Consider the following 56,966-nt stretch of genomic DNA (forward strand, 5'->3'; position numbering starts at 1 on the left):
CGACTCCGGGCGCGAGGCGCGGCCGATGCTCGGCGGTGCGTCGGGGAGGCGGGTGGAGGCGCGGGGCGGGGGCGGTGCCGCGGACTCGGTGCGCCGGGGTCCGGCGTCAGCGGGTTTCGTGGCGCCGAGGCTCGGGAACCGGGGGTGGCCGTTCGGCCTGTCGGAGGGTTTCTCGCCGTCCGTGCTTCCGGCCGTCCCGGTGGGGGCGGCTTCCGGGGCCGTCGCGGTGCCGGAGGCCGTGCCCGCCGTCTCCCGCCCGTCCTTCGCCGGGGCCTGCGGCGCGGCCGGGGGGTGCGACGGACGGGGCGGGGTGGTGGGGCGCGGGGGGAAAGAGGCGCGCTGCGCTTCCGTGCTCATGCACCCCCCGTTTCCGCATCCCGGGCCGCTCGTCTCGCGCGGGCCGGTGTCGTCCTGCCCGAGGCCCGGCACACAGTCGTCCCGGGCACACATACCCGTACGGACGGAACGTCATCCCGGTTCGGATCCCCGGCCGGCGCGATCCGCCGTACGTGCGCGTCACTCTACGGCTTGTTCCTGGGCGAACGGGAACCAGTCCGCGACGGCGGGGCATCTGCCCGGAACGTCCCCCTACCCTGCGGTAATCGGGTCTGGCAGGCTGCGTTCATGACTGCGCGCGCCTCCGACCGGGCCCGTTACGACCGGGCCACCGCCCATCTCGACGCTCCTCTCGCGATCGTGGATCTCGAGGCCTTCGACGCCAACGCCGCCGACCTGGTGCGCCGTGCCGGGGGCAAGCCCGTCCGGGTCGCCAGCAAGTCCGTGCGCTGCCGGGCGCTGCTGGAACGCGTGCTGGCCCGGGACGGCTTCGCGGGGATCATGTCGTTCACCCTCGCCGAGTCGTTGTGGCTGGCCCGGTCGGGGTTCGACGACGTGCTGCTCGCCTACCCGTCCGCCGACCGTGCCGGATACGCCGAACTCGCCGGTGATCCCAAACTCGCCGCCGCCGTGACCGTCATGGTGGAGGACGTCGCCCAGCTGGATCTGATCGACGCCTCCCGGGGCGGCGGGCGCGAAGTGGTGCGGGTGTGCCTGGAGTTGGACACCTCGCTGAAGCTGCTCGGCGGGCGGGTGCGGGTCGGGGCCCGGCGCTCGCCGCTGCACTCCCCCGCCGAGGTCGCCGAGGTGGCGCGGGCCGTGACCCGGCGGCCCGGCTTCGAGGTCGTGGGGATCATGGCGTACGAGGGGCATGTCGCCGGGGTCGGGGACGCGGTGGCGGGACGGCCGCTGCGGTCCCGCGCCATCCGGTTGATGCAGGCCGCCGCCAAGCGTGAACTGGCCGAGCGGCGTGCGGAGGTGGTGCGCGCGGTGCGGGCCGTCGTGCCGGGGCTGGAGTTCGTCAACGGCGGGGGCACCGGTTCGGTGCAGCACACGGCGGCCGAGGAGGCGGTGACCGAGATCGCCGCCGGGTCGGGGCTGTACGTGCCGCGGCTGTTCGACAACTACACGTCGTTCAGCGGCCGTCCGGCGGCCCTCTTCGCCATGCCCGTGGTGCGGCGGCCGGGGGTCGGGATCGTGACCGTCCTCGGCGGTGGGTATCCCGCCTCGGGCGCGGCCGGGGCCGACCGGTCGCCCGTGCCGTACCTCCCGGAGGGGCTGCGCTACGACCCTCAGGAGGGCGCCGGCGAGGTGCAGACGCCGCTGCTGGGCTCACCGGCGGACGATCTGCTGATCGGCGACAAGGTGTGGTTCCGGCACGCGAAGGCCGGTGAGCTGTGCGAGCGGTTCGACGCGCTGCACCTGGTGGAGGGCGACGCGGTGACGGCGACGGTGCCGACCTACCGCGGCGAGGGCCACACGTTCCTCTGAGGGCCGTGGGGCGTCAGTCCGCCGGGCCGATGCTGCTGCCCACGCCGCCGCCCGTGTCCGCGTCGCCGAACGGGCGGATGCCCTTGGTGACGCGGTCCATGTCGGCGAGCGGCGGCCCGTCCTCGCCCGCGTCGAAGACGTAACGGACGAGGACCGGCGACTCGGTGCCGACGCTGGACGGGAAGACGAGCGACTGGACGTAACCGCCGGGTCCCTTGGCGGTCGTGACGCGCCAGCGCACCAGGTACCCGGCGCGGCCCGCCACCGCGACCGGCCCGGACTTGACGACCTGGTGCGACTTCATGCCGCCGTGGAGCTCGCGGCCGAGGCTGTCGCGGTCGTAGGCCTCGTCGGCCGCCTCGGAGATGTCGGCCTTGGCGAGGGCCTCGGGGGACTTCTCGTCGTTCTCGGTCACCGTGCGGGAGAAGACCATGCCGTGGCGGCACAGGCCCACGCCGCCGGGGCAGTCGTAGGTGCCGTCGGTCGTCATGACGACGTCGTCCTGGGCGACGTACTGCGGGCGGACCCAGCCGTCGAGCAGCGGGAACGTGATGCCGTTGAGCTGGTCCTCGACGACCGCGGGGTCGTCGGCGGAGGGCTCGGAGGTGGACGCCTCGGGGGTCGGCTCCGGCGGACCGGGCGTGTGGGCGGGGGTCGTGGTCGGGGCCGTCCTGGTCGTGGTGCCGTCGCCGTCGCCCCCGCCGAGGACGACGGCTCCGGTGACGATCGCCGCGACCAGGACGGCGCCCGTGGCGGTCAGGGCGACCGCCTTCGTCCGGCCGGTGCCGCCGCCCGGCGGCGGGGCGGCGGGGGCCCCGGGCGCGCTGTGGTGCTCGGTCCAGGCCGTGCCGTCCCACCAGCGCTGCCGGTGGGGGGCGTGCGGGTCGGGGTACCAGCCGGGCGGCGGCGTCATGCTCATCCCGGCACTGTAGGGCGCGACCCGGCCCCCCGGGACGGGCGCCTACAGGGGTGTGACGTACGCCCCCGCGATCCCGCCGTCGACCAGGAAGTCGGTGGCGTTCACGAAGGAGGAGTCGTCGCTGGCCAGGAAGGCCACCGCGGCGGCGATCTCCTCGGCCTCGGCGAACCGGCCCAGCGGGATGTGCACCAGGCGGCGCGCGGCCCGCTCCGGGTCCTTGGCGAACAGTTCCTGCAGGAGCGGCGTGTTGACCGGGCCCGGGCAGAGGGCGTTCACGCGGATGCCCTCACGGGCGAACTGCACGCCCAGTTCCCGGGACATGGCGAGGACGCCGCCCTTGGAGGCCGTGTACGAGATCTGGGAGGTGGCCGCGCCCATCCGGGCCACGAAGGACGCCGTGTTGATGATCGAGCCCCGGCCCTGGCGCTGCATGTAGGGGATGGCGGCCTTGCAGCACAGGTAGACGGAGGTGAGGTTGACCTCCTGGACGCGCTTCCAGGCCTCCAGGCCGGTCTCCAGGATGGAGTCGTCGTCGGGCGGGGAGATGCCGGCGTTGTTGAAGGCGATGTCGACGCTGCCGTAGGTGTCGTAGGCGGTCCTGAAGAGGGCCTCGACCTGCTCGGGGTCGGTGACGTCGACCTTCACGAAGGTGCCGCCGACCTCCTCGGCGGCCGCCTTGCCGCGGGTGTCGTCGACGTCGCCGCAGACGACGTGGGCGCCCTCGGAGGCGAGGCGGCGGGCCGCGGCGAGGCCGATGCCGCTGCCGGCTCCGGTGACGACGGCGGTACGGCCGACCAGACGGCGGCAGATGTTCTCCTGGGCAGTCACTGTGCGGGGCCCTCCGTGCTGATGAAGACGTTCTTGGTTTCGGTGAAGGCGGCCAGGGCGTCGGGGCCGAGCTCGCGCCCGACACCGGACTGCTTGTAGCCGCCGAACGGGGTCCAGTAGCGGACGCTGGCGTGGGAGTTGACGGACAGGTTGCCGGCGCGGACGGCCTGGGAGACGCGCAGGGCACGGCCGACGTCGCGGGTCCAGATGGAGCCGGAGAGGCCGTAGGGGGTGCCGTTGGCCAGCCGGATCGCGTCCTGCTCGTCGGTGAAGGGCAGGAGCACGGCGACGGGGCCGAAGATCTCCTCGCGGGCCGCCGCCGAGTCGGGGCTCTCGCCGGTCAGGACGGTCGGCGGGAACCAGAAGCCCGGGCCCCCGGGTGCGCTGCCGCGCAGGGCCGGGGCGTCGTCGGGCACGAAGCCGCGGACCCGGTCGAGCTGCTCCCGGGAGATCAGCGGGCCCATCTGGGTCTTCTCGTCGGCCGGGTCGCCCACCACCACCTCGGCCAAGGTCTTCGCGAGGAGTTCGCGGACCTCGTCGTAGACCTGCTCCTGGACCAGGATGCGGGTGCGGGCGCAGCAGTCCTGGCCGGAGTTGTCCAGGAAGGAGAAGGGGTCGACGGCGGTCTTGAGGTCGGCGTCGGCGAAGACGACGTTGGGGCTCTTGCCGCCGAGCTCGAGGGTGACGGGCTTGACCTGTTCGGCGCCGAGGGCCGCGACGCGGGTCCCCGTCCGGGTGGAGCCGGTGAAGACGATCTTGGCGACTCCGGGGTGGCGGACCAGGGCGTCGCCCGTGATGTCACCGCGTCCCGGCAGGACCTGGAAGAGGTGCTCGGGGAGACCGGCCTCCAGGGCGAGTTCGGCCAGGCGCAGCGCGGTGAGCGGGGTGGTCTCGGCGGGTTTGAGGAGGACGGCGTTGCCGGCCGCGAGGGCGGGGGCGGTGCCCCAGGCGGCGATCGGCATGGGGAAGTTCCAGGGCGCGATCACGCCGACGACGCCGAGCGGTTCGAGGATCGTGACGTCCAGGCCGCCGGGGACCGGGATCTGACGGCCGGTGAGCCGCTCCACTCCCCCGGCCGCGTAGTCCAGCAGGTCGCGGACGTTGCCGGCCTCCCAGCGGGCGTTGCCGATGAGGTGGCCGGCCTCGCGGACCTCCAGGCGGGCCAGCTCCTCCAGGTGGTCGTCGACGACGGCCGCGAAGCGGCGCAGCAGCCGCGCGCGGTCCGCGGGTGCCAGGGCGGCCCAGATCCGCTGTGCCCTGGCGGCGTGGGTGACGGCCGCGTCGACGTCGGCCGGGCTCGCCCCGGCGACGGCGGCGACGACCTCCTCGGTCGCGGGGTTCAGTACTTCCAGTAGGTGCTCGGAAGACACGAAGGACCTCACATGCGTTCGAAGGAGCGGCGCAGCTCCCAGTCGGTCACCGCGGCGTCGTAGGCGTCCAGTTCGACGCGTGCCATGTTGCGGTAGTGCGCGACGACCTCGTCGCCGAAGGCGGCCCGGGCGATGGGGCTGTTCTCCCAGAGCTCGGCGGCCTCGCGCAGGGTGGTGGGGACGTGGTCCAGGTCGGCGGTGTAGGCGTTGCCGGGACAGGGGTCGGGCAGCTCCAGTTTCTGCTCGATGCCGTGCAGCCCGGCCGCGACCAGCCCGGCGACGGCGAGGTAGGGGTTGACGTCGCCGCCGGGCAGGCGGTTCTCGAAGCGCAGGGAGCGGCCGTGGCCGACCACGCGCAGCGCGCACGTGCGGTTGTCCTGGCCCCAGGCGACGGCGGTCGGGGCGAAGGAGCCGGGCTGGAACCGCTTGTAGGAGTTGATGTTGGGGGCGTAGAGGAGGGAGAAGTCGCGCAGGGCGGCGAGCTGGCCGGCCAGGAAGTGGCGCATGACCTCGGACATGCCGCCTTCGAGATCGCCGGCCATGGCGTTGTCACCGTCGGCGTCGGCGAGCGAGAGGTGGATGTGGCAGGAGTTGCCCTCGCGCTCGTTGTACTTGGCCATGAAGGTGATCGACATGCCCTCCTGGGCGGCGATCTCCTTGGCGCCGGTCTTGTAGACGGAGTGCTGGTCGCAGGTGACCAGGGCCTCGTCGTAGCGGAAGGCGATCTCGTGCTGGCCGGGGTTGCACTCGCCCTTGGCGGACTCGACGGTCAGGCCGGCGCCCGCCATCTCGTTGCGGATGCGGCGCAGCAGCGGCTCGATACGGCCGGTGCCGAGGACCGAGTAGTCGATGTTGTACTGGTTGGCGGGGGTCAGGCCCTTGTATCCGGCGTCCCAGGCCTGTTCGTAGGTGTCCTTGAAGACGATGAACTCCAGCTCGGTGCCGACCTGGGCGGTGTAGCCGAGTTCGGCGAGGCGCTCCAGCTGGCGGCGCAGGATCTGGCGGGGTGCGGCGACGACCGGGGAGCCGTCGTCCCAGGCGAGGTCGGCGTGGAGCATGGCCGTGCCCTCGTTCCAGGGGACGCGGCGCAGGGTGGTGAGGTCCGGGTGCATGGCGAAGTCGCCGTAGCCGCGGTCCCAGGAGGACATCGCGTAGCCGTCGACCGTGTTCATCTCGGTGTCGACGGCGAGCAGGTAGTTGCAGCCCTCGGTGCCGTGGCGGAGGACCTCGTCGAGGAAGAAGCGTGCGGCGAACCGCTTGCCCTGGAGCCGCCCTTGCATGTCGGGGAAGGCCAGGACGACAGTGTCGATCTCACCGCCGGCGACGAGGGTGTGCAGTTCCTCGACGCTCAGCGGGGGTGTGCGGTCTGCCACGGGAAGGCCTCCTAGGCTCCTTGGATCCGCTGCCTTGGATCCGCTGGGAGCCATAAGGTATTGCCGAGAACCATTGCTTGGGAAGGGGGTACGGCCACATGCCGGAGGAAGCTGGGGGCGACGAGGTGCGGGACGGGCTGACGCCGGTGCTGCGGCCGGTGCGCGCGGGCAACGGCTTCGAGGAGGCACTGGAGCAGATCCTCCAGGTCGTACGGCTGGGTCTGGTGCCGGGGGGCGAGCGGCTGCCGGCCGAGCGGGAGCTGGCGGAACGGCTGGGGATCAGCCGGGTGACGCTGCGCGAGGTGCTGAAGGTTCTCCAGGACCAGGGCCTGGTCGAATCGCGGCGCGGCCGGTACGGCGGGACGTTCGTGCTGCCGCGTGCCGACGCCGTCGGCGAGGACGAGCTGCGGCGCCGGGTCGCCGAGGTCGACATAGAAGACGTGCTGCGGTTCCGGGAGGTGCTGGAGGTGGGAGCGGCGGGACTGTGCGCGGCGCACGGGCTGGAGGAGAAGCAGGCGGACCGGCTGCGCGAGGCCCTGGCGCGCACGCAAGACGCGCCGCTCGCCGAGTACCGCCGCCTGGACACGCTGCTGCACCTCACGCTCGCCGAGCTGTCCGGCTCCCCCACGCTCACCGCCCAGTACGCGGCCGTCCGCGCGAGGGTCAACGACCTGCTCGACTGCATCCCGCTGCTGGTGCGCAACCTGGAGCACTCCCAGCGGCAGCACACCGCCCTGGTGGAGGCGGTGATCGAGGGCGAGGCCGACCAGGCGCGGGAGATCATGCGCGAGCACTGCGGGGGCACGGCCGCGCTGCTGCGGGGCTTCCTCGGCTGAGCCGGGCGGTGTCCTCACCCGGTGAGGATTTACGGGCGATTAACGCACGGGTATTGCCATCCCCCGGTCGGCCCGCAAAGGTATGGCCTCATTCCATTGAGTCTGACCCCACTCGATCCCGTGACCGCCGCCGCCCCGTCGGGAGACCGCCCATGCCCCAGGAACCCACCATCACACCCGCCGCCCCTGAGGGCGACGACTATCTGGAGCGCAGAGCGCTGCGCCGCGGCAGTGCCGGCTGGGTGCTGCTCACCGGTCTCGGCGTCGCCTACGTCGTTTCCGGTGACTACTCGGGCTGGAACTTCGGCCTGGCCGAGGGCGGCTTCGGGGGCCTGGCGATCGCCATGGTGCTCATGGGCGCGATGTACGCGTGCATGGTCTTCGCCCTCGCCGAGCTGTCGTCGATCCTGCCCACCGCGGGCGGCGGCTACGGCTTCGCCCGGCGGGCGCTCGGCCCCTGGGGCGGCTTCCTGACCGGCACGGCGATCCTGATCGAGTACGTCCTCGCGCCCGCCGCCATCGTCATCTTCATCGGCGACTACGTCGAGTCGCTCGGCCTGTTCGGCCTGGAGTCCGGCTGGCCGGTGTACCTGGTCTGCTTCGCGATCTTCCTCGGCATCCACCTGTGGGGTGTCGGGGAGGCGCTGCGCTTCAGTTTCGTCGTCACCGGCATCGCCGTGGTGGCCCTGATCGTGTTCGCGCTGGCGGCGCTGCCCGACTTCTCCTTCGCGTCGCTGGACGACATCCCGGTCGACGCGTCGGCCGCGGGGTCGAGCTCCTGGCTGCCGTTCGGCCTGCTCGGCATCTGGGCCGCGTTCCCCTTCGGCATGTGGTTCTTCCTCGGTGTCGAGGGCGTGCCGCTGGCCGCCGAGGAGACCAAGGACCCGGCCCGGACGCTGCCGAAGGCGATCCGCTGGTCGATGGGCATCCTGGTGGTGCTGGCCGTGGTCACGTTCTTCGCGGCGGCCGGGGCGCGCGGTTCCGCCGCCATCCAGGAGGCGGGCAACCCGCTGGTCGAGGCGCTCCAGCCGAACGGCAAGGCGACGACCCTGAGCCGGATCGTGAACTACGCGGGCCTCGCGGGCCTGGTGGCGTCGTTCTTCTCCCTGATCTACGCGGGCTCGCGCCAGCTGTTCGCCCTGTCCCGAGCGGGATATCTGCCCCGGTTCCTGTCGCTCACCAGCCGCCGCAAGGCGCCGTACCTGGGCCTGCTGGTGCCCGGCACGATCGGTTTCCTGCTGGCGGCGGCCTCCGGCAACGGCGCGCGGATGCTGAACATCGCCGTCTTCGGGGCGACCATCTCCTACGCGCTGATGTCCCTGTCGCACATCGTGCTCCGCCGCAGGGAGCCGGAGCTGGAGCGGCCGTACCGCACACCGGGCGGGGTGCTGACGTCGTCGGTCGCCCTGGTGCTGGCGTGCGCCGCGCTGGTGGCGACGTTCCTGGTGGACGTGACGGCGGCGCTGATCGCCCTGCTGGTGTACGCCGTGGCCGTCGCCTACTTCGGCCTGTACAGCCGCAAGCACCTGGTGGCGAAGGCGCCGGAGGAGGAGTTCGCGGCGCTGGCGGCCGCCGAGGCAGAGTTGGCAAGGGACTGAGTCGTCCGAGCGTGAAGGAGTTGTCGTGACCAGGCCGTTGATCGGTGTCAGCACCTACCTGGAGTCCGGTGCGCGCTGGGGCGTGTGGGAGCTGGAGGCCGCGCTGCTGCCGGTCGGCTACCCGCGGCTGGTGCAGCGGGCGGGCGGCCTGGCCGCGATGCTGCCGCCGGACGACCCCCGGCACGCCGGGGCCGCGGTGGCCCGGCTGGACGGGCTGGTCATCGCGGGCGGTCCGGATGTGGAACCGGTGCGGTACGGGGCCGAGCGCGAGCCGCGAACGGGCCCGCCGGCGCCGGAGCGGGACGCGTGGGAGCTGGCGCTGATCGAGGCCGCGCTGGCGGCTGGGCTGCCGCTGCTGGGGATCTGCCGTGGCATGCAGCTGCTGAACGTCGCTCTCGGGGGGACGCTGCTGCAGCACATCGAGGGGCACGCGGAGGTCGTGGGCGTCTTCGGCGGGCATGCGGTGAAGCCGGTGCCGGGGAGTCTGTACGCCGGGGTGGTGCCGGAGGAGACCTTCGTGCCGACGTACCACCATCAGGCCGTGGATCGTCTGGGCGAGGGCCTCGTCCCGTCGGCGTACGCGGCGGACGGCACGGTGGAGGCGGTCGAACTGCCGTCGGCCGACTGGGTGCTGGGGGTGCAGTGGCATCCGGAGATGGGAGAGGACGTACGGGTGATGGGGGCGCTGGTGGAGGCGGCTTCCGGCGGGTGACCTCAGGAGGGCTTCGGTTCCACGACCCGCGAGCCGGGCCTCCCCACACTCCGATGCGGGGGGGGGTGGATGAGCACAGGTCGGGGGTCCAGGGGGCGGAGCACCCTGGTACGGCGCGCCGCTATCCCCGCGTCAGCGACAGCAGGTCCCGGGCCGGCCCCGTGGGGCGATGTCCCGTCGGCCACACCGCTCTCAGGTCCCGGGCCAGGGCGACCCCCTCCACCGGCACCGGCACCAGCCGTCGCATCGCCAGCTCCTCCCCCACCGCCAGTTCGCTCAGCACCGCCGGCCCCGCCCCGCTCACTGCGGCCGCCTTGACCGCCGTCGTCGAGGACAACTCGATCAACGGCCGCGCGAGACCGCCCAGCGCCGCGTCCAGGACCTGCCGTGTGCCCGAGCCCTTCTCCCGCAGGATCAGAGGCGTCGCGGCCAGCTCCGAAGCCTGGAGCGCGCCCCGCCGCCGGGCCCACGCGTGCCCCGGCGCCGTCACCACGATCAGCCGGTCGTGGGCGATCACCGCCGAGTCGAGTCCGGCGGGCACCGACAGGCCCTCCACGAAACCCAGGTCCGCCTCGTCGGACAGCAGCCGCTCCGCCACCACGGTCGAGTTCCCCGCGTGCAGCGACACCGCCGTGTCGGGCCGCTGCGCGCGCAGCGCGAGCAGCCAGCCGGGCAGCAGGTACTCCGCGATGGTCATGCTCGCCGCCACCCGCAGCCGGGAGTCGCGCCGGACGCGCAGCGCCTGCGCCCCCACGTCGAACGCCTCCGCCGCCTCCACGATCCGCCGCGCCCAGTCCGTCACCAGGGCCCCGGCGTCCGTGAGCCGGGACCCGCGGGGCGACCGGTCGACCAGCGCCACGCCGAGCTGCCGTTCCATCGACCGGATCCGGCTGCTGGCCGCGGGCTGGGTGATGCCCAGTTCCCGGGCCGCCCCGCCGAGACTGCCGAGCCGCGCCACCGCCAGCAGCAGTTCCAGGGCGCCCAGGTCCGGCACCCGGTGCGCCAGGGACCCGGCCGTTCCCTGCCCGGCCCGCTCATCCGCGTTGCTCATAAGCCCAGCTTATGCCGCCATAGAGGCACGGTCCCTGGTGGTGCGCCCCGCCCGGAACCATCGTGGAGTCATGGTCACCGCAGCCCAGCCCCTCGCGTACCCGCTCACCGTCCGTGATCTCGGACCCAACTGGTACGCGACCGTGATGGGCACCGCCGTCGTCGCCACCGCCGGGGCCGCTCTGCCGCCGCACATCCCGGGGCTGCGCGGCGTGCTCGCCGGGGTGTGGGCCCTGTCCCTCGTGCTGCTGCTGGCGCTGCTCGCCGGCCGGGGCGTGCACTGGGCCCGGCACCGGGAACGGGCCGTCGCCCACCTCCTCGACCCGGCCACGGCACCCTTCTACGGCTGCCTCGCCATGGCTCTGCTGGCCGTGGGTGGCGGTGCCCTCACCGTCGGCCGGGACTGGATCGGACTGCGGTCCGCCGTGGCGCTCGACGCGGTGCTGTTCACCGCGGGCACGGCAGTCGGGCTCGCCGCGGCCGTGGCGGTGCCGTATCTGATGGCCGTACGGCATCGGGTGGAGCCGGGGCAGGCCACACCGGTCTGGCTGCTGCCGCTCGTCGCGCCCATGGTGTCGGCCGCCGTAGGGCCCGGCCTGGTGCCGCACCTGCCGCCCGGTCAGGCCCGCGAGACGCTGCTCCTCGGCTGCTTCGCGCTGTTCGGGCTCAGCCTGCTCGCGACCCTGGTCATGCTGCCGCTGGTCTTCGCCCGGTCGCTCACCGGCGGGCCGCTGCCCCTCGCCCTCACCCCCACGCTCTTCCTGGTGCTGGGCCCACTCGGGCAGTCCACCACCGCCGTCGGCGCCTTCGCGGACGTCGCGCCCGGTGTCGTCCCGGAGCCGTACGGCGAGGGTTTCGGTGTCCTCGCCGTGCTGTACGGCGTGCCCGTCATGGGGTTCGCGCTGCTGTGGTTCTGCCTGGCCGCCGCCCATGTGGTGCGCGCCCGGCGGCACGGGATGCGGTTCTCGATGACCTGGTGGTCGTTCACCTTCCCGGTCGGCACCTGTGTCACGGGCGCCGAGGCGCTGGGCCGGCACACCGGGCTCGTCGCCTACGCGGGTCCGGCGGTGCTGCTCTTCGCGGTGCTGGTCGCGGCGTGGGGCACGGCCGTCGCGGGAACCGTGCGCGGGCTGCTCAGGGGCGAGCTGCTCGCAGCGCCCGGAGCAGCACGCCTGGCGCCTCGGGCAGTGACGGCCCGTACCACGTCAGGTGCCGTCCGCTGACGAGCGCGCAGGGCACGCCGGGGAAAGCCTCGGGGCCGTCGTCCGCGGCGAAGCGGTAGGGCTCGTCCGGCAGGACCACCACGTCCGGCGCCGCGGCGCGCAGCTCCTCCACGGGGACGCGCGGGTAGCGGTCGGGGTGTTTCGCGTAGACGTGGTCCACGCCGAGGCGGGCGAGGACGTCACCGGCGAAGGTGTCACGGCCCAGGACCATCCACGGGCGGCGCCAGACCGGCACGACGGCCGACAGCCGCGTCCCGGGCTCCGGCAGGGCCGCCCAGGCCTCCTCCGCCTCGTCCAGCCAGCGGGGGCGGGCCGTCACCCCGCAGGCGTCCAGGACCCGGGCCAGTTCCCGGAAGGCCTGCGGCACGTCGCGGATCTCCGTCACCAGGACCTCGGTGCCCGCGGCGCGCAGGGCCGCCAGGTCGGCTGCGCGGTTCTCCTCCTCGTTGGCGATCACCAGGTCGGGCGCGAGGGAGAGGATCCGGTCCGTCTTCGGGTTCTTGGTGCCACCGGCGCGTACGACGTCCAGGCCGGCGGGATGCGTGCACCAGTCGGTGGCGCCGACCAGGGTGCCGGGCGCGGAGCGGGCCACCGCCTCGGTCAGCGAGGGGACCAGCGAGACGACCCTCACCGGCGCGGCCGGTCCCGAACCGCCTCGATGTGCTCCGCGACGGCCACGACGATCACGCGGGTGTCGGACTCCGCGGCCCGCCAGCGGTGCCGTACACCGCCGGTCAGGTACAGCGTGTCACCACGGCCGAGGCGGTAGGCGCGGCCTTCCGCCTCGATCTCCACCGCGCCGTCGGCAACATACATCAACTGGTCGTTGCGGTACTGGAATTCACGGCCGGCGTCATGGTCGCCGGTGAATTCGGAGGCGTGCATCTGGTGGTGGCCGCGGACCAGGGAGCGGGTCCGCGGCCGGGGCTCCGGTTCGCTGCCGTCGGCGCGGACGACGTCCACGCTGCACGCGGGGTCGGCCGCGGCGAGGAGCTCCACGGCGGTGGTGCGCAGGGCGTCGGCGACCTTCTCCAGGGAGCTGGTGCTGGGCCGCGCGCGGTCGTTCTCGATCTGGCTCAGGAACGGGACCGACAGGCCGCTGCGCGCGGCCACGACGGCGAGGGTGAGCTCCAGCGCGCGGCGCCGCCGGCGCACGGCCGCACCCACCCGAAGGGGCTGCTCTTTGTGGTCGCCCATCGCTCCGGCTCCCTCCTCGGCCCGTCGATCCGCTCCCCGTGCGACGGTGTCCCGGCGCACTGCTGCTGTTGAGTTGTCTGCACCCTACGCATGTTCGGCAAACCGTTTCAGGCGGCCGTCACATCGCCGTCATACGGGACGGTGCGCGACCTCACACTTCGCGCCAGGTGATCCGTGCCGAGCGGGACGGGCGGGGTGGCCAGGCCGCTGTGGGAACAGGCGGGGAGAAGGGGGTTCGGGGGGTGGCGTGGCACTCTGTGGTTGTCCGGATCCCGTTCGTGGAACGAGGGCCGGGGCGGGACGCGGCGTGTCGCGCGTCCCACCCCGGAACCCTACTGCGGAGTCATCCTCCGCACCATGTCCGGATGCCGCCCGAGCCAGTCGGCCACGGCCTCCTCCTCATGGCCCTGACCGCGGTCCTTGTTCTCGCTCTCCAGGCTGCCGAGCTCCTCCTCGCTCATCTTGAAGTTCTTGATCCACTTCGTGAGCTGCGGGTACTCCTCGGGGAACTCCTCGTTGGAGATGGTGCGGATCGTGTTGCCCTCGCCGAAGGCCTTCTTCGGGTCCTTCAGCTTGGTCAGCTGGTAGTCGCTGTACGCCCAGTGCGGCGACCAGAGGGTGACGGCGATCGGTTCCTTCTTGGCGTACGCGCGCTTCAGCTCGGCCAGCATCGCGGGCGTGGAGCCGTCGACGACCTCGTACTCCTCGTCCAGGCCGTAGGCGGGCAGGACCTCGTTCTTCAGCAGGTCCATCTCGCCGGTGCCCGGCTCGATGCCGATGATCTTGCCCTTGAAGGTGGAGGACTTGCCCTTGAGGTCCTCCAGGGAGTCGACGCCCTTCACATAGGACGGTACGGCGAGCTCCAGGGAGGTCGGTTCGTACCAGGTGCCGAGGTCCTTGAGCCGGTCCTTGTTCTTGTCCCAGTAGTTCTTCTGGGCGTAGGGCAGCCAGGCGTCGAAGTTGAGGTCCAGATCGCCCGAGGCCAGACCGGTGTAGACCGGGCCCACGTCCATCTGCTTCAGGTTCAGCTTGTAGCCGCGCCGCTCCAGGACGTTCTTCCACAGGTAGGTGACGGCGATGTCCTCGTCCCAGGGGAACCAGGCGACATCGAGGGGCTGCTTAGCCTCGGTGGGCGTGCCGCCCCCGGCGTTCTGCACCGGGGCCATCTTGTCGACCACGCCGGGGTTCTGCTTCAGCCAGGCGCGGACGGCGTCCTGCTGGTTGCCCTTGCCCGCCTTGTTGATCTCGGCCTCGAGGCTGGTGAGCTGCTTCTCGCTCATGCTGAAGTTCTTCAGCCACCTGGCGACCGTGGGGTCGTCGCCGGCGAAGCCCTTGCGGGACAGGGTGTGCACCCCGTCGCCCTCGCCCCAGGCGCCCTTGGGGTCCTTGAGCTTCTTGAGGTCGTAGTCGTTGTACGCCCAATGCGGCGACCAGAGGGTGGTGACGATCGGCTTCTTCTGGGCGTAGGCGCGCTTCAGCTCGGCCAGCATCGCGGGCGTGGAGCTGTCGACGACCTTGTACTCCTTGTCCAGGCCGTACTCCTTGAGGACCTTGCCCTTCAGCAGGGCCATCTCGCCGGCGCTGGACTCGATGCCGGTGATCTTGCCGCCGAACTGCGACGCCTTGCCCTTGAGGTCCGCCAGGGAGTCGATGCCCTTCATGTAGGCGGGCACGGAGAGCTCCAGGGACGTCTTGTCGTACCAGGAGCCGAGGTCGTCGAGCTGCTTGCCGTACTTCTTCCAGTACTGGGCGTGGGTCGTGGGCAGCCAGGAGTCGGTCTGGAAGTCGATGTCGCCCTGGGCGAGGGAGGTGTACAGCGGGCCCGCGTCGAACTGCTTGGCCTCGACCTCGTAGCCGCGCTGTTCCAGGACCTCCTTCCAGAGGAAGGTGGAGGCGACGCCCTCGTCCCAGGGGATGTAGCCGATGGTGATCTTCTTGCCCTGGCCGACGTTCTTGCCGTCCGCCACCGCCTCGGTGCCGGTGCCGCCGCCGAAGGCGCCCATGCCGCCCGCCGTGAGCGCGAGGACGACGACACCGATCACGGCGACGACCGGACGGGGCCGGTACGACCAGATCTTCAGCCCCTGGGCGGCGCGCAGCTTGGCGGCGGCGCGTCGGCCGAGCGGGGAGACCTGGGTGCCCAGGGCGCTGGTCATGCGGTCCAGGTAGATCGCGAGGATCACGATCGCCACACCGGCCTCGGAGCCGAGGCCCACGTTGAGCTGGCCGATGGCCTCGTTGACGTCGCCGCCGAGGCCGCCGGTGCCGACCATGCCGGCGATCGCGGCCATGGACAGGCCGAGCATGATGACCTGGTTGACGCCGGCCATGACGGTGGGCAGGGCCAGCGGGAGCTGGACGCGCAGCAGTGTGTTGCGGGGCGAGGTGCCGAATGCCTCGGCCGCCTCGACCAGTTCCTTGTCGACCTGCCGGATGCCCAGCTCGGTCATGCGCACGCCCGGGGCGAGCGCGAAGATCAGGGTGGCGACGATGCCCGCTGGGGCGCCGGTGCCGAAGAACAGGATCGCCGGGATGAGGTAGATCATCGCGGGCAGCGTCTGCATGAAGTCCAGTACGGGCCGGACCAGACCGCTGACGCGGTCCGAGCGGGCCGCCCAGATGCCGACCGGTATGGAGATCACCAGCGCGATGACGGTCGCCACGAGGACGAGCGCCAGGGTGATCATCGCGTTCTCCCACAGTTCGAGGGAGTCGATGAACGCGAATCCGGCGAAGGTGAGGAGGCCGGCGAGGGTGCCGCGCAGCCAGAAGGCGATCACGGCGAAGATGCCGGCGAGGAGCAGCGGTTCGGGGGCCTGGAGGACGGCGTTGATGCCGTCGTAGAGGCCGAGGAAGACGGTCTTGCAGAAGTCGAACAGCCACGCCATGTGGGTGGTGAGCCAGTCGACCGCGTCGTTGACCCAGCTGCCGAGCTGAACCCTAGGCATCGGCGGTCACCTTCTCTCCGCCCTTGTCCCGCGGGGAGTCGCAGGGCTGCGGGGTGGCGTCCGGCTCGTCGCCGAGGAAGCCGACCAGGCGCTGGCGGGGAACGACGCCGAGCTGCTTGTCGTCCCCGTCCACGACCGCGACGGGGTGGGTGAGCCGGGCGCTGATGGCGCACAGCTCGGTGAAGGGGGTGTCGGGCGTGGCGGTCTCGCAGTGGCAGCCGGGGGCGTCGGCGGTGACCGAGGTGTCCATGAGCTCGCCCGCGGTCAGGACGCGGGAGCGGTCGACGTCCTGGGTGAAGGAGGCGACGTAGTCGCTCTCCGGCCGCAGCAGGATGTCCTGGGCGGTGCCGATCTGGACGATGCGGCCGTCGCGCATGACGGCGATGCGGTCGCCCAGGCGCATGGCCTCGTTGAGGTCGTGGGTGATGAAGACGATGGTCTTCTTGAGCTTCTGCTGGAGTTCCAGGAGCTGGTCCTGCATGTCACGGCGGATCAGCGGGTCCAGGGCGCTGAAGGACTCGTCCATCAGCAGCAGGTCGGCGTCGGTGGCGAGTGCGCGGGCCAGGCCGACGCGCTGCTGCATGCCGCCGGACAGCTCGTCGGGCCAGGACTTCTCCCAGCCGGCCAGGCCGCACAGGGCGAGCGCCTCGTCGGCACGGCGTGCGCGCTCGGCGCGGGGCACGCCCTGCACTTCCAGACCGTAGGCGGCGTTCTCGCGCACGCTGCGGTGCGGGAAGAGCGCGAAGTGCTGGAAGACCATGCTGATCTTCTTGGAGCGGACCTCGCGCAGTTCACGGGCGCCGAGCGTGGTCAGGTCCTGGCCGTCGAAGCGCACGTGCCCGGCGGTGGGCTCGAGCAGGCCGTTCAGCATGCGCAGCAGGGTGGACTTGCCGGAGCCGGACAGGCCCATGACGACGAAGATCTGGCCGGGCTCCACGGTGAAGGACGCGTCGATCACGGCGGCGGTCGTGCCCTCGGCCCGCAGTTCCTCCCGGTCGGCGCCCCCGCGCAGCCGCTCGACGGCCCGGTCCGGTCTTCTGCCGAACACCTTGTACAGACTCGTCGCTTCCAGCGTCGCTGACACGTGGACCTCTGTTTCCTTGACAACGGGACAGAGCGAGGACAGGGCACAAAACAGTTGAAATGCGCAACCAGCCTCGCTCCGGGGCGGCGCCTTCCCTGGATCACCGGAGGCAAACGAAAGAGTGGGGCGCTTCACACCGGATGCGCAGGACACAACGCGTTGCGCTGCGCCGGGTGGCTGTCGGTGCGGTACGGCATGATGCGTGGCGTGACCGGACGACTGATGCTCCTTGACACCGCCTCCCTGTACTTCCGCGCCTACTTCGGCGTCCCGGACTCGGTCCGGGCCCCGGACGGCACGCCGGTGAACGCCGTGCGCGGACTGCTCGACTTCATCGACCGCCTGGTCAAGGACCACCGGCCGGACCTGCTGGTCGCCTGCATGGACGCCGACTGGCGGCCGCAGTGGCGGGTGGAACTGATCCCCTCGTACAAGGCGCACCGCGTCGCCGAGGAGCACGCGGCCGGACCGGACGAGGAGGAGGTGCCCGACACGCTGTCCCCGCAGGTGCCGGTGATCGAGGCGGTACTGGACGCGGTGGGCATCACGCGCGTGGGCGTCGCGGGCTACGAGGCGGACGACGTGATCGGCACCTTCACCGCCCGGGCGACGGGCCCGGTCGACATCGTCACGGGCGACCGCGACCTGTACCAGCTGGTGGACGACGCGCGGGGCGTGCGCGTGCTGTACCCGCTGAAGGGTGTGGGGACGCTGCAGCACACCGATGAGGCGGTGCTGCGTGAGAAGTATGGGGTCGACGGCAGCGGGTACGCGGATCTGGCCCTGCTGCGCGGCGACCCCAGCGACGGCCTGCCGGGCGTGCCGGGCATCGGAGAGAAGACGGCCGCCAAGCTGCTGTCCGAGTTCGGGGACCTCGCCGGGATCATGGCGGCGGTCGAGGACCGCGGGTCGAAGCTGACACCCACGCAGCGCCGGCGGCTCGACGAGGCGCGTCCGTACCTCGCGGTCGCGCCGAAGGTGGTACGGGTGGCGGACGACGTGCCCCTGCCCGACGTCTCCACGGCGCTGCCGCGGGCGCCGCGCGACCCGGCGGCGCTGGAAGCACTGTCGGCGCGCTGGGGACTTGGCGGGTCACTGGAGCGGTTGCTGACGACCCTCTCGACCTGACGAGACAGGACGGGCGGGAGGAGGCCGGCGGCCCTCGGTGTTCAACTGCCGCTCTTTTCGAGAGGTGTGAAACGGGGACGAGGTGCTAACTTAGGTAAGCCTAACTATGTGAGACAGGGAGGTCCTCATGGCAGAGCGACCGGGACGCCAGCCGCGCAGGCTCCACACCGCGCAGGTGGTCCGCACCGAGCGGCTGACCCCGCACATGCAGCGCGTGGTGCTCGGCGGCGAGGGCCTCGCCGACTTCACGGCCGGCACATGCACCGACCACTATGTGAAGCTTCTCTTCCCGCCCGCGGGCGTCACCTATCCGGAACCCTTCGACCTGCAGCGCGTCCGTGACGAGCTGCCGCGCGAACAGTGGCCGGTGACCCGCACGTACACGGTCCGCCACTGGGACGCCGAGCACCGTGAACTGACCCTGGACTTCGTCATCCACGGCGACGAGGGCCTGGCCGGTCCGTGGGCGGTGCGCGTGCGGCCGGGCGAGACCGTGCGTTTCATGGGCCCCGGTGGGGCGTACACACCCGACCCGGGTGCCGACTGGCATCTGCTCGTGGGGGACGAGAGCGCACTGCCCGCGATCGCCTGCGCCCTGGAGGCGCTGCCGCGCGGCGCCAGGGCGTACGCCTTCGTGGAGGTCTCCGGCGCCGAGGAGGAGCAGAAGATCGACTCGGACGTGGAGGTCGCCTGGCTGCACCGCGGCGCCCGGCCCGTCGGCGAGGCTCTGGTCGACGCCGTACGGAGCCTGGAGTTCCCCGAGGGCCGGGTGCACGCCTTCGTCCACGGCGAGGCGCACTTCGTCAAGCAGCTGCGCCATCTGCTCCGCGTCGAGCACCAGATCCCGCGCGAGGACCTCTCGATCTCCGGTTACTGGCGGCGAGGCCACAACGAGGACGGCTGGCAGGCCTCCAAGCGCGAGTGGAACGCCCGGATCGAGGCGGAGCAGGAAAGCGTGTCGGCGGCCTGAGGCCGACCGGCCCGCCCGGGCTCCCGGCCGCGGACGCCGGAGCAGTCACCCGTGCCGGTCCCCGGATCAGTCCTCCCGTACCCGCGCGTGCAGATGCATGTCGTGCCATCCGTCCGGCTGCATGATCGCACTGCGCTTGGTGCCCTCCAGCGCGAAGCCGGTCCGGGTGGCGACCCGGCACGAGGCCTCGTTGCGCACGGCGTGCAGCAGTTCCAGGCGGTGGAAGCCGGCTTCGTCCAAGGCTCAGTGGGTGAGCGCGGTGGTGGCGCGGGCGGCCACCCCCCGTCCCCGGGCCGCCGGGACGGTCCAGTACGCCACCTCCGCCGTCCCGTCGTCGAGTCGCAGCTCACGCAGCGCCACCCGGCCCAGCAGCACACCGGACGCGGCATCGGCCACCGCCCAGTGCGCCTCCCGCTCCTCCTCCCACGACTGCTGCCACGCGCGGATCCAGTCCCCCACCTCCGCCTCGGAGCCGGCCGACCGGGCGTGCCACTGGTGCATCACCGGGTCCTGGAAGACCTCGTACACCGCGGGTGCGTCCCCCGCCCGGAAGGGGCGCAGGACGAGTGCACCGTCCGCTGGGAGAGTCGGCTGCGGGCGGTCCGCGAGGACCCCGGCGGTCAGGACCGGGCTGATGAGAAACGGCATGCCCGCATCCTGGCAAGGGCCGGCGGCGTGATCCCAGTGGTTTTCCGCCCCGCCGCCCCGGCCTCGTACGCTGGGCCGCGATGAGACGCAAGACGCGCATCCCGCCCTCTCCCCTGCCGCAGCGCCACGGTGTGGACCCGGTACGGGTGCGGCTGCCCGCGGCCGGGACCTGGGGCACGGTGCGCGACCACCTGGTGGAGCGGCTCTCCGGGGCCGGCCCCGGAGTCGTCGACGGCATGCTCGACGCAGGCCGGATCGTCGGGGCGGACGGACGGCCCGTCGCTGCGGACGCCCCCTACGTCCCCGGGATGTTCGTGTGGTTCCACCGGGACCTGCCCGCCGAGGCGCCGGTGCCCTTCCCGGTGCGGGTCGTGCACCGGGACGAGCACATCGTCGTCGCCGACAAGCCGCACTTCCTCGCCACCACCCCGCGCGGCGGCCATGTCGCCGAGACCGCGCTGGCCCGGCTCCGCCGGGAGCTGGACCTCCCGGCGCTCACCGCCGCGCACCGGCTGGACCGGCTCACGGCGGGGCTCGTGCTCTTCGTCGTGCGCCCCGACGAACGCGGGTCCTACCAGACGCTGTTCCGTGACCGCCGGGTCCGCAAGGAGTACGAGGCCGTCGCCCCGTACGACCCCGGTCTCACCCTGCCCTTCACGGTCCGCAGCCGGATCGTGAAGGAGCGCGGCGTGCTCACGGCCCGGGAGGTCCCGGGCGAGCCCAACGCCGTGAGCCGTGTCGAACTCGTCGAGCAGCGCGACCGATCCGGCGAGCAGGGCCGGCCCGGTGGACTCGCCCGGTACCGGCTCACGCCCACCACCGGGCAGACGCACCAGCTGCGCGTCCACATGACCGCGCTGGGCGTGCCGATCCTCGGCGACCCGCTCTACCCCGAGGTGACCGCCCCCGCGCCGGCCGGTGACTTCCGTCGGCCCCTGCAACTCCTGGCGCGCTGCCTGGAGTTCACCGACCCGGTCACGGGCGAGGAGCACCGCTTCCGCAGCGGACGGACGCTCGCGGCCTGGGCGTCGTACGACCGTTGGGCCGCCGGGACGTACGGCGGCCCGCCAGACGGTCAGTAACCGCGCCACCAGCTCAGGAACCGCTGCCAGACGCCCCTGCGGCGGGGTGCTGGCGCGACGCCGGGCTGCGGCGGCCCGGGCACCGGCTGGGGCTGGGGCTGCGCCTGGGCCGGCCGGGGCTGCGCGGTGTCCAGCTGAGGCGTCGCGATGACCATCCGGGGTGTCGCGGTGACCGGCTGGGGTGTTGTGGTGACCGGCTGGGGTGTTGTGGTGACCGGCTGGGGCTTAGCGGTGACCGGCTGGGGCTGGGCGGCGGCCGGCTGCGACTGCGGTACGGGCGGTGCGGTGGCCGGCGGTTGCGCGATGCCGATCTGCCAGTCCGAGCGCTGCGCGGCGACCGGCTTGTGGTGCGGCACCTCCTTCACGTCCTGCGGCGGCCTGGGCGCGAACTGCACCGGCAGTTCCACCAGGTGCCGGGAGGCGATGGACGCCGTCCAGCTCAGCTCCTCCTCGTCGCAGTCGAGTTCCACGTCCGGCAGCCGCATCAGCAACGCGTCGACACCCACGTCGGCGATGGAACGGCCGATGTCCTGGCCGGGGCACTCGTGCGGGCCGCCGCCGAAGGCGAGGTGGGAGCGGTTGCCCTGCATGCTGGCCTTCAGGTCCGGCCGCACCCGCGGGTCGACGTTGGCCGGCAGCGGGGCGAAGAGCAGCCCGTCGCCCCGGCGGATGCGCTGCCCGCCCAGCTCCGTCTCCTGCTTGGCGAAGTAGGCGAAGACCGTGCTGAACGGCGGCTCGTTCCACAGGGACTGCTCCACCGCCTCCGGCACGGTCATCTGGCCGCCGTTGAGCTGGGCCCGGAAGCGCGGGTCGATCAGCACCGTCAGCAGCACGTTGGACAGCAGGTTGGTGGTGGCCTCGTAGGCGGCGAAGAGGACCAGGCGCAGGTGCTCCCTGACCTCGTCGTCGCTCAGCCGGGCCGGGTGCGTGATCAGGTAGCTGGCGAGGTCCTCCTCCGGCTGGGCGCGGCGGGTGGCGGTGAGCCGGCTGAGGACGTCCATCACGTAGGAGTGGCTGGCGATCGCGGTCTCGGTGCCCTTCAGGGCGTCGCGGGCGGCCTCGACGAGCCGGTCGTCGTACTCGTCGGGCATGCCGAGGATCTCGCACATCACCGCCATCGGCAGGTGCTCGGTGAACTGGCTGACGAGGTCCGCCTCGCCCGCCTCGCAGAACCGGTTGACGATCACCTGCGTGCTGCGGTTGATGTAGCGGCGCAGGCTGCGGAAGTCGATGGTGGAGATGGCGCCCATGACGGCGCCGCGCAGCCGCTTGTGCTCGTCGCCCTCGGCGTGCGAGGCGATGGGCTGCCAGGCGATGTGCGGCATCAGTGGGTGGTCCGGCTTGACCAGGCCCTCCTTGAGCGGGGTCCAGATCCGGCTGTCCCGGCAGAACTGCGAGGGCGAGCGCACCATGTGCAGGTTCTCGGCGTGGCCGAGGACGATCCACATCGGCACGTCGTCGTGGAGCAGCACGGGCGCCACGGGACCGTGCTGGTCCCGCAGTTGCTCGTACAGCGCTCCGAGGTCCTCCGCCTCGTGCAGCCGGTGCAGTCCGCCGGGCCCGAGGCCGTGCGCGGGGCAGCCGGGGGGCGGGCCGGACGGGAGGCCGTCCGTGCCGGTCGGGGCGTGGGATTCAGGCGTCACAGTGATCGCTCCGAAACTGAGGTGGTTCCAGGTGTCCGGGGGGGAGGTGCGAACGAATCGCACGGTCAGGCGCGGGAGCCCGTCATGGCGAGCGAGTGCAGGAAGCGCATGAGGGTCATCAGGACGTCGCGGCTGGAGGCCCGCCGCCGCGCGTCGCACTCCATGATCGGGATGTCCGGCGTGAGGTCGAGGGCGGCGCGCAGCTCCTCGATGGCGTAACGCGGGGCGTCCGGGAAGGAGTTGACGGCGACCACGAACGGTACGCCGCGTTCCTCCAGCCGCCCCATGACGTCGAAGCTGACCTCCAGCCGCCGGGTGTCGACCAGCACGACCGCGCCGAGCGCACCCTCGAACAGGCCGTTCCACAGGAACCAGAAGCGCTGCTGGCCGGGTGTGCCGAAGAGATACAGCACCAGCTGGTCGGTGATGCTGATCCGGCCGAAGTCCATGGCGACGGTGGTGGCCGTCTTGGACGCGGAGCCGAAGTTGTCGTCGACGCCGATGCCGGCCTGCGTCATGGTCTCCTCGGTGGTCAGCGGTGTGATCTCGCTGACCGAGCCGACCATGGTCGTCTTGCCGACGCCGAAGCCACCCACGATCACGATCTTGGCCGCGGCCTGTGCCGTGTGGGGCAGCTGGTCCTCGGCCCGGGGGCCCGGGATGGTGTCAGAGCCGTTGAAGTCCATTCATCACCGCTTCGAGGAGGGAACGGTCGGAGCGCGCCTTGCGGACGATCGGTGCGCGCGCCTGCACCAGTTCCGCCGTCAGCAACTCGGTGAGCAGCACGCCCATCGCGCTGAACGGCAGGTGGAGGTAGGCCGACAGCTCGGCCACGGACAGGGGGGCGGCGCAGAGCCGGAGCAGCGCCGCCTGTTCGGGAGAGGCGGACGGCGGCGGGTCCGTGGCACGCGCCACGATCAAGGTCACCAGGTCGAGCTCGGCCCGTTCGCCGTCCGGGCCGGCCACCACGTACATCCGCTCCGGGTTCCCGGGTCTGTCCTCGCCCTCCTGCGGCGTGGGCGGTTCCGGGGCGAGCTCGCGCCTGTGGCGTTGCGGAGGCGTCATACGATCTGCCCGTTCCGCCGGGGCGGGCTCGTGAGGTGACCACCGATCCGGACGACCAGGTCGCGCATCATGGCGCTCATCCGGCCGGGTTCGCACCGCACGTCGGACAGCACCGCGAGGAAGGCGTTGGCGCCCGCGCCCATCAGGTAGAAGTACCCCTGGTCGATCTCGATCATGACCAGCTTCATCTCGCCGTCGCCCACCGTGAGTTCCTGGCAGATGCTGCCGGCGAGGGACTGCAGTCCGGCGCAGGCGGCGGCGACCCGGTCGGCCGCGTCCGGCTCGCCTCCGTAGCGGGCGATGCGCAGACCGTCGGCCGAGAGCACCACGATCATCTCGATGCCCGGTACACCGTCGGCGAGTTGCTTGAGCATCCAGTCGAAGTTGCCTCGCTGCTGGATCACTTGAGGTCCCCCTCGTCGTCGGCCTCGGTGGGGGCCGGGTCGTTGATCAGGTGCAGGTACTTGTGCGGGTTCCGGATGAAGTCGGTCGGATGGGTGCCGGGTTCGATGCCCTGCTTGAGTCCCTCCCAGAAGGCCTCGAGGCCCTTGCCGGGAGCGTCCGGGGACGACATGTCGTGCCACGACTTGGGTTCGGGCTCCGGTGTCGCCCAGGGGTTGTACTCGCCCCGCTCGGCTGCTTCCCGGTCGGCCTTCTCGTTGGCGGCCTGCTGGGCGAGGCGCTCGGCGAGCGGCATCTTCACCTTGCTGCGGCGCTGCGGCAGGCCGTTCGCGGTCCACTCGGTGACCTCGGGGACGTCGTCGTCCTCCAGCGAGACCGTGGCCGGGATCTTCGGGCTGGTGGGCCGTCGCCTCTTGGGCGCGCGCTTCGGGCCCTCGGGGATGCCGACCGTCATGGGGATGCCGGTGGCACCGATGCCGTGGGCGAGTCCGACACCGGGCTCGTGGGTGATCATCTCGCTCGGCACGATGAGGATGGCGCGGACGCCGCCGTAGGCGGAGGCGCGCAGCGAGACCTGCATGTTGTACGCCGTGCACAGACGGCCCACGACCGCCAGGCCGAGGCGCGGATGCTCGCCGATGTCCTGGAGGTCGACGCCCGCCTTGGCGGCCTCCAGCATGCCCTCGATCCGGGCGCGTGCCTCCTCGTTGAGGTTGACACCGCCGTCCTCGATCTCGATGCAGACGCCGGTCTGCACCTCGGTGGCGGTGACGTGCACCTTGGTCTGGGGCGGCGAGTAGCGCGTGGCGTTGTCGAGGAGTTCGGCGGCGGCGTGGATGACCGGCTCGACGTAGATGCCCTTGACGCTGACCTTGGCGATGGAGGACAGCTGGATGCGCCGGTACTCGAGGATGCGGGACATGGCGCCGCGCAGGGTGCTGTACAGGGACACCGGGGCGGGCCACTGGCGTCCGGGGCGGCCACCGCCGAGGACGGACACGGAGTCGGCGAGACGGCCGATCAGGGCGTTGCCGTGGTCGATGCGCAGGAGGTCGTCGAAGACCTCCGGATTGCGGCCGTGGTCCTCCTCCATCTCCCGCAGTTCCTCGGCCTGCTGGTGGATGATCGCCTGGACGCGGCGGGCGACACTGACGAAGGAACGCGCGGCGGCGTCACGCATGGTCACTTCGTAGTCGACGATCTTGAGCACTCTCAGCAGCGTCTCCTTCTGCGGGGCGGGAAGGTCCCGGAACGAGGGGTCGACGAGGCCGAGCTTGCGGATCACCTCCCTGGGGGATTCTCCGGTGCGCAGCAGATCGAGCGCGGCAGGGATCATCTCCCGCGAGAAGTGGAGCAGTTCGGTCTCGTGGGCGGCGATCCGCTGTTCCAGCTGTGCGCTGTGCAGGGCGTGCTCGGCACGCTGGCGGCGCAGCGCACGGCCGCGGCGTACCGCCTCGGCCGCCGTCGCGAGCACCAGCGCGGTGGCGATGCCACCGCACCAGCCGACGGCGCCCCGGGCCGGCTCCGTCACCAGCGCCACGGCGGCTCCGGTCGCCGCGGCCATGACTATGGCCGGGAGCAACAGCACGCGCGCGTAGGGGAGTTCACCGCGACCGGGAGGGGATTGAACACTCACCATGTGGGCCTTCTGACAGGAGTCGACTGAGGTTCGGGGGACTTGCGGGGGGTATGTCATGAAGCTGTCGGGATCTTCCACCCATTGGGGAACAAGCGCACGAATTCGTCTCAAGCCGGTGCGCTGCGGGCGAGCTTAGTCCGACCGGATCATCGCCATGTCATATTCAGCAACTGCCGGAAACCGGACGCGAGGGGATAGTACGCTCGGCCGTTTACACACTGCGACATCGTTCGAATGCATAACGTGACGGCGTACAGGCATACGAAAGTCCCCCACCGTCTGGGGTGAGGGACTCTCGGAACAGCGCCTTCAGGGGGCGCGGGGCTGTGTCAATGGTGCGGCTGCGCCGCGTGGGCGCGAGCAACCACGAAACGGGTCACCCGCGCATCGAACGATCACCCCACCGACGAATAGGCGACAACACCCCGCAGCAACAGATCCACGGCCTTACGGGCGTTCTTCACCACGGAAGACCCCTGCGGAGCAGCCGCCGCGATCTGCCCCAGCACGTCGATGACCTGCTTGCACCACCGCACGAAGTCCCCCGCCGGCATCTCCGCCTCGCGCAGCACCTCGTCGAGTCCCTTCCCGGAGGCCCACTCGTACGCGGCCCAGGCGAAGCCGAGGTCGGGCTCGCGCTGCCCGACGCCCTCGGTCTGGGTGATCCGGAACTCCTCCTCCAGCGCGTCCAGCCGCCCCCAGATCCGCACCATCTCGCCCAGCGCGGCCTTGGCGTTCCCGGACGGCACCTTCGGCGCCATCGCGTCGTCCGCGACCCGGGACTCGAACACCAACGCCGAGACGCACGCGGCCAGTTCGGCCGGACCGAGGCCCTCCCAGACGCCCTCGCGCAGGCACTCGCTGGCGAGCAGGTCCAGCTCGCCGTACAGCCGCGCGAGCCGCTTGCCGTGCTCGGTGACCTCGTCGCCGCGCAGGTAGTCCAGCTCCGTCAGCAGCGCGACGATACGGTCGAAGGTCCGGGCGATCGTGTTCGTACGGCCCTCGATCCGGCGCTCCAGCTGCGAGGTGTCCCGCATCAGCCGGTGGTAGCGCTCGGCCCAGCGGGCGTGGTCCTCACGGTCGCTGCACCCATGGCAGGGGTGCGCCCGCAAGGCCGTCCGCAGCCGGGCGATCTCGCGGTCGTCGGCCGCCTGGGAGCGCCGCTTGCGGTGCCGCTCGGCGGGGATGTGCCCGGCCTTGGTGCGCAGCGCCGACGCGAGGTCCCGACGGGACTGCGGGGAACGGGGGTTGAAGGACTTCGGGATCCGCATCCGCTCCAGCGGCTCGACCGGCACCGGGAAGTCCATCGACGCCAGCCGCTTCACCTGCCGCTCGGCGGTCAGCACCAGGGGGCGCGGCCCGTCGTGGTGGTCGAAGCCGCGGTGGCCGTTCGAACGGCCCGCCGGCAGGCCCGGGTCCAGCACCAGCGCCAGGCCCGCGTACTTGCCGGTGGGCACGTGGATGACGTCACCGGGCTTGAGCTTCTCCAGCGCGACGGCGGCCTCCGCGCGCCGCTGTGCCACGCCCTGCCGGGCGATCTCGTTCTCCCGGTCCTTCAGCTCGCGGCGCAGCCGCGCGTACTCCTCGAAGTCGCCGAGGTGGCAGGTCATGGAGGCCTTGTAGCCCTCCAGACCCTCCTCGTTGCGCTGCACCTGGCGGGAGATGCCGACGACCGACTTGTCCGCCTGGAACTGCGCGAACGACGTCTCCAGCAGCTCGCGCGAGCGATGTCGCCCGAACTGCTCGACCAGGTTGACCGCCATGTTGTACGACGGCTTGAAACTGGAGCGCAGGGGGTACGTGCGCGTGCCGGCCAGGCCGGCGAGGTGCTCGGGGCTCATGCCGCGCTGCCAGAGCACCACGGCGTGGCCCTCGACGTCGATGCCGCGCCGCCCGGCCCGGCCCGTCAGCTGGGTGAACTCGCCCGGGGTAATGTCCGCGTGCTGCTCGCCGTTCCACTTGACGAGCTTCTCCAGCACCACCGAGCGGGCGGGCATGTTGATGCCGAGCGCGAGGGTCTCGGTCGCGAACACGGCCTTGACCAGGCCGCGTACGAACAGCTCCTCGACGACCTCCTTGAAGGTCGGCAGCATGCCCGCGTGGTGGGCGGCGATGCCGCGCTCCAGGCCCTCCAGCCACTCGTAGTAGCCGAGGACGTGCAGGTCCTCCGTCGGGATGGACGCCGTGCGCTCCTCGACGAGCGAGCGGACCCGCTCGCGCGCCTCCTCGTCGTTGAGCCTGAGCCCCGCGTACAGGCACTGCTGGACGGCGGCCTCACAGGCGGCGCGGCTGAAGATGAAGGTGATGGCGGGCAGCAGCCCCTCGGCGTCGAGCCGTTCTATGACCTCGGGCCGGCTCGGCGTCCAGATCCGGGACCGCTGGCGGCGCTCGCGCTCACGGTCCGCATCGCGCATCGACCGGCCGCGCCGCCGGTCCTGGTACGACGGGCGGCTCGCCTCCATGCGCGCCATCCGCATGAGGTCGGGATTGACGGCCTTCTTGTGGCCCTCGCCCTCCTCGAACAGGTCGTACATCCGCCGCCCGGCCAGCACGTGCTGGAACAGCGGCACGGGCCGGTGCTCGGAGACGATCACCTCGGTGTCCCCGCGGACGGTGTCCAGCCAGTCGCCGAACTCCTCGGCGTTGGACACGGTCGCCGACAGCGAGACCAGGGTGACCGACTCGGGCAGATGGATGATCACCTCTTCCCACACGGCTCCCCGGAACCGGTCGGAGAGGTAGTGCACCTCGTCCATGACCACGTAGCCGAGGCCGAGGAGGGTCTGGGAACCGGCGTACAGCATGTTCCTGAGCACCTCGGTGGTCATCACCACCACCGGCGCTTCGGAGTTGACGCTGTTGTCGCCGGTCAGCAGGCCCACTTTGTCCGTGCCGTAACGGCGGCACAGGTCGGCGTACTTCTGGTTCGACAGCGCCTTGATGGGTGTCGTGTAGAAGCACTTCTTGCCCTGCTGGAGGGCGAGGTGGACGGCGAACTCGCCGACGATCGTCTTGCCGGAGCCGGTGGGCGCCGCGACGAGCACGCCCTTGCCCGCCTCGAGCGCCTGGCAGGACTCGATCTGGAAGGGGTCGAGGCCGAAGTCGTACATCTCGCGGAAGGAGGCGAGCGCGGTGGCCTGCTCGGCAGCGCGCTTACGGGCTGCCGCGTACCGCTCGGCCGGTGAGAGGTCCTCTGTCATCGTGCTTTCGAGCGTACCGGGCCGCACTGACAACAGGACGATCATTATCCGGATCCGTTGCTGTGAAACCCCGGATCCGCGCAGCTCAGGGGCCGACGACCCGCACGCCCCCGCGCACGCAGCGCGCGACCAGCGGCAGCGGGCCGAGCGGCTCTCCGTCGGCGTAGCCGGTGACTGCGTCGGCGGCGAGCTCGACCCGTGCCGCGCGCTCCACGGTCACCTGCGGATGGTCGACGTGCGTCCCCCGGTACACCCGCGGGAACACCCTCAGCAGCGTCGCCCGGCTGCAGTCGCCGACCACCGTCACGTCGAACAGCCCGTCGGTCAGATCGGCGCCGGGGCAGATCCGCATGCCGCCGCCGTAGGAGGAGCCGTTGCCGACGGCGACCAGGGTCGCCTCGACTTCGCGGACCTCGCCGTCGTCGAGCCGGATCCGGTACGGGACGGGCCGGAACGCGGCGAGTTCGGCGATCATCGCCAGGTCGTACCTCAGACGGCCGGTGGGCCATCGCATGCGGTTGCCGCGGTCGTTGACCCGGGAATCGAAGCCGGAGGCGAGGACCGTGCCGAACCAGCGGTCGCCGGCCCGCCCGAGGTCGATGTCGCGGATCCGGCCGCACTTGAGGGCGTCGGCGATCATGCGGCCCGCGGCGGCGGGCTCGCGCACCGGCAGGCCCAGGGCACGGGCGAAGTCGTTCCCGGTGCCGACCGCGACCAGGCCGAGCGGGGTGCGGGTGCCCGCGACCGCCTCCAGGGCGAGGCCCGCCATGCCGTCGCCGCCCACGGCGATCAGGGCGCCCGTGCCGGATGCGACGGCCGCACGCGCGCGGACCAGGGCGTCCGCGGCGTCCTCGCCGAGGACGGTCCGTACCGAGAAGCCGGCCGCCCGCAACGCGGAAGCGGCCGGCTGCGCCGCGCGGGCGCCCCGGCCGCGGCCCGCGGTGGGGTTGACGAAGAGGGTGATCTCGCTGGTCACAGGACCGACCCTATGAGCTGTCCGCCGATCTTCAGGTCACGTCGTCATAACCGTTGACCCGGTCCGTGCGCTCCGAGCTCGCCTGTTCGGGCAGCGCCGCGCGGCTGGTCGTCACGGGCTCGATCGCGCCGATGTCCTCGGGGGTGAGGTCCAGCTCGGAGGCCTCGTCGTCGGCGGGGCCGAGGGCCTCGCGCCGGACCTTGCGGCGGTCGTTGAGCAGGGAGAAGGCGACGGCCGCGAAGTACAGGATCCAGATCGGCGCCGCGAGTGCCAGCATGGTCAGCGGGTCCGTGCTGGGCGTGGCGACGGCCGCGAAGACCGTGATGCCCATGATCATGCCGCGCCACCAGCCGAGCATGCGCTTGCCGGTGAGCACCCCGGTGAGGTTGAGCATGACCAGCAGCAGGGGCAGCTCGAAGGAGAGGCCGAAGACCAGCACCATCCGCATGACCAGGTCGAGCAGGTCGTCCAGCGGCAGGAGGTTGGACGTGCCGCCCGGGGTGAACTCGAGGAGCACCTTCGCCGTGGTGGGCAGGACCGTGTAGGCGAAGTAGGCGCCGACGACGAACAGCGGGGCGCCGGTGCCGACGAAGGCGTAGGCGTACTTCTTCTCGTGCCGGTGCAGGCCCGGCGCGACGAAGGCCCACAGCTGGTAGAGCCAGATCGGCGAGGCGAGGACGACGCCGGCCATCAGGGACACCTTCAGCGCGAGCGTGAAGGGGGTGAGCAGGCCGTTGATGGTGATCTGCGCACAGGGCTTGGTACCCGTCTGCGACCTGGCGAGTTCCTCGAAGGTCTTGTCACAGCCGACCGAGTCGAGGATCGGCTTGGTGATCAAGTTGATGATGTCGTTGTAGAAGAAGGCGGCGACGATCGTGACGAGGACGATCGCCAGCATCGCCTTGGCGAGCCGGTTGCGGAGCTCGCGAAGGTGCTCCGCGAGGGGCATGCGCCCCTCGGGATCCCTCTCCTGCTTGCGGGCAGACTTCAGCAACCCACGTTCCCATCTCGTGCGGCGGGCCGGAGGTCACCGGCCCTGCGTCAGCGCTTGGTCGTGTCCGTGGGCTCGTTGACCGGGCGCGAGCTGGTCACGTCGCCGGGCGCTGCCTGGATGGTGCGCTGCGAGGGCTCGTCGTTGTCGGGCGGGCCGGCGGGGGTCGTGGACGACTTGTTCTCGTCCTTCATCGCCTTGGCCTCGCTCTTGAGGATGCGGGCCGACTTGCCGAGCGACCGAGCCATGTCCGGAAGCTTCTTCGCGCCGAACAGCAGGATGATGACGACGAGGATGAGAATGATCTCGGGGGCTCCGAGCCTTCCGAACATAAGTCTTTACCTTCTCACCGAGGCGGCTGTGGTGGGGGTGCTGTCCGATCGGTCGGACACATGTCCGAACGGTCGTGCTGGCAGCGATCGTAACGCTCGGGGGTAAACGTGAGGCAATCCCTCTGCATCCCTTGTGCGCACTCCCGTCCGCGACCAGTGCCTCGTTAACCGGGCCGCGACCAGCAGCGTACCTGTACGGGCCGTCGCCGTGACAGGGCGAAGTGTCCCGAAACGCAACTCCCGGCCGCCCGCCGGACACCTCACAGAGCGTCGACGGAACGGGCCGCGCTCTGCGCCGACCGCTCCAGGTCCTCGGCGGCCCGGTTGATCCGGCGCGCCGAGTCCGTGACCTGCCTGCCCAGGCGCTGCGCCTCCACGAAGACCCGCACGGCGAGCACCCCGAGCACGACGAGACTCACGAAACCCACAGCAACCGCGAACATCGGCCAGAACATGACGCCGAGCCTAGACCCTCCTGAGGGGACGGGATCCCCGGCCCACTAGACGGTGGAGTGCAGCCGCAGGGTCCGCACACCGCCGCCGGTGAGGAGCTCCACTATCCTCTCCCCCGCCGGTTTGCGGACGGACGCGCCGCACTCGGGGCAGGTGAACGAGTAGAAGGTGGTGCGGCTCGTGGCGCCGATGGCCAGGCGCAGCGCGCCCGCGGCGAGCTCGAACGCGCCCCGGCAGTCGGGGCAGCCGGCCCGGAACACGACCGGGGTCACGCTTCTCATCCCGGCGAACGCGGACTCCACCGTCATGCCCCGGACACCACCCGGCGTCACCGACTCGCTCAAGCCCTCGCTCCTCTTCCTGGGTCGTAGACCTCCGGGGTGCACCACCGGTACCGCGACGCCGGCCGTGGACCCCGGGTGACGCCTGCGGGTCACTCGGGCCCGTCGCCAGGCCCGTCCGGAACCGTCCGCGTCACCTGCGGAGCGTCCGCGCCCTCGACGGCGCGATCCGTCCGCGCCGCCTCGATCCCGTCGTACGCCGCCAGTGCCTCCCGGGCCGCCTGGCGGGCACTGCCGGCGAGCTCCGGCGGGGAGACGATCCGGCCGTCCCGCCCGAGCCGCAGTGCCAGACGCCGGAGCGACGCCGGGTCCGGGGTCCGCAGAGTGATACGCAGCCCGCCGTCCGAAAGCTCATCCGCACTGTCGTGCGGGTAGTACTCGGCGACCCAGCGGCCGCCGGGTCCGACCTCGATCACGACCTCCGGATCCTCGGCCGCGGGCTGCACCAGGGCCTCCGAGAGGTCCCGCAGCTCGATCTCGGGCGGCGCCGACGGCTCGTCGAGGATCTTGATCTCGGCGACCCGGTCGAGGCGGAAGGTGCGGCGTGCCTCGGAGCGGCGGCACCAGGCCTCGACATAGGTGTGCCCGACACTGACCAGGCGGATGGGGTCGATCTCCCGCTCGGTGACCTCGTCGCGCGCGGGCGAGTAGTAGCGGATCCACAGCCGGCGGCGCTCGGCGATCGCGCGGTCGACGTCGGCGAAGACGCCGCCCTCGGACTCGAAGGTCACCGACAGGCGTGAGCTGGCACCCGCCGCCTCGCCGGCCGCGGTCTCCACCTTGGCCGTCGCGCGCAGCAGCGCCTGCCGGTCGCTCTCGCGCAGTCCGGGCAGCGTGGACACCGCGCGGGCGGCGACGAGCAGGGCGGTGGCCTCGTCGGCGGCGAGCCTCAGCGGCTCGGCGGCCTCCGCCGCGAGGGCCGCCGGATTGTGCCACCAGATGCGCTCGCCGTCGGTGTCGATGTCGAGCAGGTCGCCGCCGCGGAAGCTGGTGCCGCACATGGGCAGCACGTCGAGGTCGGAGACCAGCTCGTCCTCGCTGATGCCGAAGGCGCGCGCGACGTCCTCGACCCGGGCTCCGGGACGCTCCCGCAGATACGTCACCAGCGAGAGCATCCGCCGGGTCTGGTCGATGGCGTTCACGGGCCTGACCGGTTTGCCTGCCACTGTCTTTCCGCTCCCCCTCAGCCCTTGGCCACGGCCCGCAGCCGGTCCACCACGTCGGCCCGCAGCTCGGCCGGCTCCAGGACGACCACATCCGGCCCGAACTCCACCAGCCAGGCGTCCAGCCCGTGGCCGTACGGAATCTCCAACTCGTCCCAGCCGTCGCCGAGTTCCCGGACGGAGGTGGCCTTCGCCCGAAGGGGGTACCCCGCGCCCGCACGCAGCCGGATCCGCGCCGAGCGGTCGGCGATCTCCCCGGCCCAGCTCGCGACGGTCTCCCGGACGGTGACGACGTCCGGCACCTCGGCGGTGTAGCGGCCGCCGCGCGAGCGGACCTTGCCGGTGATCCGGGACAGCCGGAAGACCCGCTCGGCGCCGCGGTCGCGGTCCCAGCCCGCCAGGTACCAGTGGCCCCGCCAGCACTCCAGCGCCCAGGGCTCCACGTGCCGCTGCTCGGGGTGGGCGGCAGTGGCCTTGCGGTAGTCGAAGGCGACGGGCCTGCGGTCCCGGCATGCCAGCATCAGCGGCTCGAACGCGGCCTCGTGCACGGGGATGCGCGGCTCCAGCGCGCCGTGCGACCCGTAGGGGTCGACATCCTCGGGGAGTCCGGCCGCGCGCAGCTTCTGCAGGGCGCCGCTGGCCGCTCCGGCGAGCCGGGCCTGCTGCCACACCTTGGCGGCCAGCCCGAGGGCGGCGGCCTCCTCGGCGTCCAGGGTGATGGGCGGGAGGCGGTTGCTGTCGCGGCGGGCCAGGTAGCCGATCTCGCCGTCGAGGCTCTCGACGGTCTCGATGACCAGGCCGAGCTCGCGCAGGTCGTCCTTGTCGCGCTCGAACATGCGGTTGAAGGAATCATCGGAGCCGGTCGCGCCGTTCCCCGGCCCGAAGGCCTCGACGTAGGCCTCGATGGAGTCGCGCAGCTCACGCTTGCTGAGGGGCCGCCGCGTCCCGAGCAGACACAGCGCCAGGTTCATCAGCCGCTCTGCCTTGGCAATGGCCATCGACGCGCTTCGCCTCCCTATGGTGCTTACGAGCGATGACCGTACCGCCACACGGTGGCACGGCAAAAGCCGAGGGCCCATGCCCGAACAGGCATGGGCCCCACATGATCGATTCTGTCCGGAGCTTGCTCAGACTCCGAGCAGGTCGACCACGAAGATCAGCGTCTCCCCGGGCTTGATCAGAGGAGACGGGCTCTGGTTGCCGTAGGCGAGGTGGGCGGGGATGGTCAGCTGGCGGCGGCCGCCGACCTTCATGCCCTGCACGCCCTGGTCCCAGCCCTTGATGACCCGGCCGCCGCCCAGCGGGAAGCGGAACGGGGTGCCGCGGTTCCAGCTGGCGTCGAACTCCTCGCCCGTGCTGAAGGAGACACCCACGTAGTGCACGGTGACGGTCTGGCCGGCCTCGGCGACCGGGCCGTCGCCCTCCCAGATGTCCTTGATCTCGAGGTCCGCCGGGGGCTCGCCGCCCGGGAAGTCGATCTCGGGCTTGTCGATGCTCACTTCATCTCTCCTTGTTACGTGACCTGCGTCGGGAACAGTCTCACAGACCGGACGGGTCAGACCGTGCCGAGGATGTCCACCGTGAAGACCAGGGTGTTCTTGGCCAGCTCACTGCTCGGGCTCGCGCCGTAGCCGAGCGAGGGCGGGATCACCAGCAGCACCCGGTCGCCCACGTGCTTGCCGACGAGGCCCTTGTCCCAGCCTGCCACCACGGAGCCGTTGCCGATCTGGAAGGCGGTGGCGCCGCCGTGGTCCCACGAGGAGTCGAACTTCTTGCCGTCCTCCCACTTGACCCCGGTGTACTGAGCGATGAGTCCCTGACCGGCTTCGACCTTCTTGCCGTCGCCCTTGATCAGGACCTGCTCCTTGAGGTCCTTGGGAGCCTTCTCGCCCTTCGGGACGGTGATGTCCGCGGCCTTCTGCGAGGGGGACTCCACCTCGGGCATGCCCGGCTCGGAGGGCGCCTGCTCGCCCTTGACCTCGGCCTTGGCGTCGACGCTCGCGGCACCGACCGGGTCGACGACCCAGATCAGCACGTCCTTGGCGGAGATCCCGGAGGACGTGTTCAGGTTCTGGCCGATCAGGTCGCCCGCGGTGCCCTGCACCAGGACGCGACTGCCGGGCTTCTTGCCCTTCACCGCGTCGAGGACCTTCTCGGGGAGCTGCTGGCTCGGCTTGCCGATCTGCTCGATGGACTGCCGCCGGGGCGCCTTGTCACCCGTCGGCGCCGCGGCCCACGTGCCGCCGAGCTCCTGGTCACCGCCCCACTTCTCGACGGTCCAGTCCAGACGGACGAAGTCCGATCCCTTGATCGGGGTTCCGCTGCCCGCCGAGACCGTCTTGACCACGGTCTTGTCGGCCGGCTTGCCGTCCTTCGGAACGGAGATCTCGGGCTTCGCCCCGACTTTCCCCTTGACCTCGGCGACGCCTCCCGCCGCGTCGCCGTTGTTCCCGTCGTCCGATCCGCACGCGGCGGTGAACAACAGGGCGGGAACGGCCAGCAGCGCGGCCACGAGTCGTTTCGTGTTGTAGTTCATCAGTCCAACTGGGATCGGGGGTGGGGGCAATGCCAGCCACTCTACGGCGTACCCGCACCACACTCCCCACACCGCGCGGCGCGACGCCCCCTGTTCCGGCGGCTCACGGGGCGGAACAGGGCGGGAAAAACGCCGGTGCCCGAAGGCGCGAAAACCTTCGGGCACCGGCTTGGCGATCGGGTCGGCGGACGAGCCGCACGCCTCACATTCCGGCGATCAGCTTTTCCACCCGGTCGTCCACGGAACGGAACGGGTCCTTGCACAGCACGGTCCGCTGGGCCTGGTCGTTGAGCTTGAGGTGAACCCAGTCGACCGTGAAGTCACGGCGCTGTTCCTGGGCCCGCCGGATGAAGTCCCCGCGCAGCCGGGCGCGCGTCGTCTGCGGCGGGACGGACTTGCCCTCGAAGATCTTCAAGTCGTTGCAGATACGGGCCGCCTGGCCCTTCTTCTCGAGCAGGTAGTACAGGCCACGACGGCGGTGGATGTCGTGGTAGGCGAGGTCTATCTGCGCGACCCTCGGGTGCGACATGGTCATGTTGTGCTTGGCGCGGTACCGCTCGATGAGCTTGTACTTCATGACCCAGTCGATCTCGGTGCCGATGCGGTCGAGGTCCTCGGACTCGATCGCGTCCAGTGCGCGGCCCCACAGCTCCAGGACCTGCTCGACGGTGCCGGTGCGGATGCCCCGGCGCTCGCAGAAGTCCAGGGCCTTCTCGTAGTACTCGCGCTGCACCTCCAGTGCGGAGGCCTCGCGTCCGCTGGCCAGGCGCACCTTGCGGCGGCCGGTGATGTCATGGCTGACCTCGCGGATCGCCCGGATCGGGTTCTCCAGGGTGAGGTCCCGCATCACCGTGCCCGCCTCGATCATGCGCAGCACCAGGTCGGTGGCACCGACCTTGAGCAGCATGGTCGTCTCGGACATGTTGGAGTCGCCCACGATGACGTGCAGGCGGCGGTAGCGCTCGGCGTCGGCGTGCGGCTCGTCACGCGTGTTGATGATGGGCCGGGAGCGGGTCGTCGCCGAGGAGACGCCCTCCCAGATGTGCTCGGCGCGCTGGCTGACGCAGTACACGGCGCCGCGCGGTGTCTGCAGCACCTTGCCCGCACCGCACAGCAACTGCCGGGTGACCAGGAACGGAATGAGAATGTCCGCGAGTCGGGAGAACTCCCCGTGCCGGGCGACCAGATAGTTCTCGTGGCAGCCGTAGGAGTTGCCCGCCGAGTCGGTGTTGTTCTTGAAGAGGTAGACGTCGCCCGCGATTCCCTCCTCGTGCAGGCGTCGTTCGGCGTCCACCAGGAGTCCTTCGAGAATGCGCTCGCCCGCTTTGTCGTGGGTGACCAGTTCGGTCACGTTGTCGCATTCCGGTGTCGCGTATTCCGGATGCGATCCCACGTCGAGATAGAGGCGGGCGCCGTTTCGCAGAAAGACGTTGCTGCTGCGGCCCCATGACACGACACGGCGGAAGAGGTACCGCGCCACCTCGTCAGGAGACAGGCGGCGCTGTCCCCTGAACGTGCACGTGACGCCGTACTCGTTCTCCAGCCCGAAAATGCGGCGGTCCATGAGGGAACATTACGCCCGATCCCCTGAACTGAAACGGGGTTCGACGGCACGGTTTGGATCATTTTCCGAACCGGCCGCAACAACCGCTCCCTGGCCGGGAGCTGCGACTACCCGTCCTGTGGCGACCAAAACCAGCAAGGACACGCCACCTGCCACGCCCGGTACGGCGAAGCCCCACAGAGCCCCGCCCTGCTCGACGACGGGCCCTGCCACGCCCGTTCCGACCGAGTGGCCGACGGTGAACGTCGTCACGAGCCAGGAGAACGCCTCGGTGACGGTGCCGCGTGGGGCGTGCCGGTCCACCAGGACGAACGCACAGGCGATGGCGGGCGCGAGGAAGACCCCGGCGAGCGCGGTCAGCGCCACCATGGCAACCGCGTCGGGCATCAGCATCAGCGGCAGGTAACACACCACCAGAAGCGCGACCAGCACCCGCAGTCGCCGTGCGGGCTCACCCGCCCACTGGCGCGCGCCGTACACCGTGCCGCCGACCAGCGCGCCGAAGCCCAGGGCCGCCATCAGCCACCCGTACACGGCGTCGCCACCGTGCTCGTCCGCGTAGGGCACGGAGGCGACGGTGATGGACCCGAGCGCCATCCCGATGAACAGGAACGCCGTCAGCAGCGCCAGCAGCCCCGACGAGCGCAGCGCGCCCAGCCAGTGGGCCTCGCGCGGCGCCGACCGCCAGGCGCGCGACGGCTCCGACACGACGACGGACAGCGCTCCCAGCACCCCGACGACGTTCAGCAGGAGCAGCGCGGCCTGGGCCGACCACAGGGACACGCAGAGCGTCACGAGGAGCGGCCCGACGGTGAACATGACCTCCTGGGCCACGGCGTCCATCGCGTACGCCGTGTGCACCTGGTCCTCCCGTCGCAGCACGGAGGGCCACAGCGCCCGCAGCCCGCCCTCCAGGGGCGGCGTGAAGAGGCCGGCCCCGGCCACGGCCGCGTAGGCGAGCGGCAGTGTCCCGGTCCCCGCGAAGGCGAAGACGGACATCGCGACCCCGGCGAGGACGGCCGCGGGCAGTTGCACGCGCGGCTGCCCGCACAGGTCCACGATCCTGCCCAGCACGGGCTGCCCGACGGCGTTGGCGACGCCGTACACGGCCGCCAGGGCACCGGCCAGGCTGTACGTACCTCCCTCGGCCCGCACGAACAGCACGATCGCGATGGGGGCCGTGGCGCAGGGCAGCCGGCCCACGAGCGTGCCGACCAGCAGCCGGGCGGCGTGTCGCGCCCGAAGGATCTCCAGGTATCCCGTGGCCATGTCCCCGCCCTAGGTTTTACGTATAACGTCGGATCTCATACGTACCATGTCCGCTGTTCACGAGTCCAGACGAAGGAGCGGGCCGACGGTGGCACGAGGCAGCACCCGACCCACGAGCCGGGACGTCGCCCACGCCGCCGGCGTCTCCCAGGCGGCCGTGTCGCTGGTCCTCGGCGACAAATGGCGCGGCCGGGTCTCCGAGGCCACGGCGGAACGCGTCCGGGAGGCCGCCCGCGACCTGGGCTACCGCCCGAACCTGGCCGCCCGCAACCTGCGCCTGGGCCGCACCCGCACGGTCCTCCTGGTCGTCCCGGCCCTCACCACGGAGTTCTTCGCCGGCGTCTACACGGGCGCAGCCAGGGTCGCCGCCGAGCACGGCTTCGGCGTGGTTCTCTACCCCTCCCCCGAGGGCATCGGCCCGGCCCGTGACCCCTTCGCCTCCGCGCAGTCCGCGCTGGACGGTGTGATCGCCTCCTCGATGGCCGCGGACGCCCTGACCGCGATCCGCGGCGAGGCGCTCCCGCTGGTGATGCTGGACAGCGACCCGGCCGGGAGCCTGGGTGCGGCGACGGTGAACCTGGACATCGCCGACGGCATCCGGCAGGCCGCCGAGCACCTGCTGTCCCTGGGGCACCGCCACTTCCTGCACCTCGCGGCGGACGTCCCGTCCTGGACGTTCGAGGTCCGCGCCCGGGAACTGGCGGCGCGGCTGGACGAGGTGCCGGGCACCACGGTGCGTACGGCCCGCTCCCCGATCTCCATCGAGGGGGCGGTGCCGGCCGCGCAGGCCGCCCTCTCCGCCCCCGGCGACCGCCCCACCGCCGTGATCTGCGACGACGACCTGCTCGCGACCGGCACGTACAAGGCGGCCCGCCGCCTGGGGTTGCGCATCCCGGACGATCTGTCGGTCACGGGCGTCGACGACCTGGCCCTGGCCACGGCGATGGACCCGGAGCTGACGACGGTCCACCTGAACGCGGAGCTGTTCGGGGAGCGGGGCATGCGGGCACTCCTGGCGGTGCTGGAGGGCCGCGAACCCGAGAGCGGGGACATTCCGGTCCAGTTGGTGGTGCGAAGCTCTACAGCACCGCCTCGCCAGCTGAGCCCGGCGTGGCTGCCGAGGCCGGGTTGACGCGCAACTCGGCGCGGCGAGGTGCCGCCTGCGCCCACCCGTGCCGCCCCCAGCGGCACGCATGCCCGCAGGCTCAGTGAGCCCGCAGCCGCACACGGCAACGCGCCCCGGCCACGAACGCACTGGCCGGGGCGCGTCACACCGCCTCAGAACTACTCGGCGTCCTCCGACGCTCCCTCGTCACCGCCGGCGGCACCCGCAGCGAGCAGACGGGACAGCTGAGGCCCGCTGATCCGCTTGAACTTGCGCTTCTGCGGCCGGGTGCGGTCCAGCACCGCGACTTCCAGCCGCTCCGCGGGGATCTCCCGCTCGCTGCCGTTGGTGTCGCGGGACAGCGCCTGCACCGCCAGCTTCAGCGCCTCCGCGAGGGTCATGCCCTCCTGGTGGCGCTGGTCCAGATAGCTGCTGATCTGCTCGGCGTTGCCGCCCACCGCGACCGAGCCGTGCTCGTCCACGATGGAGCCGTCGTGCGGCAGCCGGTAGATCTGGTCGCCCTCGGGCGTCTCCCCGACCTCGGCGACGACCAGCTCGACCTCGTACGGCTTCTCGGCGGCGCTGGAGAAGATCGTGCCGAGCGTCTGCGCGTACACGTTCGCCAGGCCCCGGGCCGTCACATCGTCCCGGTCGTAGGTGTAACCCCGCAGATCGGCGTAGCGCACGCCGCCGATCCGCAGGTTCTCGTACTCGTTGTACTTGCCGGCGGCCGCGAAGCCGATCCGGTCGTAGATCTCGCTGAACTTGTGCAGCGCACGGGACGGGTTCTCGCCGACGAACACGATGCCGTCGGCGAACTGCAGCACGACCAGGCTGCGACCACGGGCGATGCCCTTGCGGGCGTACTCCGCCCGGTCGGCCATGGCCTGCTGGGGTGAGACATAGAACGGCGTCGACACCGGTTATCCGTCCCTCTCTTGAAGATTCCGTCGGTTCACTGGACCACCCTCACGAAGACGATCGCCGCTACAGCAGCGCGGCCCGCGGCCCGTCGGGCTGCTCCAGCCGCCGCTCGAGAATCGAGCGCGCGATCTCGGACGCCTCGTCCTCGGTGAGCCGGCGGAAGCCGTCGTCGGTGATCACGGTGACGATGGGATAGATCCGGCGGGCGACATCGGGACCACCGGTCGCGGAGTCGTCGTCGGCCGCGTCGTAGAGCGCCTGGATCACCAGTGTGGTGGCCTCGGCCTCGCTGAGGTCGTCCCGGAAGAGCTTCTTCATCGCACCGCGAGCGAAGATCGACCCGGACCCGGTGGCCGCGTAGTTGTGCTCCTCGGAGCGGCCGCCGGTGACGTCGTAGGAGAAGATCCGGCCCTTGCCGCGGTCCACGTCGTACCCGGCGAACAGCGGCACCACGGCCAGGCCCTGCATGGCCATGCCGAGGTTGGAGCGGATCATCGTCGACAGCCGGTTCGCCTTGCCCTCCAGGGACAGCTGCGCGCCCTCGACCTTCTCGAAGTGCTCCAGCTCCAGCTGGAACAGCTTCACCATCTCCACGGCCAGGCCCGCCGTGCCGGCGATGCCCACCGCCGAGTACTCGTCGGCCGGGAAGACCTTCTCGATGTCCCGCTGCGCGATGACGTTGCCCATGGTGGCCCGCCGGTCGCCGGCGAGGACCACACCGCCGGGGAACGTCACGGCGACGATGGTCGTGCCGTGCGGTGCCTCGATCACGCCCTGGGTGGGGGGCAGTTGCCGGTTGCCGGGGAGGATCTCCGGCTGGTGCTCGGACAGGAAGTCCATGAAGGAGGAAGACCCTGGCGTCAGGAAGGCAGCTGGTAGACGCCCGGTGCTACGAGTGTTGGCTTCCACGCGATTCCTTCCACGTATGCGACAGCCCGCCCTGTGACGTCGGGCCGATCCTTGGAACAAACCCCGGTCCGGTTGCCACCGGGGGCTCGGTATGCCTCGGACCCTACCCGTCCTTCGGCGGTGATCCACATGCCCGGCGGGACCAACTCCGCCGGAGCGGCGCCGCACTTGCCGGCCGCGCACGCCGAGCGTCCGGCGGGCCGTGGGGTCCGCCGACGCCCGGAGCGCCGCACGTCGGGGCATCACGTCATGCGGTGCCCCGCGCGCAGCGCTCCGCGCTTCGGCCGGTCCTCACCCATGCACTCCGTTCACCTTCGGAATGAAGGCTCAGGCGCCTTACTGGCCACCCTTTTGAACGAAGGACCGCACGAAGTCCTCGGCGTTCTCCTCGAGTACGTCGTCGATCTCGTCCAGGACCGAGTCCACGTCGTCGCTCAGCTTCTCCTGACGCTCCTTGAGGTCCTCCGAAGCCTGCGTCTCCGCAGTCTGCTCCTCGACCTCCTCGGTGGACCGGGTGGCCTTCTGCTGTCCGCCGCCGGTGTCCTTGGTCGCCATATCCCTCACCCCGCTCGGTTCGCCCGACACAGTTGCTCGGTCAAGATCAGACCCTACTCGCCGGGTCTGACAATGGCCCCGCAGTTGCTCCAACGTACGGGGACCACCTCGATGATTCCCGGACCAGGGATTTTCCACCCTGCCCGGCGGGCCCCTCCCGAGTACCCGCGATCTGCGCTCACCCCCCGGACAGGACCCTGACCAGGTCTTCCGCGGTGCGGCAGCGGTCAAGGAGCTCCTTGACGTGATTACGCGTTCCGCGAAGCGGTTCCAGGGTTGGGACCCGCTGCAGCGAGTCCCGGCCGGGCAGATCGAAGATCACCGAGTCCCAGGAGGCCGCCGCGACGTCGTCCGCGTACTGCTCCAGGCAGCGGCCGCGGAAGTACGCCCGCGTGTCCTCAGGAGGCGTCGTACGGGCCCGCTCCACGTCCGCGTCGGCCAGCAGCCGCTTCATGCGCCCGCGGGCCACCAGACGGTTGTACAGGCCCTTCTCGGGCCGTACGTCGGCGTACTGGAGGTCGACCAGGTGCAGTCGCGCGGCGTCCCAGTCGAGGCTGTCCCGGCGCCGGTAGCCCTCCATGAGCTCCCGCTTGGCGACCCAGTCCAGCTCTCCGGCCAGGCTCATCGGGTCGTGCTCCAGACGGGTGAGGGTGTCCTCCCAGCGCGACAGGACGTCCTTGGTCTGTTCGTCCGCGTCGGCGCCGAAGCGCTCCTCCACGTACTTGCGCGCCAGCTCGTAGTACTCCATCTGCAACTGGACCGCCGTGAGCGTACGGCCGCTGCGCAGCGTGACCACACGCTTCAGGGACGGGTCGTGCGAGACCTGGTGGAGGGTGCGGACGGGCTGGTCGACGGCCAGGTCGACGGCGATGAAACCGTCCTCGATCATCGACAGCACCAGCGAGGTCGTGCCCAGCTTGAGGTAGGTCGAGATCTCCGACAGGTTCGCGTCACCGATGATCACGTGCAGCCGCCGGTACTTCTCGGCGTCCGCGTGCGGCTCGTCGCGGGTGTTGATGATGGGGCGCTTGAGCGTCGTCTCGAGGCCGACCTCGACCTCGAAGTAGTCGGCTCGCTGGCTGAGCTGGAAGCCGTGCTCGTGCCCGTCCTGGCCGATGCCGACGCGGCCCGCTCCGGCGAAGACCTGACGGGAGACGAAGAACGGCGTCAGGTGGCGCACGATGTCCGAGAAGGGGGTCTCCCGCTTCATCAGGTAGTTCTCGTGCGTGCCGTAGGACGCGCCCTTGTTGTCGGTGTTGTTCTTGTACAGGTGGATCGGCTGGGCACCGGGCAGCTGCGCGGCCCGTTCCGCGGCCTCCGCCATGATCCGCTCGCCGGCCTTGTCCCAGAGGACGGCGTCCCGGGGGTTGGTCACCTCGGGGGAGCTGTACTCGGGGTGTGCGTGGTCGACGTAGAGCCGTGCACCGTTGGTGAGGATCACGTTGGCCAGGCCGATGTCCTCGTCGGTGAGCTGGCTGGAGTCGGCGGACTCGCGGGCGAGGTCGAAGCCTCGCGCGTCCCGCAGCGGGTTCTCCTCCTCGAAGTCCCAGCGAGCCCGGCGGGCCCGGTGCATCGCCGCCGCGTAGGCGTTCACGATCTGGGACGAGGTGAGCATGGCATTGGCGTTGGGGTGGCCGGGGACGGAGATCCCGTACTCCGTCTCGATGCCCATTACTCGCCGTACGGTCATGCGGCCCTCCTTGCCCGGCGGCACCCTCGGTCGTGGGCGCCACTCAGATACCGCTGGCGCTCGGTTGCGTGTGCGGTGCCCGTCCCCGCACTGCGCGACTCGGCGGTACGCAAGAGCCTAGAACGCCTTTGCACTGGTGGGGAGATCATTTGCGTCATTGCGTTGCTCCAGCCGTGGCCCGAAAAACAGTCGGCTGCGGGTACCCGCCGAGGGCACCCGCAGCCGCCCTGCCTTTTACAGGTACTGGCCGGTATTCGCCACCGTGTCGATGGAGCGTCCGGTGTCCGCGCCCTGCTTTCCGGTGATGAGCGTACGGATGTACACGATCCGCTCGCCCTTCTTTCCGGAGATCCGGGCCCAGTCGTCCGGGTTGGTGGTGTTCGGCAGGTCCTCGTTCTCCTTGAACTCGTCCACGCAGGCCTGGAGGAGGTGGGAGACGCGGAGGCCCTTCTGGTTCTTCTCGAGGAAGTCCTTGATCGCCATCTTCTTGGCACGGCCCACGATGTTCTCGATCATGGCGCCGGAGTTGAAGTCCTTGAAGTAGAGGACTTCCTTGTCACCATTGGCGTAGGTGACTTCCAGGAAGCGGTTCTCCTCGGATTCGGCGTACATCTGTTCCACTGCCGTCTGGATCATGCTCTGGACGGTGGTGGCCTTGGAGCCGCTGTGCTCGGCGAGGTCGTCGCCGTGCAGCGGGAGGCGCTCCGTGAGGTACTTGCCGAAGATGTCCTTGGCCGCCTCGGCGTCCGGACGCTCGATCTTGATCTTCACGTCGAGCCGGCCGGGCCGCAGGATGGCGGGGTCGATCATGTCCTCGCGGTTGGAGGCGCCGATCACGACCACGTTCTGCAGGCCCTCCACACCGTCGATCTCGGCGAGCAGCTGCGGGACGATGGTGTTCTCCACGTCCGAGCTGACACCGGAGCCACGGGTGCGGAAGAGGGACTCCATCTCGTCGAAGAAGACGATGACGGGCGTGCCCTCGCTGGCCTTCTCACGGGCCCGCTGGAAGACGAGGCGGATCTGCCGCTCCGTCTCACCGACGTACTTGTTCAGGAGCTCGGGGCCCTTGATGTTGAGGAAGAAGCTCTTGCCGGCGGCCTGGCCGGTCACCTCGGCGACCTTCTTGGCCAGCGAGTTGGCCACGGCCTTGGCGATGAGCGTCTTGCCGCATCCGGGAGGCCCGTACAGCAGGACGCCCTTGGGCGGCCGCAGTTCGTGCTCCTTGAACAGGTCCGGGTAGAGGTACGGCAGCTCGACCGCGTCGCGGATGGCCTCGATCTGGCCGCCGAGACCGCCGATCTGCTCGTAGCCGATGTCGGGGACTTCTTCGAGGACGAGTTCCTCGACCTCGCTCTTCGGAACGATCTCGTAGACGTAACCCGAGCGGGGTTCGAGCAGCAGGGCGTCACCGGGCCGGATGTTCACGTCCAGCAGCGGCTCGGCGAGCCGTACCACCCGCTCCTCGTCGGTGTGCCCGAGCACGAGTGCCCGCTCGCCGTCCTCGAGGATCTCCTTGAGGGTGACGATGTCACCGACGCGCTCGAACTCCATGGCCTCGACCACGTTGAGCGCTTCGTTGAGCATTACTTCCTGGCCGCGCCGGAGCTCGTCGAGCTCGACGCTGGGGCTGACGTTCACCCTGAGCTTGCGGCCGCCGGTGAAGATGTCGGCGGTGCCGTCCTCGTTCGCCGTCAGGAAGACCCCGAAGCCGGCCGGCGGCTGTGCGAGCCGGTCGACTTCCTCCTTGAGGGCCACGATCTGGTCCCGGGCCTCACGGAGCGTGTTGGCGAGTCGTTCGTTCTGCGCGGACACGCCGGCCAGATTGGTCTGCAGCTCGACGATCCGCTCTTCGAGAATCCTCGTGTGTCGCGGAGAGTCGGCGAGCTTGCGCCGCAGGACGGCGATCTCCTGCTCAAGGTAGGCGATCTGCCCGGCCGGGTCGTCGGACCCGCGTCCCGGGCGGATGCCGCGGTTCATGTCGTCGTCGTGGGCTGCCACGGTCCTCACCTCCTCCAAGGGGAGCTGGACGCTTCCAGACCCTACCTGGGCGGGTGTCGATTGAAACCCCTAGATCACAAAGACGGTCGGGGTGTGTCCGATCTTCACCCTTGCGCTCTCCCTCACGCCAGGGGAATACCCAGCGAACATGATTGGAACCCAGGCGAAGGTAGGGTCGAACTGTTCAACACCCGCCGGAGCTGGCCGGATTCCCGGCCCGGCCCGGCGGAGAAACGGCAGGAGAGATGAGCGTGCAGCAGGTGGCCGGGGCAGCGGGCGAGGAGCTGGAGGTCTGGATCGACCAGGACCTGTGTACCGGTGACGGCATCTGCGCCCAGTACGCGCCCGAGGTGTTCGAGCTGGACATCGACGGTCTGGCCTATGTGAAGAGCGCCGACGACGAGTTGCTCCAGGACAAGGGAGCGACAACGCCCGTTCCGCTGCCGCTTCTCACGGACGTGATCGACTCCGCGAAGGAGTGTCCGGGCGAGTGCATCCACGTACGGCGGGTTTCGGACAGGGCGGAAGTCTACGGACCAGACGCAGAGTGACTACTTCTCCACGTTCCGTTTCTACTGTCTGATATCTCACACACGGCGTCGCACACGCCTCACACGCTGCGTGCCCCGGCCGGCGCCGAGCGGACGAACGAGCCGTCACGCCAACGCCATTTCGCGTCGCTCTTCACGTCGGGGCAGCAACGCGGCACGTCGGCCGAGGAGTAGCCGAGGAGCGTGGCCTTGACGGCTGCGTCGACGATGCCGAAGTCGGTGACGGTGGTGCCGTCCTTGGGGTCGAGCAGGGTGGCCACGACGCGCGGCTTGGCGCCGGCGGTGTCGCGGGTCAGGACGTACACGCCGTCCGGCGGGGTGCCCATCGGGGAGTCGCAGTGGACCACGGCCACCGTCTCGGGCCGGCCGTCGCCGTCCAGGTCTCCGGAAGCCCGCTTCTTCACCACGGCCTTCACCGGGCCGCACTCGATCGGGAACGCCACCGCGGCCGGGTCGGGCGGAGTCAGGTGCGCCGGGGCGCTCTTGGTCTCGGGGGCGGCGGGCTGGGCGGCGGTCGCCGCACCGGGCTGCAGAACCGAGGAAAAGGCCACCACCCCGGCGACGGCCGTCGCGGTGGCGAGCCAGTGGATGGGGCGGGTGTGGGCGTGGGCGAGCTCCGGGACGGCGGAAGACTGCACTAGGAGGGTCTCCTGAGGCTGTGCCGGTGGGGTGGCCAGCATGGTGCCACACGTCACAGCGGGAGGGAACGGCGGGGTGTGCATCTCCTGTGCCGGGGAAGTGAGAGGGGTTACGGTTCCTGCCGCTGTGTCAGCGGACCGACGGGACCGTGCCCGCGCAGCGCCGCGCCCGGGCCCTCACGGCCCGCGCGGCAGGTCGACGGCGTCGGACGGGGGTCACCCGGGGCGGCAACGGAAGGGCGCCGTGCCGGAGTTCCGGGACGGACCCGGGAACTCCGGCACGGCGCCGGTGCGTTGGATGCGGTGACAAGCCGCTTCAGCGAGCGGTGCCGCCGTCGGCGTTGGGACCCGCGTAGTCCTCGCCGTAGGCGCCCTTGGCGGGGCGGCGGCGGCGCATGGGCGGCTCGACGCCGTCGGCGAGGCGGCGGGCGGTGAGCAGGAAGCCGGTGTGGCCGATCATCCGGTGGTCCGGGCGGACGGCCAGGCCCTCGATGTGCCAGTTGCGGATCATCGTCTCCCACGAGGTCGGCTCGTTGAAGCAGCCGATCTCGCGGATGGACTCGACGGTCCGGGCGAGCTGGGTGGTGGTCGCCACGTAGCAGCACAGGATGCCGCCGGGGACGAGCGCCTTGGAGACGGCCTCCAGGCACTCCCAGGGGGCGAGCATGTCGAGGATGACGCGGTCCACGTCGGCGTCGGACAGGTTGTCCTGGAGGTCGCCGACGGTGAGCTGCCAGGCGGGGTGCGGTCCGCCGAAGTAACGCTCCACGTTCGCCTGGGCGATCTCGGCGAAGTCCGCCCGGCGCTCGTAGCTGTGCAGCATGCCCTGGTCGCCGATCGCCCGCAGCAGGAAGCTGCTGAGCGAGCCGGAGCCGACGCCCGCCTCCACGACGCGCGCGCCGGGGAAGATGTCGGCGAAGGCGAGGATCTGCCCCGCGTCCTTGGGGTAGACCACGGCGGCGCCGCGGGGCATGGACAGGACGTAGTCGGGGAGCAGGGGGCGCAGCGCGAGGTAGGCGACGTTCCCCGTGGTGCGGACAACGCTGCCCTCGGGAGCGCCGATCAGTTCGTCGTGGGGGAAGGAACCCTTGTGGGTGTGGAAGTTCTTCCCGGCCTCGAGCGTGAACGTGTAGTGGCGGCCCTTGGGGTCGGTCAGCTGAACCTGGTCCCCGACCTTGAAGGGCCCGCGCCTGCGGGCGGCACCGGTCGGTTCGGACATGCGACCAGCCTACCGGTCCCCGAGAGGGGCTCCGACCACTCAGCTGGGCCTCGCCATCGCCTTCACGAAAGCCCGTTCCACGTCGGCCGCCGACAGCACGCCGTAGATCTCGCCCGTCTCCTCCACCACCAGGTACTCGGTCGCGGGGGTGGCGCGCAGGGCGTCGAGGAGTTCCTCTCCCGAGAGTTCCGCCGAGACCCGCATGCCGTCGGTGAGGTCCTGGGCGAGGCCGCTGACGGCGACCCAGGGGCGGCGATGCTCGGGTACGCCGGCGATGGCGGCCTCTCGGACGAGGGAGAGGGGGTGGCCGTCGGCGTCGACGACGACCAGGGCGCGGGCACCGGCGGCGTTGGCGCGGCGCAGGGCCTCCGAGAGCGGGGTGCCGGTCTCCACCGGGACCGCGCGGCGGGTGAGGGCGCGGGCGCGCAGTTCGGGGAGGTGCTCGCGCAGCCGGGCCATGCGCAGGCTGTTGCCTGCGCCGGTCCAGATGATCGCGGCGAGGATGGCGGCGAGGAGGGCGTCGAGGACGGTGTCCATGCCGACGTTGTCGACGGCGTCGGTGCCGAGCGCGCCGGACTGGGTCAGCAGCGGCAGCCCGATGAGGACGGAGACGGCGAGGGCGCGGCCGACCCAGGCGGCGGCGATGGTGCCCTTCATCGGCTTGCCGGTGATCTTCCAGACGACGGCGCGGAGCATGCGGCCGCCGTCGAGGGGCAGGCCGGGCAGGAGGTTGAACGCGGCCACGATGAGGTTGGAGATCATCAGTCCGGCGAGCAGGACGCCCGGGACGGTGCCGGGTTCCACGGCCAGCAGGGCGGCGTAGAAGACTCCGGCGAGGACGAGGGAGAGCAGGGGCCCGACGAAGGCCAGCACGAACTCGCGGCCGGGGGTCTCGGCCTCCTTCTCGATCTCGGAGACACCGCCGAAGAACTGGAGCTGGATGCGGCGGACCGGGAGCTTGAAGCGGAGGGCGGCGACCGTGTGGGCCAGTTCGTGGACGAGTACGGAGGCGTAGAAGGCGACGGCGAAGAACAGCGAGACCAGGTAGCGGGCGGCGCCGAGCTCGGGCAGCACGCGCTCCAGCTGGCCGCCGAACACCCAGGTGATCAGCGCGGCGACGAGGAACCAGCTCGGCGCGACGTACACGGGCACCCCGAAGGGCCGCCCCATGAGGAGCCCGCCCCGGGGCTCGGGCCGCTGGGGGGCGGGGCCCTTGCCGTCGGCGGAGTGCGCGAGGGGGCGGTCGCCGTGGAGGCTGGCGGGGCCCGCGTCCGGGGCGTCAGGACCGGGCCGCGCATTCGGGGCCGGGGCCTTGCGCAGCCGGTCCGCCTCGGGCGTACCGGCGGAAGCCGCCGAGTCAGGCCCGCCTGCGTAGGCGCGGTCGGGGTGTGTGTCGTGCTCGGTGGAGGCGGGAGCGGGGGCATCCGGCGTCTCCCGTGAGGGGGAAGCGCCGGCGGTGGGGCCGGGGTCCGCTGACGGCTCGCGCTCCGTCGTGGCGGGGGCGGTGTCGTCCGGCGTCCGGCCACCCGGCGCCTGATCGCCCGAGGTCCGGTCGTCGGGAGTCCGGGCCTCCGCGGTCCGGTCGTCCGGCGTCCGGCCACCCGGAGTCTGGTCGTCCGGAGTCGGCTCGCCCGGGGTCCGGGCATCCGGCGTCCGGTCATCCGGGTTCTCTGGATCCGGCGAAGGACCGACGGTGTGAGAGGGGTCCGCCGACGCGTTGCCCTGCGGAGCGTCCGGGGTGTCCGCGGGTGTCGCGGCATCCGCCGGCTCCGGCGCCGGGGCGGGCTGCTCGGGGGTGAAGCGGTGCTCGTCCGTGGGCCGTTCCTCGGCGGGGGTCGGGTCGGTGGCCCGGACCGGAGCTCCCGCGTGGCGCTCGGCCGGCTCGTCGTTGCCGGACTGCGGCCGCCCGCGCCTGCCGCTCTCCTCCACCGGTGTCCCCTCGATCGAAGCGTCTCCCGCGCCTGGCGGACGGGAGGGTCTCGAGTCGATGGTATGCGTCCGTCGCGGTGCGTTTCGCCCCGGCACCCCTGTGTTTCCCGTACGTCGACCTCCTCTCCCGGCTTCCCCCACGGAACGCGGCCGGGTCACTGTCAGTGGCGGGCCGTAAGGTCTGGGGCATGGAGACGAGCACCGAGGGCGCGGCGCAGCCCGACAGCAGCCCGGCCGCGGCGGTGGATCCGGTACCGGCCGGGCCCACGCGGCCGCCGGCGGACACGGCGGCACAGGCACAGTCCGTGGCGGAGGCAGCGGCCGAGACCGCGGCCGTGAGCGAGCTCGTGACCGGGTCCGCCGCCCTACCGCCCACATCGCTGTCCCCCTCCCGTGCCGGCGACTTCATGCAGTGCCCGTTGCTCTACCGCTTCCGGGTGATCGACCGCCTCCCGGAGAAGCCGAGCGAGGCCGCGACCAGGGGCACGCTGGTGCACGCGGTCCTGGAGCGGCTCTTCGACGCCCCGGCCGCCGAGCGCACGGCGTCGCGGGCGAAGTCCCTGATCCCCGGCCAGTGGGACCGGCTGCGCGAGACCCGGCCGGAGGTCGGGGAGCTGTTCGCCGACGATCCCGAGGGCGAGCGGCTGGCGCGCTGGCTGGGCGAGGCGGAGCAGCTCGTCGAGCGCTGGTTCACTCTGGAGGACCCCAGTCGTCTGGAGCCGGCCGAGCGGGAGCTCTTCGTCGAGGCCGAGCTGGAGTCGGGGCTGCGGCTTCGCGGCATCATCGACCGGGTCGACGTGGCCCCCACGGGCGAGGTCCGGATCGTCGACTACAAGACGGGGAAGGCGCCCAGGCCGGAGTACTCCGAGGGCGCCCTGTTCCAGATGAAGTTCTACGCCCTGGTGGTGTGGCGGCTGAAGAACGTGGTGCCCCGGCGGCTGCAGCTGGTCTACCTCGGCAGCGGCCAGGTGCTGACGTACGACCCGGTGCTCGCCGACCTGGAGCGGGTCGAGCGCAAGCTGCTGGCGCTGTGGGACGCGATCCGGCTCGCCACCGAGACGGGCGACTGGCGGCCCCGCCCCACGAAGCTGTGCGGCTGGTGCGACCACCAGGCGCACTGCCCGGAGTTCGGGGGCACTCCCCCGCCGTATCCGCTGCCGGCGCCCGAGGCGGGGCTTTCGGTGCAGCCCGCCGCAGGTGAGGGCGGCTGAGTCCGGCGGGCCCGCGCAGGGCAGAATGGGGCCGGACTAGCGAAGGAGACTTACGTGGCCATCCGCGTCCTACTGGTCGACGACCAGCCGCTGCTCCGTACCGGCTTCCGGATGATCCTGGAGGCCGAGCAGGACCTCGCGGTCGTCGGGGAGGCCGGTGACGGACTGCAGGCACTCGACCAGGTGCGTGCGCTACAGCCCGATGTGGTTCTGATGGACATCCGCATGCCGCGGATGGACGGTGTGGAGGCGACCCGGCAGATCACCGGGCCCGGGCGGGACGGCCCGGCGAAGGTGCTGGTGCTGACCACGTTCGACCTCGACGAGTACGTGGTGGAGGCGCTGCGGGCCGGTGCCAGCGGGTTCCTGCTCAAGGACGCTCCCGCCAACGAGCTGGTGCAGGCCATCCGGGTCGTCGCCGGGGGCGAGGCCATGCTCGCGCCGAGCATCACCCGTCGGCTGCTCGACAAGTACGCCACGCATCTGCCGTCGGGTGACGAGCCGGTGCCGGACACCCTGCACACGCTCACCGACCGCGAGGTCGAGGTGCTGAAGCTGGTGGCGCGCGGGCTGTCCAACGCGGAGATCGCCGCCGACCTGTTCGTCAGCGAGACCACCGTGAAGACGCACGTGGGCCATGTGCTGACGAAGCTGGGCCTGCGCGACCGCGTACAGGCGGCGGTGTACGCGTACGAGAGCGGGCTGGTGCGTCCCGGCGCGCAGTGACGGCCCCGAGCCGGTACGCGAGAGGGCGCCCCCCGCCGAGCGGGAGGCGCCCTTCTTCACGCCGGTGCGTCAGGCGTCCTTGCTGAGCTCCCAGAAGCGGAACACCGTGGAGGCGTCGAGGCAGTACTCCAGGCCGTAGACGCCGTCGCGGACGACCGCGTACTGCTTGGCCTGCCACACGGGCAGGACGGGCAGTTCGTCGGCGACGATGTCCTGCAGCTCCCCGAACTCCTTCTCCGTGGAGGCCCGGTTGGTCATGGCGGCGGTGCGCGGGATGAGCGAGCCGGTGATCGTGCTGTTGTCGTAGTTGTTGCTCAGCACGTTGCCCTTGCCGAAGAAGGGGGCGGTGAAGTTGTCGGCGTCCGGGTAGTCCGGCACCCAGCCCTTCACGTAGACGCCGTACTTGCCGGCGGCGATGTCCTTCTCGTACTGGCCGAAGGGCACGGACTTGACGCTCGCGTCGAACAGGCCGCTGGCGTTGAGCTGGCCGGCGATGGCGTTCAGCTCCTGGTCGGTCGCGGGGCCGTAGCGGGACGGGGTCGACCAGAGGGTGAGCTTCACCTTGCCGGTGATGCCGTCCTCGCGCAGCGCGGCCCGGGCCTTGGCCCTGGAGGGGCGGGCGCCGTAGGTGTCGAAGAAGGCCGTGTTGTGGCCCGCGATACCCGCCGGGATGATCGAGTACAGCGGGGTCGCGGTGCCCTGGTAGACGTCCTTGATGAGGGCTTCGCGGTCGAGCAGGTGGGCGATGGCCTTGCGCACGCCGAGCTTTCCGGCGACCGGGTCGTCCATGTTGAACACCAGGTGCTGGACCTCGGCGCTGCTGCCCTCGACGACCTCCGTGCCGGTGCCGTCGTCGGCCTTCTCCATGTCGGCGACGTCGCCCGCGGTGAGACCGCGGTAGGCGATGTCGACCTCCTCGTTCTGGATGGCCTGCTTCAGGGCGGTCTGGTCGCCGTCGAAGAACTTGAGCGTCACGCCGGTGTTCTTCACCTTGGCGGTGCCCTTGTAGTTCTCGTTGACGGAGAAGACGGCCTGGCCGTCGTCGAACGAGTCGAGCTTGTACGGGCCGGAGCCGACGGCCTGGCCGTCCTTGCGGAGCTTGCCCGCGTCGTACTCGTTGTGGTCGACGATCGAACCGGCACCGGAGGCGATCTTGCTCGGGAAGGTGGCGTCGGCTGTGTTCAGCTGGAAGACGACCGTCTTCTCGTCCGGGGTCTCGACCTTGTCGAGCGTGGGGAACATGATCGCGGGCCCGTCGGGGTCGTTGATCTTCAGCATGCGGTCGAAGGAGAACTTCACGTCCTCGGAGGTGAGCGCGTCACCGTTGCTGAACTTGAGGCCGTCCTTCAGCGTGCACTTGTAGACCCGGGTCTGCGTGTCGCTGAAGGCGCAGGCTTCGGCGGCCTCCGGCTGGGGTTCCGTCGCGCCCTTGGGGAAGCTCAGCAGGGACTGGAAGACGTTGTTGAACAACAGCCAGGAGCCGGGGTCGTAGCCGGAGGCCGGGTCCGTGGCCAGGACGTCGTCGGACATCCCCACCACCACGTTGGAGCCGTCCCCCGCGGAGTCTCCGCTCTCCGTGCCACAGCCGGTCAGCAGTCCGGAGGCGAGGCCCGCCACGATGGGCAGGACCGGCCACTGGTTGCGTAGGTTCACGTGTGTGCCTTGTCGTCGGTTCTCGAGAACTCCCGGAGCATGTCCTGGCTCCGGGGCACGGTTCCCCGAGGGCCACGGTCACCGGCCCCGGGGATCCAGCGGGTGCGTCAGCCGCTCACGCCCCGCCCGAGCTCCCACAGCTGGAGCGTCGAGGCGGAGTTGAGCGAGTAGGCGGTACCCGTGACGTCGTCGCGAGCGGCGACGTACTGCTTGCCCTGCCACAGTGGCAGCACCGGCACATCGCCGGCGACGATGTCCTGAATGTCCGTCAGGCTGGTGGAGGCGGACAGCCGGTCCGCCTCACGGCGGGACTCCGGGATCAGGGTGTTGCGGATCCGGCTGTTGTCGTACGGCGAGCCGAGGGTGTTGTCGGCGTCGAGGAACGGCGCGAGGAAGTTGTCGGCGTCCGGGAAGTCCGGGAACCAGCCCATGCCGTAGACGTCGTACTCGCCCTTCCTCTCGGCCGGGCGGAACGTGTCCCAAGGGATGCCCTTGATGCCGACGTCGAACAGGCCGCTGGAGTTCAGCTGGTCGCGCAGGACCTCGAACTCCTTCTTGGTGGCCGGGCCGTAGTGGTCGGTGGTGTAGTGCAGCGTCAGCTTCACCGGGGTCGTGATGTTCGCCTGGTTGAGCAGGGCGCGGGCCTTGGTGACGTTCGGCTCGCCGTACTTGTTGAAGAACGAGTTCGAGTGGCCGGTGACGCTGGCCGGGACCAGCGAGTAGAGCGGTTCGGCCTGGGAGCCGTAGACCTTGGAGACCAGGGCGCTGCGGTTGACGATCTGGGCCATCGCCTGGCGCACCGCCTTGGACTTCACCGTCGGGGCGTCGGTGTTGAAGCCCAGGTAGCGGATCTCCAGGCCGGGCATCTCGACGAGGTCCACGTCGGTGTCGGAGTCGCCCGAGAGCTTGCGGATCTGATCCGGCGACATGGCGCGGGTCATCAGGTCGATGTCGCCCTTGTCCAGCGCCTCGCCCATGGCGTCGGCGTCCTTGAAGGACACCATGTCGACCTTGTCGTTGTTCACCTTGAGGGTCCCCTTGTAGTCGGGGTTCTTGGTGAACTCGGCCTTGACCAGCTCGCCGTCCTCGACGTCGGCCTTGAGGGTGTACGGGCCGGAGCCCTCCAGGTCGAAGCCGTCGCGCAGCTTGTTCTTCGGGTAGTCCTCGGGGTCGACGATGCCGGCGACGGGGGTCGACAGCTTGTACGGGAAGGTCGCGTCGGCCGTCTTGAGGTGGAAGATGACCTCGCGGTCGCCCTGGGTCTCGATGGTGTCGATGGTGGACAGCAGTGCGAACACCCCGCTGTCGGCCTTGAGGGAGCGGGCGCGGTCGATGGAGTACTTCACGTCGGCCGCGGTGACAGCGTTGCCGTTGGAGAACGTCAGGCCATCGCGCAGGGTGCAGGCGTAGCGCTCGTTTCCGGTGTCGGTGAAGCCGCACCGCTCGGCGGCCTCCGGTACCGGCTCGCCCTCGCCGCGCGGCTGGATCATCAGGGTCTGCACGGTCTGGCGCAGGATGTTCCAGGTGCCGACGTCGTAGGCGTACGCCGGGTCGAGGGGCGCGGGGGCGTCCTTCGAGGCGGTGAACCGATCCGTGGTGCCGGCGACGATCGCGTCGCTGTCGCTGCTCCCGCTGTCGGTCCCGCCGCAGGCGGCGAGCACCGGCGCGAGCAGGCCGATCACGGCCGGCAGCACCAAAGTCTTGCGGTTCATGCTCGAGATTCTCCAGAGCTGTCGACTCCGTGTATCCGGCATGCAGGGGTGGCGCAGCGGATCACGGGGGTGGGGCGATGTTCTCGCGACGAGATTAGTCCGGGCCGGCAGGAGGGTTCGCAGCCACCGGAGTTGAGCACCCATCACGCTGCGGAACCGGGCGCGGACAGACCGAAAACCCGACAGTGGAAGCTTTGGTACAGCGTTCCATCAATCGGGACACAAGGGCACGCCGATGGCCCCCCGGGAGGGGTGCGCAGCACACGCCGGATCGACTGTCGACCCCGGACCACGTGGGGAACGTCACACGCGTAAACGGGTTCCGGGGTACGGGAATTCGATCGCCGGGAGGAGGTCGAATTCACCTTCGGAATTGCCGCTCTAAGGCCGCTGCACGCTGGGTGAACGCCTAGCGCATTTCCGTCATCAGGCCGTGCAGAAATGTCAGGTCGACGTCTTCGAGGGAGGTGACGACGGTGCGGCGCAGGGCCGGGGTGATGGGTGCCACGGAGGGCACAGCCACGACCTGGCAGCCCGCGGCCTCGGCGGCGGCGACGCCGGTCGCGGTGTCCTCGATGACGGCGCACCGGGCCGGGTCGGCGCCGAGCCCGGCGGCGGCGGCCAGGTACGGGTCGGGATGGGGCTTGGTGCGCGGCACCTCGTCGCCGGCCACGGTCAGGCCGAAGTGGTGGGCGCCGAGCGAGGTGAGGACCCGGTCGATGATGCGCCGGTGCGAGGCGGAGACGAGGGCGGTGGGGATCTCGTACTCGTACAGCTCGGCGAGCAGCCGGCCGGCTCCCGGCATCAGCGGCAGGGCGCAGTCGATGCGGTCCTCGAAGCCGTCGTTCAGGAGCACGGTGAGCTCGTCCAGGGCGATGTCGGCGCCGGTGGCCTCGATGAGGAACCCGGCGCTGCGGGTCATCGGCCCGCCCACGACGACATGGCGCCAGGACTCGTCGAGCGTGTGGCCGAGGGAGGCGAAGACCTCGACCTCGACGTCCCACCAGAAGCCCTCCGTGTCCACCAGGGTGCCGTCCATGTCGAGGAGCACCGCCTGCAGGGCCGACCCCTCGGCCGACCGGGTACCGAGCGCGGGGACCGTACTGGTCATCCACCTACCTCCTTGAGGGACGATCAGGCCGGTTCCCACACGGGGAACCGGCCTGCAGTGGACCGACCAGTCTACGTCGTCCGTGAGCGATGTGCCTCGTTTAGCGGCTGTGCCCCGGGGCACACCGTGGATACGCCGGGGGTGGCCGCGGCGTGCGCCGGAGGGCCGCTCAGCGGGCGTTGAAGTACTTCGCCTCCGGGTGGTGGATCACGATGGCGTCCGTGGACTGCTCGGGGTGCAGCTGGAACTCCTCGGACAGCTGGACGCCGATGCGCTCAGGCTGGAGCAGGTCGGCGATCTTGGCGCGATCCTCCAGGTTCGGGCAGGCACCGTAGCCGAGGGAGAAGCGGGCGCCCCGGTACTTCAGCTCGAACATGCCCTGCATCTCGTCCGGGTCCTCGCCGGCGAAGCCGAGTTCGGAGCGCACGCGCGCGTGCCAGTACTCGGCGAGCGCCTCGGCCAGCTGCACGGACAGCCCGTGCAGTTCGAGGTAGTCCCGGTAGGCGTTGGCCTCGAAGAGCCGCGCGGTCTCCTCGCCGATGCGTGAGCCGACGGTGACGACCTGGAGGCCGACGACGTCGGTCTCGCCGGATTCCTCCGGGCGGAAGAAGTCGGCCAGGCACAGGCGGCGGCCGCGGCGCTGGCGCGGGAAGGTGAAGCGGGTG

General features: G+C 71.0%; 49 protein-coding genes and 3 pseudogenes (1 of these 52 only partly in view). 12 read left to right on the top strand and 40 right to left on the bottom strand.

Features of this window, described 5'->3' with window-relative positions:
* Window positions 1–357 (bottom strand): annotated as a pseudogene (locus AB0937_RS20945) (hypothetical protein); the annotation flags it as partial.
* Between the two features lie 267 nt (window positions 358–624).
* Between AB0937_RS20945 and AB0937_RS20950 the strand changes: the two are divergent.
* Complete coding sequence (locus AB0937_RS20950) at window positions 625–1,827, top strand: amino acid deaminase/aldolase (RefSeq protein WP_366713602.1); 1,203 nt, start codon at window positions 625–627, stop codon at window positions 1,825–1,827.
* 13 nt (window positions 1,828–1,840) lie between these two features.
* Here the strand turns inward: AB0937_RS20950 and AB0937_RS20955 are convergent, their stop codons facing one another.
* The 4 genes from AB0937_RS20955 to AB0937_RS20970 are packed head-to-tail and all read right to left on the bottom strand — an operon-like array spanning window position 1,841 to window position 6,317.
* Complete coding sequence (locus AB0937_RS20955; RefSeq protein ID WP_366713681.1) at window positions 1,841–2,740, bottom strand: DUF2510 domain-containing protein; 900 nt, start codon at window positions 2,738–2,740, stop codon at window positions 1,841–1,843.
* Between the two features lie 48 nt (window positions 2,741–2,788).
* Window positions 2,789–3,574, bottom strand: coding sequence for a 3-oxoacyl-ACP reductase (locus AB0937_RS20960; protein ID WP_366713604.1), 786 nt, complete (start codon window positions 3,572–3,574; stop codon window positions 2,789–2,791).
* The gene (locus AB0937_RS20965) at window positions 3,571–4,944 is read right to left on the bottom strand and encodes an aldehyde dehydrogenase family protein (protein ID WP_366713606.1); all 1,374 of its coding nucleotides are present in this window, start codon (window positions 4,942–4,944) and stop codon (window positions 3,571–3,573) included. The genes AB0937_RS20960 and AB0937_RS20965 overlap by 4 nt, the downstream gene beginning before the upstream one ends.
* An 8-nt stretch (window positions 4,945–4,952) precedes the next feature.
* The gene (locus AB0937_RS20970) at window positions 4,953–6,317 is read right to left on the bottom strand and encodes a glutamine synthetase family protein (protein ID WP_366713607.1); all 1,365 of its coding nucleotides are present in this window, start codon (window positions 6,315–6,317) and stop codon (window positions 4,953–4,955) included.
* A gap of 98 nt (window positions 6,318–6,415) precedes the next feature.
* Between AB0937_RS20970 and AB0937_RS20975 the strand changes: the two genes are divergently transcribed.
* The 3 genes from AB0937_RS20975 (at window position 6,416) to AB0937_RS20985 (ending at window position 9,463) form a co-directional block, all read left to right on the top strand.
* Window positions 6,416–7,153 (top strand): FCD domain-containing protein, encoded by a 738-nt coding sequence (locus AB0937_RS20975; protein ID WP_366713609.1) that lies wholly within the window; start codon window positions 6,416–6,418, stop codon window positions 7,151–7,153.
* A 152-nt stretch (window positions 7,154–7,305) separates the two neighbouring features.
* A complete protein-coding gene (gene eat / locus AB0937_RS20980; protein WP_366713610.1) occupies window positions 7,306–8,751 on the top strand; it encodes an ethanolamine permease in 1,446 nt (481 codons plus the stop codon).
* A 37-nt stretch (window positions 8,752–8,788) separates the two neighbouring features.
* Complete coding sequence (locus AB0937_RS20985) at window positions 8,789–9,463, top strand: gamma-glutamyl-gamma-aminobutyrate hydrolase family protein (protein ID WP_366713682.1); 675 nt, start codon at window positions 8,789–8,791, stop codon at window positions 9,461–9,463.
* Window positions 9,464–9,584: 121 nt separating this feature from the next.
* Here the strand turns inward: AB0937_RS20985 and AB0937_RS20990 are convergent, their stop codons facing one another.
* Window positions 9,585–10,514, bottom strand: coding sequence for a LysR family transcriptional regulator (locus AB0937_RS20990; RefSeq protein ID WP_366713612.1), 930 nt, complete (start codon window positions 10,512–10,514; stop codon window positions 9,585–9,587).
* 70 nt (window positions 10,515–10,584) lie between these two features.
* Here AB0937_RS20990 and AB0937_RS20995 point away from each other — a divergent pair, with 70 nt between their 5' ends.
* The gene (locus tag AB0937_RS20995) at window positions 10,585–11,736 is read left to right on the top strand and encodes a TDT family transporter (protein WP_366713613.1); all 1,152 of its coding nucleotides are present in this window, start codon (window positions 10,585–10,587) and stop codon (window positions 11,734–11,736) included.
* On the opposite strand, the gene AB0937_RS21000 is transcribed toward AB0937_RS20995, so the two are convergent.
* The 4 genes from AB0937_RS21000 to AB0937_RS21015 form a co-directional block, all read right to left on the bottom strand.
* Window positions 11,648–12,367 (bottom strand): helical backbone metal receptor, encoded by a 720-nt coding sequence (locus AB0937_RS21000; protein WP_366713615.1) that lies wholly within the window; start codon window positions 12,365–12,367, stop codon window positions 11,648–11,650. The genes AB0937_RS20995 and AB0937_RS21000 overlap by 89 nt on opposite strands.
* Window positions 12,364–12,933 carry an XRE family transcriptional regulator gene (locus AB0937_RS21005; RefSeq protein ID WP_366713616.1) on the bottom strand — a complete coding sequence of 190 codons (570 nt, stop codon included), beginning with the start codon at window positions 12,931–12,933 and terminating at the stop codon, window positions 12,364–12,366. Before AB0937_RS21005 ends, AB0937_RS21000 begins: the two co-directional genes overlap by 4 nt.
* A 332-nt stretch (window positions 12,934–13,265) precedes the next feature.
* The gene (locus tag AB0937_RS21010; RefSeq protein WP_366713617.1) at window positions 13,266–15,881 is read right to left on the bottom strand and encodes an ABC transporter permease/substrate binding protein; all 2,616 of its coding nucleotides are present in this window, start codon (window positions 15,879–15,881) and stop codon (window positions 13,266–13,268) included.
* A complete protein-coding gene (locus tag AB0937_RS21015; protein ID WP_366713619.1) occupies window positions 15,874–16,965 on the bottom strand; it encodes a betaine/proline/choline family ABC transporter ATP-binding protein in 1,092 nt (363 codons plus the stop codon). Before AB0937_RS21015 ends, AB0937_RS21010 begins: the two co-directional genes overlap by 8 nt.
* A gap of 198 nt (window positions 16,966–17,163) precedes the next feature.
* On the opposite strand from AB0937_RS21015, the gene AB0937_RS21020 reads away from it, so the two are divergent.
* Together AB0937_RS21020 and AB0937_RS21025 are read left to right on the top strand one after the other, a co-directional pair.
* Window positions 17,164–18,093, top strand: a complete 930-nt coding sequence (locus AB0937_RS21020) for a 5'-3' exonuclease (protein ID WP_366713684.1) — start codon at window positions 17,164–17,166, stop codon at window positions 18,091–18,093.
* Window positions 18,094–18,220: 127 nt separating this feature from the next.
* Window positions 18,221–19,063, top strand: coding sequence for a siderophore-interacting protein (locus AB0937_RS21025; protein WP_366713620.1), 843 nt, complete (start codon window positions 18,221–18,223; stop codon window positions 19,061–19,063).
* 66 nt (window positions 19,064–19,129) lie between these two features.
* Here the strand turns inward: AB0937_RS21025 and AB0937_RS21030 are convergent.
* Window positions 19,130–19,711 (bottom strand): annotated as a pseudogene (locus tag AB0937_RS21030) (GNAT family N-acetyltransferase).
* An 80-nt stretch (window positions 19,712–19,791) separates the two neighbouring features.
* Here AB0937_RS21030 and AB0937_RS21035 point away from each other — a divergent pair.
* On the top strand, window positions 19,792–20,793 hold the full coding sequence (locus AB0937_RS21035; protein ID WP_366713622.1) for an RluA family pseudouridine synthase: 1,002 nt from the start codon (window positions 19,792–19,794) through the stop codon (window positions 20,791–20,793).
* On the opposite strand, the gene AB0937_RS21040 is transcribed toward AB0937_RS21035, so the two are convergent.
* The 17 genes from AB0937_RS21040 to AB0937_RS21120 form a co-directional block, all read right to left on the bottom strand.
* Window positions 20,787–22,436 carry a cytochrome P450 gene (locus AB0937_RS21040; protein WP_366713624.1) on the bottom strand — a complete coding sequence of 550 codons (1,650 nt, stop codon included), beginning with the start codon at window positions 22,434–22,436 and terminating at the stop codon, window positions 20,787–20,789. The genes AB0937_RS21035 and AB0937_RS21040 overlap by 7 nt on opposite strands.
* A gap of 65 nt (window positions 22,437–22,501) precedes the next feature.
* Window positions 22,502–23,122 carry an ATP/GTP-binding protein gene (locus AB0937_RS21045; protein WP_366713626.1) on the bottom strand — a complete coding sequence of 207 codons (621 nt, stop codon included), beginning with the start codon at window positions 23,120–23,122 and terminating at the stop codon, window positions 22,502–22,504.
* Window positions 23,103–23,501: a DUF742 domain-containing protein gene (locus AB0937_RS21050; RefSeq protein ID WP_366713627.1), complete on the bottom strand. Its 399-nt coding sequence runs from the start codon at window positions 23,499–23,501 to the stop codon at window positions 23,103–23,105. The genes AB0937_RS21045 and AB0937_RS21050 overlap by 20 nt, the downstream gene beginning before the upstream one ends.
* Window positions 23,498–23,905, bottom strand: a complete 408-nt coding sequence (locus AB0937_RS21055) for a roadblock/LC7 domain-containing protein (protein WP_053673866.1) — start codon at window positions 23,903–23,905, stop codon at window positions 23,498–23,500. The genes AB0937_RS21050 and AB0937_RS21055 overlap by 4 nt, the downstream gene beginning before the upstream one ends.
* Window positions 23,902–25,542, bottom strand: a complete 1,641-nt coding sequence (locus AB0937_RS21060) for an ATP-binding protein (protein ID WP_366713630.1) — start codon at window positions 25,540–25,542, stop codon at window positions 23,902–23,904. The genes AB0937_RS21055 and AB0937_RS21060 overlap by 4 nt, the downstream gene beginning before the upstream one ends.
* Window positions 25,543–25,937: 395 nt before the next feature.
* The gene (locus AB0937_RS21065; RefSeq protein ID WP_366713631.1) at window positions 25,938–28,787 is read right to left on the bottom strand and encodes a DEAD/DEAH box helicase; all 2,850 of its coding nucleotides are present in this window, start codon (window positions 28,785–28,787) and stop codon (window positions 25,938–25,940) included.
* A 40-nt stretch (window positions 28,788–28,827) separates the two neighbouring features.
* On the bottom strand, window positions 28,828–29,718 hold the full coding sequence (locus AB0937_RS21070) for a diacylglycerol kinase (RefSeq protein ID WP_366713633.1): 891 nt from the start codon (window positions 29,716–29,718) through the stop codon (window positions 28,828–28,830).
* Window positions 29,719–29,749: 31 nt separating this feature from the next.
* Window positions 29,750–30,712: a twin-arginine translocase subunit TatC gene (gene tatC / locus AB0937_RS21075; protein ID WP_366713635.1), complete on the bottom strand. Its 963-nt coding sequence runs from the start codon at window positions 30,710–30,712 to the stop codon at window positions 29,750–29,752.
* Between the two features lie 47 nt (window positions 30,713–30,759).
* Complete coding sequence (tatA, locus tag AB0937_RS21080; RefSeq protein WP_366713637.1) at window positions 30,760–31,041, bottom strand: Sec-independent protein translocase subunit TatA; 282 nt, start codon at window positions 31,039–31,041, stop codon at window positions 30,760–30,762.
* Window positions 31,042–31,301: 260 nt separating this feature from the next.
* Window positions 31,302–31,496, bottom strand: coding sequence for a hypothetical protein (locus tag AB0937_RS21085; RefSeq protein ID WP_366713639.1), 195 nt, complete (start codon window positions 31,494–31,496; stop codon window positions 31,302–31,304).
* A 45-nt stretch (window positions 31,497–31,541) separates the two neighbouring features.
* Window positions 31,542–31,838 (bottom strand): hypothetical protein, encoded by a 297-nt coding sequence (locus AB0937_RS21090; RefSeq protein ID WP_366713640.1) that lies wholly within the window; start codon window positions 31,836–31,838, stop codon window positions 31,542–31,544.
* Between the two features lie 89 nt (window positions 31,839–31,927).
* Window positions 31,928–33,001: a WYL domain-containing protein gene (locus tag AB0937_RS21095; RefSeq protein ID WP_366713642.1), complete on the bottom strand. Its 1,074-nt coding sequence runs from the start codon at window positions 32,999–33,001 to the stop codon at window positions 31,928–31,930.
* A gap of 17 nt (window positions 33,002–33,018) precedes the next feature.
* Window positions 33,019–33,996, bottom strand: a complete 978-nt coding sequence (locus AB0937_RS21100; protein WP_361117134.1) for a WYL domain-containing protein — start codon at window positions 33,994–33,996, stop codon at window positions 33,019–33,021.
* A 129-nt stretch (window positions 33,997–34,125) separates the two neighbouring features.
* Window positions 34,126–34,497, bottom strand: coding sequence for an FKBP-type peptidyl-prolyl cis-trans isomerase (locus tag AB0937_RS21105; RefSeq protein ID WP_234848464.1), 372 nt, complete (start codon window positions 34,495–34,497; stop codon window positions 34,126–34,128).
* Window positions 34,498–34,553: 56 nt separating this feature from the next.
* Window positions 34,554–35,534, bottom strand: coding sequence for an FKBP-type peptidyl-prolyl cis-trans isomerase (locus AB0937_RS21110; RefSeq protein WP_366713644.1), 981 nt, complete (start codon window positions 35,532–35,534; stop codon window positions 34,554–34,556).
* A gap of 202 nt (window positions 35,535–35,736) precedes the next feature.
* Window positions 35,737–37,098: a Pup--protein ligase gene (gene pafA / locus AB0937_RS21115; protein ID WP_234848462.1), complete on the bottom strand. Its 1,362-nt coding sequence runs from the start codon at window positions 37,096–37,098 to the stop codon at window positions 35,737–35,739.
* Between the two features lie 9 nt (window positions 37,099–37,107).
* Window positions 37,108–38,367, bottom strand: coding sequence for an MFS transporter (locus tag AB0937_RS21120; RefSeq protein ID WP_366713646.1), 1,260 nt, complete (start codon window positions 38,365–38,367; stop codon window positions 37,108–37,110).
* Window positions 38,368–38,413: 46 nt separating this feature from the next.
* On the opposite strand from AB0937_RS21120, the gene AB0937_RS21125 reads away from it, so the two are divergent.
* Window positions 38,414–39,499 (top strand): LacI family DNA-binding transcriptional regulator, encoded by a 1,086-nt coding sequence (locus tag AB0937_RS21125; protein ID WP_366713648.1) that lies wholly within the window; start codon window positions 38,414–38,416, stop codon window positions 39,497–39,499.
* Window positions 39,500–39,651: 152 nt separating this feature from the next.
* Here AB0937_RS21125 and prcA read toward each other — a convergent pair whose 3' ends face one another.
* From prcA to arc, 5 genes are all read right to left on the bottom strand, one after another.
* Entirely contained in the window at window positions 39,652–40,392 is a 741-nt protein-coding gene (gene prcA / locus AB0937_RS21130) for a proteasome subunit alpha (protein ID WP_366713650.1), read from the bottom strand.
* Between the two features lie 67 nt (window positions 40,393–40,459).
* Window positions 40,460–41,305, bottom strand: coding sequence for a proteasome subunit beta (prcB, locus tag AB0937_RS21135; protein WP_366713652.1), 846 nt, complete (start codon window positions 41,303–41,305; stop codon window positions 40,460–40,462).
* A gap of 336 nt (window positions 41,306–41,641) precedes the next feature.
* Window positions 41,642–41,860: a ubiquitin-like protein Pup gene (locus AB0937_RS21140; protein ID WP_328428856.1), complete on the bottom strand. Its 219-nt coding sequence runs from the start codon at window positions 41,858–41,860 to the stop codon at window positions 41,642–41,644.
* A gap of 178 nt (window positions 41,861–42,038) precedes the next feature.
* A complete protein-coding gene (gene dop, locus AB0937_RS21145; RefSeq protein WP_366713654.1) occupies window positions 42,039–43,550 on the bottom strand; it encodes a depupylase/deamidase Dop in 1,512 nt (503 codons plus the stop codon).
* Window positions 43,551–43,784: 234 nt separating this feature from the next.
* A complete protein-coding gene (arc, locus tag AB0937_RS21150) occupies window positions 43,785–45,551 on the bottom strand; it encodes a proteasome ATPase (protein WP_361117146.1) in 1,767 nt (588 codons plus the stop codon).
* Window positions 45,552–45,796: 245 nt separating this feature from the next.
* On the opposite strand from arc, the gene AB0937_RS21155 reads away from it, so the two are divergent.
* The gene (locus AB0937_RS21155) at window positions 45,797–46,102 is read left to right on the top strand and encodes a ferredoxin (RefSeq protein WP_234848456.1); all 306 of its coding nucleotides are present in this window, start codon (window positions 45,797–45,799) and stop codon (window positions 46,100–46,102) included.
* Between the two features lie 59 nt (window positions 46,103–46,161).
* On the opposite strand, the gene AB0937_RS21160 is transcribed toward AB0937_RS21155, so the two are convergent.
* From AB0937_RS21160 to AB0937_RS21170, 3 genes are all read right to left on the bottom strand, one after another.
* On the bottom strand, window positions 46,162–46,740 hold the full coding sequence (locus tag AB0937_RS21160; protein ID WP_366713657.1) for a hypothetical protein: 579 nt from the start codon (window positions 46,738–46,740) through the stop codon (window positions 46,162–46,164).
* A gap of 316 nt (window positions 46,741–47,056) precedes the next feature.
* On the bottom strand, window positions 47,057–47,959 hold the full coding sequence (locus tag AB0937_RS21165) for a tRNA (adenine-N1)-methyltransferase (RefSeq protein WP_031141913.1): 903 nt from the start codon (window positions 47,957–47,959) through the stop codon (window positions 47,057–47,059).
* A 39-nt stretch (window positions 47,960–47,998) separates the two neighbouring features.
* Window positions 47,999–49,888, bottom strand: coding sequence for a site-2 protease family protein (locus AB0937_RS21170; protein WP_366713659.1), 1,890 nt, complete (start codon window positions 49,886–49,888; stop codon window positions 47,999–48,001).
* A gap of 188 nt (window positions 49,889–50,076) precedes the next feature.
* On the opposite strand from AB0937_RS21170, the pseudogene AB0937_RS21175 reads away from it, so the two are divergent.
* Together AB0937_RS21175 and AB0937_RS21180 are read left to right on the top strand one after the other, a co-directional pair.
* A pseudogene (locus AB0937_RS21175) lies at window positions 50,077–51,139 on the top strand (RecB family exonuclease).
* Window positions 51,140–51,153: 14 nt separating this feature from the next.
* Window positions 51,154–51,825, top strand: coding sequence for a response regulator transcription factor (locus AB0937_RS21180; RefSeq protein WP_030946009.1), 672 nt, complete (start codon window positions 51,154–51,156; stop codon window positions 51,823–51,825).
* A gap of 69 nt (window positions 51,826–51,894) precedes the next feature.
* Here AB0937_RS21180 and AB0937_RS21185 read toward each other — a convergent pair whose 3' ends face one another.
* The 4 genes from AB0937_RS21185 to metH all read right to left on the bottom strand — a co-directional run.
* A complete protein-coding gene (locus AB0937_RS21185) occupies window positions 51,895–53,478 on the bottom strand; it encodes an ABC transporter substrate-binding protein (RefSeq protein ID WP_366713660.1) in 1,584 nt (527 codons plus the stop codon).
* 107 nt (window positions 53,479–53,585) lie between these two features.
* Window positions 53,586–55,190, bottom strand: a complete 1,605-nt coding sequence (locus AB0937_RS21190) for an ABC transporter substrate-binding protein (protein WP_366713661.1) — start codon at window positions 55,188–55,190, stop codon at window positions 53,586–53,588.
* 409 nt (window positions 55,191–55,599) lie between these two features.
* Window positions 55,600–56,301 carry an HAD family phosphatase gene (locus AB0937_RS21195; protein ID WP_366713663.1) on the bottom strand — a complete coding sequence of 234 codons (702 nt, stop codon included), beginning with the start codon at window positions 56,299–56,301 and terminating at the stop codon, window positions 55,600–55,602.
* A gap of 169 nt (window positions 56,302–56,470) precedes the next feature.
* Window positions 56,471–56,966: the 3' portion of a methionine synthase gene (metH, locus tag AB0937_RS21200; protein WP_366713664.1), read on the bottom strand. Its footprint extends 3,020 nt past the window's final position; 496 of the gene's 3,516 nt are visible here — the last part of the coding sequence; its start codon lies beyond the right edge, outside the window; the stop codon is at window positions 56,471–56,473.

Origin of the sequence: Streptomyces sp. NPDC047880, assembly GCF_040706515.1 — a bacterium.
Classification (GTDB): Bacteria; Actinomycetota; Actinomycetes; order Streptomycetales; family Streptomycetaceae; genus Streptomyces.

Bases quoted from the DNA above. Each gene is read 5' to 3' on its own strand.
- AB0937_RS20950 (WP_366713602.1), top strand. From the start codon at position 625: ATGACTGCGCGCGCCTCCGACCGGGCCCGTTACGACCGGGCCACCGCC.
- AB0937_RS20955 (WP_366713681.1), bottom strand. From the start codon at position 2,740: ATGACGCCGCCGCCCGGCTGGTACCCCGACCCGCACGCCCCCCACCGG.
- AB0937_RS20975 (WP_366713609.1), top strand. From the start codon at position 6,416: ATGCCGGAGGAAGCTGGGGGCGACGAGGTGCGGGACGGGCTGACGCCG.
- eat (WP_366713610.1), top strand. From the start codon at position 7,306: ATGCCCCAGGAACCCACCATCACACCCGCCGCCCCTGAGGGCGACGAC.
- AB0937_RS20990 (WP_366713612.1), bottom strand. From the start codon at position 10,514: ATGAGCAACGCGGATGAGCGGGCCGGGCAGGGAACGGCCGGGTCCCTG.
- AB0937_RS20995 (WP_366713613.1), top strand. From the start codon at position 10,585: ATGGTCACCGCAGCCCAGCCCCTCGCGTACCCGCTCACCGTCCGTGAT.
- AB0937_RS21005 (WP_366713616.1), bottom strand. From the start codon at position 12,933: ATGGGCGACCACAAAGAGCAGCCCCTTCGGGTGGGTGCGGCCGTGCGC.
- AB0937_RS21010 (WP_366713617.1), bottom strand. From the start codon at position 15,881: ATGCCTAGGGTTCAGCTCGGCAGCTGGGTCAACGACGCGGTCGACTGG.
- AB0937_RS21020 (WP_366713684.1), top strand. From the start codon at position 17,164: ATGCGTGGCGTGACCGGACGACTGATGCTCCTTGACACCGCCTCCCTG.
- AB0937_RS21025 (WP_366713620.1), top strand. From the start codon at position 18,221: ATGGCAGAGCGACCGGGACGCCAGCCGCGCAGGCTCCACACCGCGCAG.
- AB0937_RS21035 (WP_366713622.1), top strand. From the start codon at position 19,792: ATGAGACGCAAGACGCGCATCCCGCCCTCTCCCCTGCCGCAGCGCCAC.
- AB0937_RS21045 (WP_366713626.1), bottom strand. From the start codon at position 23,122: ATGGACTTCAACGGCTCTGACACCATCCCGGGCCCCCGGGCCGAGGAC.
- AB0937_RS21050 (WP_366713627.1), bottom strand. From the start codon at position 23,501: ATGACGCCTCCGCAACGCCACAGGCGCGAGCTCGCCCCGGAACCGCCC.
- AB0937_RS21060 (WP_366713630.1), bottom strand. From the start codon at position 25,542: ATGGTGAGTGTTCAATCCCCTCCCGGTCGCGGTGAACTCCCCTACGCG.
- AB0937_RS21065 (WP_366713631.1), bottom strand. From the start codon at position 28,787: ATGATCGTCCTGTTGTCAGTGCGGCCCGGTACGCTCGAAAGCACGATG.
- tatA (WP_366713637.1), bottom strand. From the start codon at position 31,041: ATGTTCGGAAGGCTCGGAGCCCCCGAGATCATTCTCATCCTCGTCGTC.
- AB0937_RS21085 (WP_366713639.1), bottom strand. From the start codon at position 31,496: ATGTTCTGGCCGATGTTCGCGGTTGCTGTGGGTTTCGTGAGTCTCGTC.
- AB0937_RS21100 (WP_361117134.1), bottom strand. From the start codon at position 33,996: ATGGCCATTGCCAAGGCAGAGCGGCTGATGAACCTGGCGCTGTGTCTG.
- AB0937_RS21110 (WP_366713644.1), bottom strand. From the start codon at position 35,534: ATGAACTACAACACGAAACGACTCGTGGCCGCGCTGCTGGCCGTTCCC.
- pafA (WP_234848462.1), bottom strand. From the start codon at position 37,098: ATGGACCGCCGCATTTTCGGGCTGGAGAACGAGTACGGCGTCACGTGC.
- AB0937_RS21120 (WP_366713646.1), bottom strand. From the start codon at position 38,367: ATGGCCACGGGATACCTGGAGATCCTTCGGGCGCGACACGCCGCCCGG.
- AB0937_RS21125 (WP_366713648.1), top strand. From the start codon at position 38,414: ATGTCCGCTGTTCACGAGTCCAGACGAAGGAGCGGGCCGACGGTGGCA.
- AB0937_RS21140 (WP_328428856.1), bottom strand. From the start codon at position 41,860: ATGGCGACCAAGGACACCGGCGGCGGACAGCAGAAGGCCACCCGGTCC.
- dop (WP_366713654.1), bottom strand. From the start codon at position 43,550: ATGACCGTACGGCGAGTAATGGGCATCGAGACGGAGTACGGGATCTCC.
- AB0937_RS21155 (WP_234848456.1), top strand. From the start codon at position 45,797: ATGAGCGTGCAGCAGGTGGCCGGGGCAGCGGGCGAGGAGCTGGAGGTC.
- AB0937_RS21165 (WP_031141913.1), bottom strand. From the start codon at position 47,959: ATGTCCGAACCGACCGGTGCCGCCCGCAGGCGCGGGCCCTTCAAGGTC.
- AB0937_RS21190 (WP_366713661.1), bottom strand. From the start codon at position 55,190: ATGAACCGCAAGACTTTGGTGCTGCCGGCCGTGATCGGCCTGCTCGCG.
- AB0937_RS21195 (WP_366713663.1), bottom strand. From the start codon at position 56,301: ATGACCAGTACGGTCCCCGCGCTCGGTACCCGGTCGGCCGAGGGGTCG.